Origin of the sequence: Streptomyces sp. CB01635, from assembly GCF_002803065.1 — a bacterium.
Lineage (GTDB): Bacteria > Actinomycetota > Actinomycetes > Streptomycetales > Streptomycetaceae > Streptomyces.
Window position 1 is genome coordinate 1 of the sequence record NZ_NNBL01000047.1, and the last position, 41969, is coordinate 41969.

Genomic DNA, 41969 nt, shown 5'->3' on the forward strand with positions numbered 1-41969 from the left:
ACACGGAGGCCTTCGCCTTCTTCAAGACCCGCGCGTGTCAACAACGCTCATGCTCAATACAGCTAGGGCGTGTTCGCAAAGTCTCTCGGTCGTTGGTAAGTCGTGGTGCGGCGACATGAGTTGACTGATGAGTCGTGGGCTGTGGTGGAACCGTTGCTCCCGCGGTCACGTATGGGGCGGCCGGTCCGTGACCGCTGAACGCCCCACCCAGCTAGAGGCCCTGCAGGGCGCCCTCGGTGCCCGCGCGCTCGGCCGCGACGGACCCCATCCCGGAGTGCATCGTGTAGGTCATGATGGTCGGGGCGAACGGCGACGTCATGACCGTCCCGGCTGCGATCGCCTGACGCCGGCCCTCCGGAAACGGGATGTCCCGCACCCCGAGCCGTATGGGCTGCGGGACACCTCACCGCGTAGGAGCCGGCCAGCCTCAGTCGGAGTCGTTTAGCGACGCGACCAGCGTCTTGGTGTGCGCGATCCCTTGGCTGAGGAATTGGACGTCGCCGCCGACCGCCATGAAGCGGGCACCCCGCCGGACCCACAGCCGGGCTGCCTGCTCCGAGGGAGCGAAGATCCCGAAGGGGACCGAGTGCCGCTCGCATGCAGCGAACACCCGGTCGATCGCGGCCCGGACGCCCGGGTGGTCCAGGTCGTGCAGGTGTCCCATCGAAACGGCGAGATCGGCCGGACCGACCATGATGCCGTCGAGGCCGGGTGTTTTGAGGATGGCGTCGATGTCGGCGACCGCATCCGCATGCTCGATCATGACGAACGCGGCGATCTCCTCGTCGGCCCGCGCGATGTACTCGGCCCGGCCGCCGTCCAGGCGGGCCGCCCGGCGGGGGCCGAAGCCGCGTACCCCGGCCGGGGGATAGCGTGTGGCCGCGACGGCTGCGGCGCACTCTGCGGCGTTCTGCACGCCCGGGACGATCACACCCTCGGCCCCGACGTCGAGGATCTGGCCGATCAGTGCGGTGTCGTTCGCGGGGGAGCGGACGAACAGTGTCGACCGGGACGCGCGCAGCGCGACGAGCATGGCCTGCAGTGCGTCGATCGGAATCGGCGCGTGCTCGGTGTCGATCATGACGAAGTCGAAGCCGCCTGCGCCGATGGTCTCCGCTACGAAGACATCCGGGATCGTCAGCGACACGCCGAAGGCGGGTCGGTCCTCAGACAGCTGCCGCTTCGTTCGGTTCTCCCGCATAGCCACCCCTCACATGAGTGTATTTTTGTATGCATAATCTAGGCGGGTACCCCTTGGTCGGTCAATGCAGCGACCTGACCTGAGTGGTTGCGCAGGGTTCCTTGTGGGTGCACCTCTTGACGACGAACAAGAATCCGTTCTAATTTAATGTATGCAAAAATGAACACTCTGATGAGGTCCTCGGCGACGTGGTCAGCGAGGGTTCCACAGTGGAGGCGAACGGACTGCGATGACTACAGGAAGCGGTAGTAGTGAGCGGCTAGCCGGCCGGGCTGCGATCGTCACCGGCGGCGCCCGGGGCATAGGAGCGGCCATCACGCGCTGCCTCGCCGCCGCTGGGGCACGTGTGGTGATCGCCGACGTTCTCGACAGTGAGGGCGCCGCGTTGGCCACGGAACTCGGGGCGGCTGCCCGCTACGCCCACGTCGACGTCCGGCGACGCGATGATTGGGAGAGTGCCGTCGCACTGTCCCGGGAGGTCTTCGGGCTCCCGCTGTCGGTACTGATCCACAACGCCGGGGTGATGACCCCGGGAACCGTGGCCTCGACCGACGAGGAGTCACTGACCCTGGCCCTCGATGTCAACCTGCTCGGCCCGGTCATCGGCACCCAGGTGTGCCTGCCGGGAATGATCGACGGCGGAGGCGGATCGGTGGTCGTCATGTCGTCCATCGCCTCGCTGTCCGTGGGCCCGGGCTTCATCCCGTATGCGGTCAGCAAGGCGGCCAACGCCGTCTATGCCCGGGCCGCGGCGCGTGAGCTGGGGCCTCACGGCATCCGGGTCAACTCGCTACACCCCGGCGGTGTCGAGACGCCGATGAACTCCGGCCCCGGCTTCGCCGCCCTGGACAAGGACGCGTGGTTCGGCAGGATGCCGATCCCTCGCATCGGCCGACCCGCCGAGATCGCGGCCGCGGCGCTGTTCCTTGCTTCCGACGACTCCAGCTACGTCACAGGTACGCAACTGGTCGTCGACGGCGGACAGTTGCTCGGACCCCGGGCGACCTGGGACTCCTGACCGCCGCGACCCCCGCCACCTGGTGGCTTGGCCCGAACAGCTCAGCAAACCCCCAGACCGGATCGGCGAGTGACTAGATGACACTAACCAGCGACGACATCCAGATCGAGAACCCGGACTTCTACTTCGAGGACCGGCAGGAGTTCTACGGCCGGCTTCATGCCGAGCGGCCAGTGTTCTACTACAAGCCGCTGGACCTTTTTGTCCTGTCGAAGCACGAGGACATCAGGGAAGCGGCCCGCACCCCCGAGACCTTCAGCTCCAGCCGCGGGCTGCACCTGCACCAGTTGCGGCTCGAGCCAGAGGAGGCTGAGGCCTACGCGACGCTCTACGGCCCCGGAGAGCAGTTCGCCTACGCCGACCCGCCGCGCCACGGACAGCTCCGCGGAGTCGCGTCGCGCAGCTTCGCCCCCCGCGCCCTCGCCTACATGCGCGAGCACGTGCAGGGGCAGGCCGACGCGCTCGTCGACGCCATCGTCCCGGACAAGCCGTTCGACTTCGTCGAAGCCATCGCCGCGAGTCTGCCCATCAAGATCGCCGAGCACTTCATCGGGCTGCCCTCCGGCCACGACGACGAGATCCGCGGCTGGAGTGACGCCCTGGAGTCCCTCAAGCTCATCCACGGTGCCGACAACATCCGCGCCGCCGTACGCCAGTTCCAGGAAATGAACGACTTCTTCCGGGCGCAGTTCGAGGTCAAGCGAGCCCAGCCCGGCGAAGACCTCATCTCCACACTCCTTGCCGCTCAGTTGGACGGTGAGCCGCTGCCTGAAAGCACTCTGCTCATCTACTGCAGCCTCTTCCTGGCTGGCGGCAGCGACACGACCCGATCGCTCCTGGCCGGCATGGCGCTGGCTCTCGCAGACCACCCCGACCAGCTAGAACTGCTCAGGGACGACCCGAAGCTGCTCGACGGTGCGATCGAGGAGTCCCTGCGCTGGACCACGCCGGCCCGCGGCTTCCTGCGCACCGCCATGCACGACACCGAGGTGCGCGGAGTCACCATCAAGGAAGGCCAGCGCGTCTACCTGCTGTTCGACGCCGGAAACCGCGACCCGGAGGTCTTCGAGAACCCCTGGTCGTACGACATCCGGCGCCCGAACGCCGGCGCCCATCTGTCGTTCGGCTACGGCCCGCACCTGTGCATCGCCGCCCACCTGGCCCGGCTCGAAACGCGCCTGTTCTTCCAGTCGCTGCTCAGCCGCTTCTCATCGATCACCAGGGCGGGCGAGCCGCGCGAGATCCGTCAGTTGCTGCGCAACGGCTGGCACGAACTGCCGCTGACCTTCCATTAGCCCGCCCTGCCCCGGGAGACGGCTACGGGGTGACCGTTGTAGAGAGGAGCCAAGGGATGCACGGTGCAGACCTCGGCCTGCTGATAATGCGTGCCGTCCTCGGTGTCATGTTGTTCGTCCACGGGGCGAACAAGGTGTTCGGTCCCGGCGGCGTGGCCGGCACCGCCCGGTGGTTCGAGTCCGTCGGCCTGCGGCCGGGGTGGCTGCACGCCCGCCTCGCCGCCGCCTGCGAGATCGGCGCCGGCCTGCTCATGGCCGCGGGGCTCGCGTTCCCCGCGGCAGGTGCCGCTTTCGCCGGACTCATGCTGGTGGCAGGCCTCACCGATCACCGCGGCAAGGGCTTCTTCGTCTTCAAGGGCGGGTGGGAGTACGTGGGCCTCGTCGGGCTCATGGCGATCTCCTTGGTGGCCGTCGGACCCGGCGCCTGGTCCCTGGACGAAGTCCTCGGCTGGCACCTCACGGGCGTCGGCTGGGCAGGCTCGGCGGCCGTCGTCGGAGCAGCGGCGGCGCTCGTCCTGCTGGCCGCCCGACGCACTCCGGCACAGGACCGACCGTGACCGGGCCGCGGAACAGGCCCGGCCCGGCACACCACTCCCGAACCCTGTCCGGAAGACGGAGACCGGCCCACCGGCCCGTTCCCGAAGGACCGCACAACCTCGTTCAACGGAAGGAGACCCAATGACCTACGTGGTGACGTCGCCTTGTATCGACGTGAAGGACAAGAGCTGCACGCTCGTCTGCCCGGTGGACTGCATCTACGAGGGTGGCCGGATGATGTACATCCACCCCGACGAATGCATCGAGTGCGGCGCCTGCGAGGACGCCTGCCCGATGTCCGCGATTTTGTACTCGGAGGACATCGACGACGGCACCCGCGGATACCTCACCGCGAACGCGACCTTCTTCGAGGAGATCGGTTCGCCCAAGGGCGCCAAGAAGTTCGGCCCTTCCACCCGCGACGCCGACATCGTCACCCGAGCCCCGGCCCAGGGCGGTGACTGATGAACGGCGCCGCCTTCAGGGTGGCTGTCATCGGCTCCGGACCCTCGGGTGCCTACGCCGCCCAGGAACTGTCGGAACAGACCGACCTCGATGTGAGCGTCGACGTGTACGAACGGCTCCCCGTACCGTTCGGGCTGGTGCGCTATGGCGTCGCCCCGGACCACCAGCGGATCAAGTCGATCGTCGGCTTGCTCGCGGACATCTTCGCCCATCCGCGCGTTCGCTTCCTCGGCAACGTCCAAGTGGGGACCGACATCACGGTCGCCGAGCTGCGCCAGCACTACGACGCCGTCGTTGTCGCGTGCGGGGCCAGCGCGGACCGCTCCCTGTCGATACCGGGCGAGGACCTGCCCGGCGTCTGTTCGGCGACGGACTTCGTGTCCTGGTACAGCGGACATCCCGACGCCGCGGTGGACCGTTTCGCCCTGACCGCCGAGAAGGCCGTGGTCATCGGCCTCGGCAACGTGGCCCTGGACGTGGCCCGGATGCTGTGCCGGACCCCGGAGGAACTGCGGCGTACCGACGTACCGGAACACGTCGTCGACGTTCTGGCGAACAGCAGCATCCGTGAGATCGTCATTCTCGGGCGCCGCGGCCCGGCCTACGCCAAGTTCAGCAACAAGGAACTCGGCGAGTTCGGCGAACTGTCCGAGGTCCGCGTACAGGTCGACTCCGGGGATCTGGCAGACGACGAGGACGCCCTTCATCGAGCGCAGGAAAATCCGCTTACCCGCCGCATGCTGGCCACGCTGCGCGGATACGCGGATTCAGGTCCGCAGGGAGACCGGCGGACGGTGCGCTTCGCCTTCTCCCGCACCCCTGTCGCGTTCGTGGGAGACGACTCAGTCAGCGGCCTGGAGGTGGTCCACCAGCGACCTGCTACGACAGCGGTCGAGGAGCTGATCCCCGCCGGATTCTTCGTCCGTTCCGTGGGCTACCGGGGACTGGGAGTACACGGGCTGCCGCTCGATCCGCGCAGCGGCACCATTCCGCACAGCGAAGGACGCGTCGTGGACGGCACCGAAGTCCTCGACGGGGTGTACGTCACGGGATGGATCAAGCGAGGCCCGAGCGGAGTCATCGGCACGAACAAACAGGACGCCGCCTTGACTGCCGCCGCGATCCTGGAGGACCGCAAGCGGGCGACACGTCCTCCCCAGAAGACCGTCGTCGATCCCATGGACCTTCTGAAAGAACGGCGCGTCGAGCTCGTGGAGTGGCCGGCGTGGCAGCGCATAGACGCCGCCGAGGAGGCCGAGGGCAGGCCCGTCGGCCGGGCGCGGGTCAAGCTGCACGAGCGCAGCAGGATGCTCGCCGCCGCGTCAGCCGATTGACGAGCCGAGCGGCTGCGCCGCTGCGGGCTGGCGGCAAGCGCAACGCGCTATTCTGATACAGTTTTGTATGCATAACTGTCGGGGATTTGGTACCTCCAAACGGCACCAATCTCCGGCTCGAGGCCGAAACGCGCCCGCCGCTCGCGGGGCCTGGACGGACGTCTGCGCAGGCGCACAAGATCAGGAAAGGTTTGTGGCATGACACTGACAGCCATGGATGCGCGTACCGCGCTGCTTGTCGTCGACCTTCAGGAAGGCATCCTGGGGTTGCCGACCGTGCATCCGACCGCGGAGATCACCGACCGCGCCGCCGAGCTGGCCGCGGTGTTCCGCGCGCATGAACTGCCCGTCGTGCTGATCAACGTCGCGGGTGGTGCACCTGGGCGGAACGAGATGCCGAAGTCCACCTCGACCCCGGCACCGAACTGGACCGACCTTGCCGCCCAGCTCAAGGCCGAGGACAGCGACCACCGTGTCACCAAGAAGACGTGGGACGCCTTCCCCGCTACCGACCTGCACGACTACCTGCAGTCGCACAACGTGACCCAGGTCGTCCTCGTCGGCATCGCGACGAGCATCGGAGTCGAGTCCACCGCCCGCTCGGCTTACGCGCTGGGATACAACGTGACACTGGCGACTGACGCGATGACCGACATGGACCCGGAGGCCCACCGCAACAGCCTGGAGCGGGTCTTCCCGAAGCTCGGTGAGACGGGATCGACGGCGGAGGTCGCAGCCCTCGTCCAGAGCTCCCGCTGAACCTCCGCGCGCGGAAGGACAGACCGCGAGTGGCGGGACGTCCCCCGCTCCCGGCTTGTCCGCAGGCGGGCGGCCGTATCCGGTAACGGGCACGCCCTGACGGGACAGCGCCCACCGCACAGACGGTGTTGAGGGCAGCCGGGGCGACCTTGATGCTCCCGCCCGTACTGCGGGGAACGCCCTTGTGGCGGCCACGTGGTTACTTCCGTCGCGGAGATGCCGCGGACCCATGCTCACCCTTCAGGTGCGCTGTCGCGGTCCGCACAGTTGAGCCGGCCGCTGGTCGGGGTTGTATCCGTGTCCCCTCCCCGATCAGCGGCCCCCAACATCGCCAACGCCAGCCTGCCGCCGTGCGACCGATGGCCCTGGCCGAAGAGCCCCGGACAGTTCCCTTATGGGCCCGGAGCCCGCCCTCGGGCCGACCTGCCCTTCGACTTGAGCGCCTATGAGAGTAGTTATTCATAGGGGGTGACTCCGCGCGAGGCCACCTTCCTGTGCTCTGAGAGCCCCATGTACACCCCCGCGAGGGCGGCATGGCGCGAAGGACAGAGCCTGACAGCGGTTCAGGAGCCAGCCTGCTACCGCACCGAAAACGTCACCGTCTATCGAAACGTGCAGCCACGGCCTGTTCAGGACTTGTGTCGTATGTCCGGGAGGACGGCGGTGGTGCAGCGCGGGTCCGCTCGCCGGCGCCCGCGACGGTGGCTGCCCGGACAAGCAGCGCATGCAGCCGACGACCGAGACCGTCTCGGTCCCGGGTGCCGGGTTCTGAGGGCCGCCCGGGAGTCTCGGCGCGCAGACACGCGTGTTGCGACGGCCCCGCCGGCACGACACACGAGGGGGGCGATGTCTCCCCACGGAAAGATGGGATGGGCAACTGACGTGAGTTTGCGAATCGTTGTCGCGGTGAAGTATGTGCCCGACGCCACGGGAGACCGGCGCTTTGACCAGGACCTGACCACCGACCGCGACGCGGTGGACGGCCTGTTGTCCGAACTCGACGAGTACGCCGTCGAGCAGGCCCTCCAGATTGCCGAGACGGCGGATGACGCCGAGGTCACCGTATTGACCATGGGGCCGGAGGAAGCCCAGGAAGCGCTGCGTAAGGCCCTGTCCATGGGCGCCGACAAGGCAGTGCACATCGAGGACGAGGGGGTGCACGGCACCGACATCATGGGTACGTCACTGGTACTTGCCAAGGCCATCAAGCACCTCGGATACGACCTGGTCGTCTGCGGTATGGCGTCGACCGACGGCACCGCCGGCGTCGTTCCCGCGCTGCTCGCCGAGCGGCTGAGCGTCCCGCAGGTGACCTTCCTGTCCGAAGTCGCCCTAGCGGACGGCAAAGTGACCGGCCGGCGCGACGGGGACGCGGCCAGCGAATGGGTGGAGGCTACCCTGCCCGCGCTCGTCTCGGTCACGGACCAGTCCGGCGAGGCCCGGTACCCGTCGTTCAAGGGCATCATGGCGGCGAAGAAGAAGCCGATGGAGTCGCTTGACCTCTCCGACCTGGGCATCGACGAGGCCGAGGTCGGCCTTCTGGGCGCCTGGACCGCGGTCAGCGAAGCCACCGCCCGCCCGGCCCGTGTGGCAGGCACTGTCACCAAGGACGAGGGAGAGGGCGGCAAGCAGATTGCGGCCTTCCTCGCGGAGCAGAAGCTCCTCTAGAACCGACGGGCCCCGGAGCGCGCGCCTGTCCGAGGCCGACCCGCGACGCACTGCGGCAGCCGCAGACCCCCTCATGCCGACCCGTAGAGATTCCGCAGGAGTGCAGTCCCATGAGCCAAGTCCTTGTCCTCGTCGACCACGTGGACGGAAGCGTCCGCAAGCCGACACTTGAACTACTCACCCTGGCCCGGCGGATCGGCGAGCCCGTCGCTGTCCATCTCGGCCCCGGCGCCGATACCGCAGCCCCCGTGCTGGCCCAGCACGGCGCGAGCCGGATCCTTGTCTGCGACGCGCCTGACTTTGACGACTACCTCGTCGTGCCCAGGGTCGACGCCCTCGAGGCGGCAGCGGCAGCGGTGCAGCCGGCCGCCGTACTGGTGTCCTCCTCCAGCGAAGGCAAGGAGACCGCCGCCCGGCTCGCCCTGAGGCTCGGCTCGGGCGTCATCACCGACGCGGTAGACATCGAGACCAGTGACCAGGGCCCCGTGGTGGTCCAGTCGGTGTTCGCGGCGGCCTTCACCACCAAGTCCCGTGTCACCCGGGGCGTTCCGGTCATCACCGTCAAGCCCAACTCCGCCCCGGTGGAGACCGCACCTGCCGACGACGTCGCTGTCGAGACGTTGGCGGTCACCTTCAGCGCCCTGGCCCACGCAACCAGGGTGGTCTCCCGCGCGGCACGCGAGTCCACGGGACGCCCCGAGCTAACTGAGTCGGCCGTGGTGGTCTCCGGCGGGCGAGGGGTTGGCAGCGCGGAGAACTTCGCGCTCATCGAAGCTCTCGCCGACTCGCTCGATGCGGCCGTGGGCGCCTCGCGCGCGGCGGTCGACGCGGGCTGGTACCCGCACACCAATCAGGTGGGGCAGACAGGAAAGTCCGTGTCTCCGCAGCTGTACATCGCCAACGGCATCTCGGGCGCGATCCAGCACCGGGCCGGCATGCAGACCTCGAAGACGATCGTCGTGGTCAACACGGACTCCGAGGCCCCCATCTTCGAGCTCGCCGACTACGGTCTCGTCGGTGACCTGTTCGCTGTCCTTCCCCAGCTCACTGAGGAAATCAAGTCCCGGAAGAGCTGAGACGGTTCCCAACTCCAGAGTTGGCCAAGCAGACCGAGCCCGCCAGCACCACGGTCGTCCTCACCCTTGTCAGGGTCGGAACGCACCCAATGTCGAGTGGCTGGAGGGAAGTGGCCTGACCGTCGACGGCGGCGTGGTGTGCGACGAATACCTGGCGGGCGGGCGGTGCATCCGGCGTGTACGCGGCCGGGGATGTGGCTCGCTGGCCGCACCCACAATTCGGCTTCCTCGTACGGTTCGAGCATGGGACCAATGCCGCCGACCAGGCTCGCTGCGCTGTCGCGCGCCTGGATACATGCGTGCCGTACCGGCCTAGCGACTACGTCTGGCCGGGGTGCGACTGGAGGCTGCAGATCGTGGGTCGGCTCCAGGCCGACGGCACGGAGGCGCTGTTCGGCAACCTGGAGTTGGAACGACCGCGGGCGGCTCTGCCTCATGCCGACGCCGCAGGCCGGCTATGTGCCGCGGTGGTGCTCAACTGGCCGGAGTCGTTCCTACAGTGCCGACGGATGATCGCGGCGGGCGCCGAGATCGTGGAGGCCCGGAACTTGTTGAACGCTGCCGGTCAGGCGTGATCTTCCGCAGAGGCCCGATGCCGAGGCCGGCGCATCGCGCCGGCCTCGGCAACAACAGGTCGCCGAGGTCAGGGACGAGGGGAGGAGTCCACACCCCAGTCCCGCAGGACGGCATCGCGGTCGGCGTCGAGGTCGGGCCCAGCCGCCGCGGAGGGCTCGAAACCGTCGAGCGTGAACGGCATCGACACCGTCCGTAGGCCGTCGCTCAGCGTCGTCAGGTAGTGGTTCGCCGCGACTTGTTCGTCGGTCAGGACGTCGCCGAGGCGGTTCACGGGGCCGCACCATACGCCGTGTTCGCGCAGCCGCTCGAGCCAGTGGTCGGCCGGCTGCGTGGCGAAGTGCCGGTCCAGTTCGACGCGCATCTCCCGGCTATGGTCGAGCATGTCGGCGTACGTGGCGAAGCGCGGGTCGGCGACCAGGTGCTCAATCTGCGCACCGGTTACAAACGCGTCCCACGCCCGGGCATTGACTGCTGCCACGGCGATCCACCTGCCGTCCCCGGCCCGGTACTGGTTCAGGAGGGCGTTGCGCGGATCGGTGCGCGGCCTGCCCGTGGTCGAGGCCTCCTTGGTGTTGGCCACGGAACCGACAAGACCCATCTGCGTCCACAACGCGCTCTGCAGGAGGGACCCGGTCACGGTCTCTCCGCGACCGGTCCGGGCGCGGCGCAGCAGCGCTGCCAGGACACCGGAGAACAAGTAGGTGCCGGTGATGACGTCGTTCAGCGCGCCGGGCGGAGCGAAGGGCTGCTCTTGGTCGGGAGACAGGGCGAACAGCATTCCGGCGTACGCCATGCCAGTCATGTCCTGCGTGAGGTCGTTGGCCCGCGGCCCGGTGGGGCCGAGACCGGAGCCGCGGGCGTACACCAGCCGTGGGTTCGCGGCGTGCAGGGAGTCCGCGTCGATGCCCAGCTTGGTGACAGTCGTGGGGCTCATGTTGGTGATGAAGACGTCGGCCTGTTCGATCATCCGGTCGAAGGTTCCCCGGTCGGCCGAAGAGCTGAGATCCAGGGCGATGGAACGCTTGTTCCTGTTGAATGTGGAGTAGGAGATGCTCGTCTTGGTGGTCACGCTGCCGGCAGTGGGGGCTGTATGTGAGCGCGTGGGGTCGCCATTGGTGCTCTCGACCTTCACGACATCGGCGCCGAGGTCGGCGAGGAGCATGCCGGTTACGGGGCCAGCCATCCAGATCGTCATGTCAACGACACGCAGGCCAGCCAGGGGCGGCTCGCTTGCCGGGTCGGGTGAGGGGGCTATCGGTTCGCCAGACACAGCAATTGCCTCGCAGTCACTACTTGGGTAGGTGCTAGGAGCGTAGTCATCACCTGCCGCTCCAAGTCAAGCTTCCTGCCTGCAACCTTCCCCCCGCAGCAGCGCCTGCGTGTATCTTTGGCCTCACTAATTACGGTGAAACGAATGGGTGGGCGACGCTGTGGTCGGGAAGTCGAGTTCCAAGCCGGAGGGGTCGGTGACCGCCGGGCCCGCAAGCTCCGTCTCCGAGCCGATGCAGCTGACTCTGCAGGCAGCCGCCCAGATTCGCGGCCTGATCATCGAGGGCGTCCTCCTGCCGGGGCAGAAGATTCGCCAGGTCGACCTGGCGGAGCAGATCGGGGTGTCCCGCAGTCCGCTCCGTGAGGCGCTGCGCACGCTTGAGTCCGAGGGCGTCGTCACCTACGAGACCAACCGTGGCTATGTCGTGGCCCGTCTCGAACCGTCGGACCTGGCCGAGATCTATCGAATGCGCGAGCTGCTCGAGGGCGAACTGCTGCGCTCGATCGTCAAGCCTGACAAGAAGACGCTGGATGCTCTCGTGCGGTATAACGACGAGATGATCGCGGCAGTTGGGCAGGGCGACATCGCGGCGGTTCTCCGGGCCAACCGCGAGTTCCACTTCACGATCTTCGAACTGTCTCCGTTGAACCAGTTCAAGCGCGAGATCCGGCGGCTGTGGCAACTGTCCGAGGGCTACCTCGCGTGGTGGTGGCGGTTGCCTCACGTGACCACCCGGATCAGCCAGGAGCACAAGCAGATCATCAAGGCGCTGCGCAAGTACGACCGCGAGGCCCTCGTCGAGTCGTTCAACGCGCACCGTGTCAGCGGCCATGAGAGTGCTCTGCCCCTGCTGGGCCGCTCCTGATCTGTCCGCTGGGGCCTGAAGCATTCCCGTCCAGGTTTCCAGCGTGTCTACCCATGTGATTGCTCCCGAGCCCCACGAGTGCCGCGTCTAGCGGTTGTGGGGCTATACCGCATCTGATGGTGCGGGGCTTCGCGGGGGCAATAGACCCTCCTGGCAGTCGTGGTGGATCCGCAGCCGGCGACTGCTGGCCGTTCGTGCCGCTTGCTCGAGTCTCATCGCCCTCCACCGGGCCCGTCGGCCGGTGGGGGAGGGGCACCGCTAAACAGTGCAGCCCACTCCCTCGCACGCCAGTGCTCCCTTGCGTCAACGCGAAGGTCTTCCTGAGCGCCAAACTGTCGGCTAGAATGCATACATATTTGCCGACGCCTTGCGTCTGTATCAGCATTGCGCGAGAGCGACGGAATGCTCACCGCCCGGCACTGACTCCAGCGCAGTGCCCGATGCCCCGACCCCTGCTATGACGGCGGGCTACCCCTGCTTCCAGCTTCAAGACTCTGGAGACAACCGCAGTGACCGCACCAAAGATTGCCGCCGCACCCCTTAAGCACCCTGGCCGCTTCTACATCGGCGGCGAGTGGGTGAAGCCCTCGACCAGTGATCTCATCGATGTCATTCAGCCGGCCACCGAGGAGGTCTATCTCCAAGTCGCCGAGGCCAAGCCGGAGGACGTCAACCGCGCCGTGGACGCGGCCCGCCACGCGTTCGATGAAGGCCCGTGGCCCTTCATGACCCCCGCCGAGCGGGCCGAGTACATGCGCGCCATCGCTGAAGGACTGCGCAAGCGGCAGGACGAGATCGCCTACACCTGGGCGTCGGAGATGGGCATCCTGCACGGCGACGCCGTGGTCCGCGGGGCCAAGATCCCAGGGATCTACGACTTCTACGCGAGCCAGGCCGACAGCTTCGAGTGGATCGAGCGGCACACCCCGGCGGGCGGCGGCTACGGATGGCTCGCACGCGAACCCGTCGGCGTCGTCGGCGCGATCGTGCCCTGGAACGCCGCGCTGGTCGCCCTGTCTTGGAAGCTCGCCCCGGCGCTCATCGCGGGCTGCTCAATCGTGCTGAAGTCCTCGCCCGAATCCCCCTCGGCCGGCTACCTCCTCGCCGAAATCGCCGAGGAGGTCGGCCTGCCCGCCGGCGTCGTCAACGTGGTCACCGCCCACCGCCCGGCATCCGAGACGCTGGTGACCAACCCGGGTATCGACAAGGTGAGCTTCACCGGCTCGACCGCCGCCGGCAAGCGCATTGCCGCGCTGTGCGCCGACCGCGTCGCCCGGGTCAACCTCGAACTCGGCGGCAAGTCGGCCGCGATGGTCCTCGACGACTACGACCTGGAGAAGGTGGCCGCCTCCCTCGCGGACTCGACCATGGAGCTGACCGGCCAGGTGTGCTCCGCCCTGACCCGAGTCGTCGTCAGCAAGGACCGGCATGACGAGCTCGTCGAGGCGCTCAGCGCCGAGTTCGCCAAGGTCAAGGTCGGTGACCCCTTCGACTCAGCAAGCGACATGGGGCCGGTGGCCGCGCAGCGACAGCGGGACTCCATCGAGCGGCTGGTCGGCAAGGGGCTTGAGGAGGGCGCGAAGCTCGCGGCGGGCGGCCACCGGCCGGCCCACCTCGACAAGGGCTGGTTCATCGAGCCGACCCTGCTCGCCAATGTGGACAACCACTCGACGGTCGCCTGTAACGAGGCCTTCGGCCCCGTGCTGAGTGTCATCCCGGCCGAGAACGAAGAAGACCAGATCCGCATCGCTAACGACAGCCCGTACGGTCTGAACAGCGCAGTGTTCACCAACGACGACAACCGCGCCTGGCAGTTCGCCCGCCGCATCCGCTCGGGCACGGTGGGCCATAACGCCCACCGGAACTCACATGCCTTCTCGTTCGGCGGCTTCAAGCAGTCGGGCATCGGCCGTGAGGGTGGCCGCGAAGGCCTCATGCCCTACCTGGAGCCCAAGGCGATCATTCTGGACCGCGAGCCCACGGACGCCCCCTGACGGCACCGTCCTGACCGAGGGGCCGCTGACCTCGTAGCGGCCCCTCGCCCGTGCTGGCGCGCCAGCCCAGCGCGCGAAGGCCTTCGCTCGCAAATGTCCGGCGATGGCCAAGCTGTTCTGGCGCCTCGGCAGTCCGCACGCGCCATCCGTCCGTATCCAACCGGCGCGCAGCCGACCGCGCTGCCGGCACCGAAGGGAGTCGACATGCATGTGATCGAGACGGCGAAGATTCCGTGGAGCCTCGTCAGCAAGTCCAACCGGCCCGGCCGGGTGCACCGCAAGCTCGTACACGAGGGAGAGGTGTCCCCGGGTGTCGGGTACACCGCCGACCTCGTGCGCTACGAGGGCGGACACGGCACGTTCAACGCCCCGCGGCACAAGCACAACTTCGACCAGATCCGCTACACCGTCAGCGGTACGCCCGACTTCGGTCACTACCAAGTGTCCTCCGAGGGACAGTCCGTATTCTTCCCGGCCGGTGCCGCCTACGGGCCCGAGACGATCGAAGAGGCGGAGATCCTTCTGATCCAATGGGGCGAGCACTGGGTCAGCCGGGCTCAGCACGATGAGACATACGCTCAGATGCAACAGAAGGGCGAGTTCCGGGACGGTTACTACATCACCGTCGGCGCCGACGGCACGGAGCATCGTGCCGACGGCCGCAACGCGGTGTGGGAAGCCTTCAACCAGCGCAAGCTCGTCTATCCCACGCCTCGCCACCCGCAGCCGGTGATGATGGAGCCGGAGGGTTTCGCCTGGCGCTCGATAGGCAGGGGCGTTTCGACCAAGACACTCGGCCGCTTCACGGAGGACGACGTGTATGTCGCCAACTACCGGTGGGATGTGGCCGGCGGGGTCCTGGATCTGACGGCCGAGCGCACGCAGCTGCTGTGGATCATCGACGGTGGGCTGAGCGTCGACGGCGTCGCGTACGAGCCGCACACCGTCATCTTCTCCGACTTCGGGGAGACTACCTCGCTGGTTGGCACCGTGGACGCGCACGCGGTCGTGTTCGGCCTGCCTCTGCCCGCTCCGGTCGCGGTTTCCTGAGAAGCTGCCACATCACGAGGGCGGCTCGCAGCTCACCTGCCTTGGGTGGACTGCGGGCCGCCTATTGCATCCCCGGCGCTGTTCCGCTCGCAGAGCCTGAGGTGGCCCTTCACCGCTCGCTGGAAGAGGGAGGCAACGGGAAGCCGGAGTGGACGGAGACGCGCATGTCTGGACGCAATAGCGCGCGTCGGATGGCGAAGATGGTCACTGTGCGGGCGCATCTGGGGCGGGTATAAGCGCCGCGCTCCGCTCGTTTCCTTTTCGCTGCGTGATGTAGATGTCGCAGAGTGCTCCTGGCTTAGATGTCGCGATGCCCGTAATGTCCATAGTTGATATATCCCTGTTGAGGGTAAGTACCGCCGTGACATGTGACAAGGAGTGAGATGTCCACGCCTGCCGATCGTGGGAGCCCCCGGCCGTTCTCGTTCGACGAGATCGCCGCGGCCATGCTCGACGAGGAGGGCGTGGTGCAGCAGTGGTCCGAAGCGGCAGCCGAACTGCTGGGACGCTCGGCAACAGAAGTGTGCGGCCGGCCGGTGGAGGAGCTACTCACCGAGGCCCCCGGGAAGTCCTGCTGGTCAACTCTCACGGAGGCCGGGATGCCGGCAGCGGGTCGGGCCTCGCTCCGGCACCGCTGCGGAATGACAGTAGAGGTGGCCTTCCGAGCGCTACCCATGGGCGCTTCCTCCTTCCTCATCCTGGCCGCCCCCGGCCGCTGCGTGACCGACTGGGAGCAGGGCACAGCCTTGTTGCGCGCGCTCTTCGCCCAGGACCAGATGGCACTCAGCCTCTACGACGCGGACCTAACCCTCGTACGCACGAACATCACGCCCGAGATGTTCTGCCGCCCGGCTTCGCAGGCCGGCAGCCAGCCGACAGAGGCGATGTTCCCGGAGGGCGCCGAGCCAGCACTGCGTTCAGTGCTCGACACGGGCGTGCCGCTGGTCGGGCGCGAACAGCGGCTGAACTCTCCGCACGATCCCGGGCGGCAGTGGTCCGTTTCGCTGTCCGCGCTTCGAGTGGAGGACACCCAGGGACACCCAGCGGGGGTGGCCGAGATCTGCACGGATGACACTGCAGGGCAACGGGCCCGCAGCGACCTGGAATTGCTCAGCCGTGCCTCGGTCCGCATCGGCGCCAGCCTGGACATCCAGCACATCACCCAGGAAATCCTGGATGTCCTCGTCCCAGCACTCGGGGACGTGGCTTGGGTAGATCTCGCCGAGGCCGTGCTCGAGGGGGACGAGCCTTCGAAGATCTTTGGCGGAGGAGAACTGTATCTGCGCCGGGCCGCGGTGAAGTCCGCCGCCGGAGACTGGCCTGCCGCTCTTATCCAGCCTGGCGAGGCCATTCCCCGCTATCCGGATATGCCCAACCTCCGAAGGTGGCAGCACGGCAAGACCATCATCGCCAATAGCGAAGCGCTGAGCAGTGCGTTGGGCGATCCTCGGACAGCCGCACTGTTCGTCCCAGAGCACGGGCATACGCTGATCGGAGCACCCATGTGGGCGCGTGGGCTTGTGCTCGGCGGCGTCTCGGTCTGGCGCACCGAGCGGCCCGAGCCCTTCGATCAGCATGACATGGACCTACTTGCCGAGATCGTCTCCCGGGCGGCGCTGAGCGTGGACAACGCCCGCCGATACACCCGCGAACACCGCGCCGCCATCACTCTCCAGCAGCAACTGCTGCCTCGCGCCACCACCGAAACCACCGCGGTGCAGAGCGTGGGGTTCTACAGGCCGGCCGGCGGCGGCGCCGAGATCAGCGGCGACTGGTTCGACGTCCTGCCCTTGCCTTCACTGCGCACCGCTGTCGTCGTCGGTGACGTCATCGGCCACGGCCTGCAGGCATCGGCCACCATGGGCCGGCTACGCACCGCCGTACAGACCCTCGCTGATCTGGAGCTGGAACCCGGGGAACTGCTCACCCGCCTCGACGACCTGGTCATCAAGCTGGCAGCTGAGAGTGACCCCGCCCGTCGAGACACCGTGGGCGCCGCATGTCTGTACGCCGTCTACGACCCCGTCACCAGTCGCTGCACCCTGGCCAGTGCTGGCGGCCCCCCACCCATTGTGATCCGTCCCGACGGCACTGCCGCACCCGCCGCTCTGGACCCAGGCCCACCGCTGGGAGTGGGCGGCCTGCCCTTCGAGACCACCACCCTCACTCTGGAGCCCAACTCCGTCCTCGCCCTGTACAGCGATGGGCTGCTCCACCACGGTCGGCGCGACCCGGACCAACTGGCTGCCCGCCTTGCGGAGCTGGCCGACCGTGCCATGGCCGACATCGGCCGCACCCTGCTGACCGATGCCCCTGACCGGCCAACCCGCGACGATGCGGTGCTACTCCTGGCCCGTACCCGGTCTCTGCCCCCGGACGCCATGGCTGAATGGACGTTCCCCGCAGAGGCTGCTGCGGTCGCCACGGCCCGAGAGGCGGCTGCCGGTCAACTCGCCGCATGGCGCCTGGAGGAGCTAACCTTCACCACCGAACTGGCGGTCAGTGAACTGGTCACCAATGCCGTGCGCTACGCCAGCGGCCCCATCGGGTTGCGATTGCTGTGCAACGCCGCCGTGCTGGTGTGCGAGGTCTCTGACTCCAGCAACACCCAGCCGCGCCTACGCCGTGCCCGCACCACCGACGAGGGCGGCCGAGGACTGTTTCTCGTTGCCCAACTCACCAGCCGCTGGGGCTGCCGCTACAGTCACCATTCCGGAAAGACTATCTGGGCCGAACAAGTGCTGCCCGCCCCGATCCCGGTCAGCCGGTAGACGACGTCAGCCTCGTAGCTCACAGACGTGCGGCGGATGCCGTACTGACAACGGTGCGAGGGGTCCGGGCCATACAGGTCCGGCCGCCGGGGTATGCCGAAGCTGGTGTGGAGATGACAACGGGTACGGGCTCGGAGCAGCCACGTACCACTGGCAGCGCGTATCGTGTGGTGGCCTGGGCCGTTGTCGGAGATCGCCTGGGGAGGGAGAGCCCGTGGAGCAGGCCACCAGCACGGCGGCGGGTGCGCCTGGCAGAATCGGGAGGCCCCGTGCCACCTCGCGCACCGATCTGGAACGGATCGGCTTCGAACTGTTCGCCTCCCAGGGCTTCGACAGCACGACAGTGGACGACATCGCCCGTGCCGCGGGCATCGGGCGTCGTACCTTCTTCCGCTACTTTGGCTCGAAGAACGACCTCGTCTGGGGCGACTTCGAAGATCAGCTGGCGGGCCTTCGCGAACTGCTCGAAGCCACCGCCCCGGACGTCCCAGTGGCCGACGCGCTGCGTGAGGCAGTCGTTGCGTTCAACCGGTTCGACCCCGAGGAAGTACCGTGGCATCGGCAACGGATGCAGCTCATCCTCACCGTGCCGACGCTCCAGGCGGATGCCACGCTGCGGTACAACGAGTGGCGCGCCATCGTGACCGAGTTCGTGGCGGCGCGCACGGGTCTGCCGACGTCCGATCTGCTGCCGCGGCTTGTCGGCTACGCGTCCTTGTCCGCTGCCATCGCCGCCTACGAGCACTGGCTCGCCGACGAACGGCAAGGTCTCGAGCCTCTGATCGACGCGACGTTCCGCCAATTGGCCAGGGGATGGGAGTCGACGATCCCTTGCCAAGGCTGATCCGGTGTTTGCCCGCATGCAGTCCAGGCAGTGCTCGTGGCTTTTACCTGCACGGCCCCGCTAAAACGCTGGCTAGCAGGTGGGCCTTCTCGGTACGGATTCCGATCCGCCGGGGAGGCCTTTTCATGTCCGGGGCCCGCCTGCCCCGTCACTGAGGGACCCGATGTCAGGCCGCTTGCCCGTCGAGCAGCCTGAACGCGCCGCATCCACCCGTCGGTTCCCCCTTCCCAGCCTGCATCCATGTCATGAGCCCACAGACGAACACGCACTGGCTCGGTTTAGGGCGAAGTGTCGCCGGTGGCCAGGCCTGCTGCACAGGACGGCATCGGCAGTAGGCCATGGGTCCGGTGGGGGAGCAGAGGGAGCGGAGGGGCGTCACCTGAGCACCGTCACGGGCACCTGGTATGCGGCGCATGCCGGTGGCGGTTTCCGACAGGTGGACGTCAGTGCACCCCACGGCGCATGGCGTCCGCGATGATCTCGCCCACCAGGACGGCCGTCGCGGCGGGACCGCGCAGGGGAGCGTCTGGGAGGATCGAGGTATCGGCGACGCGTAGCGCGCGGATACCGTGAAGACGTCCGTACTGGTCGACGGCGGCAGCGCGGGGGTCGTCGGCAGGGCCCATCGGCACGGTGCCACAGGTGTGCTGTGCGGTGCCGATGTTGTTGGCGATCCACCGGTCGAGTGCCACGTCGGCCGCGAGAACGTCTGAGGCAGGGCCGGCACGTCCGGCGGTGAGGTCAGCCATGGGCGGTGAGGTCAGCAGTGCGGCCGTGGCGCGCACCCCCTCGCGCAGCCGGCGTCGGTCGTCCGGTGTGCTGAGGAACCCGTAGTGGAGGCGCGGCGGCGCTGCGAGGTCGGCGCGGACCAGGCTCAGCCGGCCGGTACGTCGCGGAGCCTGGGCGGCGACCATGAACGGCAGCGGTTCCCCCGGCACGGTGGTCCGACCGCTGGTCAGCCCACTCATCGGAACGAGGGACTGGAGTACCTCCAGGTCGCCGGGACCATCGCGGTCGCCGAACTCTCCGACGCCCGAGGCCAGATGCAGGCACCCGCCGAGCCAAGTCCCCTGTGGTGCGGGTGGGTCGTGACGGAGCGTCCAATCGAGGACCACCTGGGGGTGGTCGCTCAGGTGCGCACCGACAGCGGGCGTGTCGCGGAGCACGGGTATGCCGAGCCGCTCCAGGTCGGCACGCGGGCCGATGCCCGACAGAAGCAGCAACTGGGGGGAGCTGATGGCACCGGCGCTCAGCACGACTTCGCCTGCGCGGATCAGTGCGCCGTCGACAAGCACCACGCCGACAGCGCGGCCGTGTTCCACCGCAACCCGGGCGACGGGACTTCCGCCTCTCACTGTGAGATTGGGCCTGCTGCGGACCTCCGGCGGCAGGTAGTTGAGGGCAGTGTTGTGGCGTACGCCGTTCACGGAATTGGTTGGTACCGGTCCGAAGCCGGGCGCTGCGTCGAGGTCGTTCTTGTCCGGCTCCACCGAGTATCCGTGCGTGAGCGCTGCGTCGCGGAATGCTGCGGCGGCGGGGTGGTCCGTTCCCACGCGCTGGACCCGCATGGGGCCTTGACCGCCGTGCATGGGTCCGGCGCCGAGGTCGAGATCGTTCTCCAGCGCACGTAGGAAGGGAAGGACCCGGTCGTAGGTCCAGGCAGGGTTGCCCACGGCAGACCAGCGGTCGAAGTCCTGGCGGCGGGCGCGCACGAAGTACCCGCCGTTGACGGTGGTGGAGCCACCGAGTACGCGGCCGCGGGTCACAGCCCATGGGTGGTTGGGAGTGAGGTGGACGGGATAGGAACAGGTGCCCGGATGATCGCTCTGCGCTCCGGGGACCAGCCGTGCGTCGAGCAACTGGGGACCGAATTCTTCTTCAGTCGCGGGTGACGGTCCTGCCTCCAGCAGCAGGACGGCGCGGTCCGGGTCCTCACTCAGGCGGGCCGCCAGCACAGCACCTGCGGCGCCAGCACCGACCACGATTACATCGCGAGGTGCCCCGGACAAGGGTGCCGAACTCACGTGGGAGTCCCGGTGCAGATGAGTAGGTGGATCTCTGTCATGGCTCAGGGATCAAAGCCGAGTCTTGGCGCGAGCGCAAGCCCTCGGGTGGCCGCCTGCGGCGCACCGGGGCGCGCGGCACTCTCGGACATCAACTGGGCCTGCAGAGAGTCGAAGCAGGTCGGAGACGTGTCACTAGTGCAGGAACCGATCCGCTCAGGTTGCAGCACACCGGCGGCTTCCTTTTGACACCGCATGCCGTTAGTCTCCTGGCTACAAGCAGGGGCCCGCCTGCTCCGATCCGTTCGAAGTGAACGGATCGTGACACGCGCCAGTCGACGCCCGCCGATTCCGCTAGGCGGTTGCCCCTCCATCCCGCTCCGTCCCCAACACGCTCCGGCACGAGTCTGCCGGAGCCAAGTCCCGGGAGGACCGCATGAACGAGTTCGACACCGTCCCCGCCGACGAGCAGGTCACTGAGGTCGCGGCCGACACCCTGGTTGAGACCGACGCGCTGATCGAGGAGGTCTCGATCGACGGCATGTGCGGCGTCTACTAGAGCGCCGGGACGACCCATGAACCCGATCGATTCCCCGATCGACCTGGACCGCGCCTGGGATCTGCACCCGCAGGTCTCGGTGCGGCCCGAACCCTTCGGTGCACTGCTCTACCACTTCGGCACTCGCAAGCTCACCTTCCTCAAGGACCCCCGTTTGCTCGCCGCCGTCCAGGCGCTGGCTACGGAGCCCACCGCGCGGGCCGCCTGCTCACGTGGTGGGGCCACGGAGAGCGAACTGCCCCGCTTCGGGCGAGCGTTGGCCGCACTGGCCAGCTCATCGATGGTTGTCCAAAGGAGTACCTCATGATTGCCCGAGCGACTCAGCCGATCACGGCACAGGAGCCCCGGCCGACCCCCGGGGGCCGCCTGGTCGACCTCTTCGAGTACGGCCTGGACGCCCCCATCTGCCTGACGTGGGAGCTCACCTACGCCTGCAACCTGTCCTGCGCACACTGCCTGTCCAGCTCGGGGCGGCGCGACCCGCGCGAGCTGACCACCGCGGAAGCCAAGGCCGTGATCGACGAGATGGAGGCCATGCAGGTCTTCTACGTCAACATCGGCGGCGGCGAACCCACCGTGCGCCCCGACTTCTTCGAACTCCTCGACTACGCCACCGCCCACCACGTCGGCGTCAAGTTCTCCACCAACGGAGTGCGGATCACCCCCGAGGTCGCCCGCCGCCTGGCCGCCAACGACTACGTGGACGTCCAGATCTCCCTGGACGGCGCCACCCCCGAGGTCAACGACGCGGTGCGCGGGGCGGGTTCGTACGACACCGCGCTACGCGCCATGCACAACCTCGCCGATGCCGGGATGAAGAACTTCAAACTCTCCGTGGTCTGTACGCGTCACAACATCCCGCAGATGGACGAATTCAAGGCCATCGCCGACCAGTACGGTGCACAGCTGCGACTCACCCGGCTGCGCCCCTCCGGGCGTGGCGCGGACGTGTGGGACGAACTCCATCCCACCCCGGCCCAGCAGCGCGAGCTGTACGACTGGCTGGTGGCCCACGGCGACCAAGTCCTCACCGGTGACTCGTTTTTCCACCTGTCCGCCTACGGCAAGGCACTGCCAGGCCTCAACCTGTGCGGGGCCGGGCGGGTGGTCTGCCTGATCGACCCGATCGGCGATGTCTACGCCTGCCCGTTCGCGATCCACGACGACTTCCTGGCCGGCAACGTCCGCCAGGAGGGCGGCTTCGCACGGGTGTGGCGCGAGTCCGAGCTGTTCCTGGACCTGCGTGAGCCGCAGACCGGCGGGGCGTGCGCTTCCTGCTCCTTCTACGACACGTGCAAGGGCGGCTGCATGGCCGCCAAATTCTTCACCGGTCTGCCATTGGACGGTCCCGACCCGGAGTGCGTGCGCGGCTACGGAGAACAGCTGCTGGCGCAGCGCGACCAGGGGAGCGGCTCCCTCCCCAAACCGTCCGGTGACCACTCTCACCGCACCGCCCCTGCGAGGCGCCAGGGCCCCGTGGATGTGGCGCTGACACGCCGCCCCGACCTGGACCGGCCGCCGGTGAGCGCCTGTGACGAGAACCCGCTCGCCGGCCTGAGTTCGGCCTGACGCGGCGTCCCACGCTGCCCCGCACTGCTCGGGGCTTTCTTCAGCACACCCGTCCCTGCAACAGCCAATGGAAGAGGGAGTCGCCGTATGGGCAGGAATCCCTGGTTCGAAACGGTCGCGGAAGCCCAGCGCCGCGCCAAGAAGCACCTCCCCAGCAACGTCTACGACGCCCTCGTGGCCGGCTCGGAGCGAGGCCGGACCATCGATGACAATCTGGGGGCCTTCGCCGAACTGGGCTTCGCGCCCCGGGTCGCGGGCCACCACGCAAAGCGTGACCTGACCACCACCGTTCTGGGCGTGGAGACCTCGATGCCGGTGGTGATCTCACCGACCGGCGTCCAGGCCGTGGACCCCGACGGCGAGGTGGCCGTGGCCCGCGCCGCGGCGAACCGCAACGTGATCATGGGCCTGAGCTCCTTCGCCTCCAAACCGGTGGAGGAGGTCACCGCGGCCAACTCGAACACCTTCTACCAGATGTACTGGACCGGTTCCCGCGAGGACATGTCCCAGCGCATGGACCGGGCCCGTACCGCCGGGGCGAAGGCGCTGATCGCGACTCTCGACTGGTCCTTCTCCAACGGCCGCGACTGGGGCAGCCCGGAAGTCCCGGAAGCGATCAACTTCAAGACGGCGGTGAAGCTCGCACCCAACGTGATCACCCGGCCGCGCTGGCTGTGGTCCTTCGTGCGATCCGGCCGGATACCCGACCTGACGACCCCCAACCTTCAACCGCCGGGCGGCAAGGCCCCCACGTTCTTCGGCGCCTACTACGAGTGGATGCAGACCCCTCCGCCTACCTGGGACGACGTCAAGTGGATGCGTGAGGAGTGGGGCGGCCCGTTCCTCCTCAAGGGCGTCAGCCGGGTCGACGACGCCCGACGCGCCGTGGACGCCGGCGTTTCCGCCATCTCCGTCTCCAACCACGGCGGCAACAACCTGGACACCACTCCCGCCACCATCCGGATCCTGCCCTCCATTGCGGAGGCCGTCGGCGACGACATCGAAGTGCTCCTGGACGGCGGCATCCGCCGCGGCGGCGACGTCGCCAAGGCACTGGCGCTCGGCGCCCGGGCCGTCATGATCGGTCGCGCCTACCTGTGGGGCCTCGGCGCCAACGGCCAGGCCGGCGTGGAGAACGTACTGGACCTGATGCGCGGCGGGCTCGACTCCGCCGTGCTGGGGCTGGGCCGGTCCTCGATCCGCGAGCTGTGCCCCGACGACCTGGTTATCCCCGACGGCTTCACCCGCACCCTCGGCGCGGCCGGCTGACATGCCACGCCAGCATGACTCCAGCGCACTCGAGTTGGGGCGAGCCGTGTGGCCGGAGATCACCGGCCGGCCGATGGTACTCGTCCCCGTCGGGGCGACCGAGCAGCACGGTCCGCACCTTCCGCTGAACACCGACACCGTCGTGGCCACCGCGGTGGCGCGTGAGGCCGTCCAGCGGCTGGCAGACCGGGACCACGCGGAAGGCTCTCCCGATGCGCGGGTGATCCTCGCACCCGCGCTCGCCTTCGGCGCGAGCGGTGAGCACGCCCACTTTCCCGGTACCGTGTCCATCGGCCACGAGGCCTTGCGCGTGGTGCTGATCGAGACGGTGCGGTCGCTGTCGCTGTGGGCCGGACGGTGCGTGTTCATCAACGGCCACGGCGGCAATGTGGCCACCCTCGACGGGGCTGTGGCGCAGCTGCGTGCCGAGGGGCACGACATCGCCTGGCTCGGCTGCGTTGTCCACGGCGGGGACGCACACGCCGGGCGCACCGAGACGTCGCTCATGCTCCACCTGGCTCCCGATGACGTGCGGCTCGATGCCGCCGCAGCCGGCGAAACACGCCCGATCGCTGAACTCATGCCGGAGTTGGCGGCGCGTGGCGTCCGGGCCGTCGCGCCGAACGGTGTCCTCGGCGATCCCAGCGGGGCAAGTGCGCAGGAGGGCCGCGTTCTGCTGCGCAACCTGGTGGACACCGCCGTCCGGCGGATTCAGGCATGGCGGCCGGATCCGCGCGGGCGGCTCGGCGAGCCCTCCGCGCCCTCCCCGCCGCCGGCGGACCGGCGGACGGTTGCGGAGCACAGAGCGCCGACGGCCTCCGACCGCTCACGCCCCTGACGCGCCGCCCCGCCGGACGCCTCCGCTCATTCTTGTCACTACTTGGCGGAGACATCCCGGCAGCCCGCAACGCGCACCGTCACGCAAACCTGTGCCGCCAGAACTCCTCCGCTCGAGAACGGCCATTCACATGACCCTCCCCAACGGCTTCATAGTCACTCTCGACCGCGGCACCCGGGTGCTCGACGACGGCCGGGCGCTGCTGGGCGGACAGCCCACCCGGCTGCTGCGACTCACTCCCCGGGCCACAGCGCTGCTGTCCGGCCGCAGCCTGCGGGTGCGGAACGCGGCGAGTGCCCTTCTGGCGGACCGCCTGCTGGCGAACGGCATGGCCCATCCGCTCCTTACCGCACTGTCCGACGCCGCCGTCACGGCGGAAGGCGAGTCCTCGTGCACCTACGTCATCCCGGTGCGGGACCGGTGCAGGCAACTGGCGCGACTGCTCGCCTGCCTACCGTCCGGCAGCCCGGTCATCGTTGTCGACGACGCCTCCCTGGCCCCGGAACGGGTAGCCACCGTGGCTGCCGAACACGGTGCCCGGCTGCTGCAGTTGCCGGTCAACGTCGGCCCAGCCGCTGCGCGCAACGCCGGCCTGCGCCAGGTGACCACCTCGCATGTCGCCTTCGTGGACTCCGACATGGTGCTGCCGCGTGAGACAGTGCCCGCACTGCTGCGGCACTTCGCCGACCCGTCCGTCGCCATGGCGGTCCCCCGTATCGGAGCAATGAACACAGACTCCTCCGGAAGCTGGATCAGTCGATACGAGCACGTCCGCTCCTCCCTCGACCTGGGCAGGCATCCCGCGTCGGTGCGTCCCGGCAGTCCCGTCTCGTGGGTGCCCAGTGCCTGCATCGTGGCACGCGTCGACGTGCTGCTGGCAGCAGGCGGCTTCGACGAGTCCCTGCGCGTCGGGGAGGACGTCGATCTGTGCTGGCGGCTGGTCGAGACCGGGCGGCGCATCCGCTACGAACCCGCCGTGCACGCCGACCATGAGCACCGGGCGCAGCTCGTCGCATGGTTCCGGCGCAAGATCGACTACGGTACCGGCGCTCATCCACTTGCCGTCCGCCACCCCCAGGACACCGCCACGGCCGTGCTCGCTCCGTGGAGCGCAGCCCTGCTGGTCGCGGTCGCCGCACAGCGCCGCTGGTCCCTGCCGGTGGCCACCGCCCTGTGGACCACCGCGACTCTGCGCATCGCGCGCACCCTCCACGGCACCGCGCACCCCGTGAGTGAGGCCGCCCGCCTGACCGCCGGTGGAGCCGTCAACGCCCTTGCCCAGGGCGGAGCCCTGCTCACCCGGCACTGGTGGCCCGCCACCGCGGTCGGATGCCTGATCTCCCGCCGGGTCCGCCGCGCCGCCGCGGTGGCGGCCGTTGCCGACATGGCCCTGGAGTACGGGAGCCACAGCACCAGCGGACTCGGCCCCCTGCGTTACGCTGCCGCCCGCCGCCTTGACGACCTCGCCTACGGCGCAGGGGTGTGGCTCTCCGCCGTCAGGGGCCGATCCACGGCCGCTCTCCGTCTCCGCATCGCCACGCGGTCCCGCTGATCGAGACGTTGCCCCCTCCCGCACGCCGGCCGGGGGCGGCTGTGGCCAGCGCGGTCAGGGCCAAAGGCCGCGCAGAAGTACGTCCGGAAGAGGATCCGCCGCCCTTCCTGAGAATCTCCCGGGCCTCCGGCCGACACAGACCGCCGCTATCCCGCGCGCAGGGCCCCGACCCCACGGACCTGCCAGCTGTGGCGGGCCTTGGGTGCAATGGCCGTGGAGGCGCCAGGGGCTTGCGGGCGCTGGAGGTATCCCTCACGGACGACGCTGCGTTCTACGAAGGCGTCCTGCGTCCAGGGAATGAACTCGATCAGCGGCGGGGCGGCCGACAGGCCGACGCCGACAAGGTGCTGGTGGAGCTGCATCATGTCGCCGGCATGCGGTGCGACGCGCAGGCCGCGCGCTGCGGCAAGTCCGGCCACCTGCAGCCACTCGGTCACACCGCCGAGCCGGGTGGCGTCGGGCTGGACGACGCGGATCGCGTCGTGGCTGATGAAACTGTTGAACTGCTGGTAGCTGTAGATGCTTTCACCGGCGGCGATGTCGAGGCCTGTCGACCGCTGGACGGTGACATGGCCGCTGAGGTCGTCGGCGTGGAGCGGTTCCTCGACCCAGTCCATGCGAGTTTCCTCGAGGACGGGCATGATCCGGCACGCGGTCGACAGGTCCCACCGCTGATTGGCGTCGCACATCAGGGTCGCATCGTCGCCGAGTGCCGAGCGTACGGCTCGGACCCGGGCGGCGTCCTCGCGCCAGTCCGGCTTGCCGACCTTGACCTTCACCCGGCGCCAACCCTGGTCGATGAGGCCGGTCAGTCCGCGTACGAGGTCATCGACGGGGGAGTTGAGCCAGCCGGCGTCGGTGTTGTACGCCTCGATGGGGTCGGCAGATCCGCCGAGGAGACGCCACAGGGGGACGCCGGCGCGCTGTGCGGCGAGGTCCCAGAGCGCGATGTCGACCATGCCAAGGGCCATGTGTACGGGGCCGGCGCGTCCTATCCAGTGGGTCGGCAGCCAGTACAGGCGGTTCCAGGTGCCAAGGATGTCTTCACTGGAGGCACCGAGCAGGCTGGTGGCGTAGTAGTCGTCGATGACGGAGCACAAAAGTTCCGGAGCGGTGTGAACGCCGGAGATGCCGGTGCCGACCAGGCCGTCGCGGGTGCGGATCTCGACGACCGGCACCGTCCAGTGGTCCATGGCCGCGGTGGCGTCCGCGATGGGGCGGGTCAGTGGCACGGCGAGCGCGTACGTCTCCACCGAGACGATCTCGGCGGCCTCGTCACCGTGGACCAGGTCGCTGAGGGTGGGCGACAGCACACCGAGCACCTGCGGAGCAGCATCGGGCATGAGGTGTTCTTCTCCTTCACTACGTATCTGAGCCGGCCCCGCCGCCCCGCAGCGTCCACCCGTGGCTTCGGGAGGCACCGGGGACGATGGTGGACACACGCGCTTTCCGGCGGTCCGGCGGCCCGTTCATTGCAGCCAGCACCCACCTCACCGGGCAATAGTGGATCGCGGATGGCGGCCATCCGTGATCCGAGGGATGCCCGTCACCCGCTCGGCGGGACCGGAATAGTGCCCTTGGGCGGTGGCGCCGCCGCCACCAGGTCGATGAACGTCCTGGTGGCACGCGGAAGCGGCCGTTCGCTGTGCCACCAGATTCCGACGTCGCGGTGGCGATGCAGGTCGCGGATCGGACGATGCTCGAGCCCGTCCTGCCGGACCATCGACGCGGCAAGCAGGTTGACGACACCGACACCGAGCCCGGCCCGGACCATGGCGGCAAGCGTGGTGGGCTGTTGTGACACCTGCCCCATCGGCACCTCCACGTAGCTGGCGTGGAGCGCGGCCTCGGCCTCGTAGCCGAGATAGTTGTCGAGCAGGGGGTTTCCGATGGTGATGACCCGATGGGCGGCCACCTGTTCCAGCGCGACGGATTCCTCGGCCAGCAAGGGATGGCCGGTGGGAAGGAGGGCCACGAACGGCTCTCGCCACAGCGGGAGACAGGTCAGCGCCCGGTCGACGGGTTCGGGGCGCAGCGGCCGCAGCGCGACGGTGACGCGCCGGTCGGTCAGCGCGGTCTCGGTGGACTGGACGTCACCGTCGAAGATGCCGACCTCAAGTTCCGGATGATCCCTGTGCAGCTGCCGCACGATGGCCGGCAGGAAGGCGTCGCTCGCGCTGGCGAAGCTGGCGACCTTGAGCAGGCCGGTCAGCGGATCCCGGCCGTGGCGATGGCCGGTGAGATCGTCGACCGCGGCGAGCACCGCCCTGGCCTTGGGCAGCAGGGCACGTCCGTCCTCGGTCAGCGCGAGCGGCCGGATCCGGCGTTCGATCAGTGTGCAGCCCAGCGCCCGTTCGAGGTTGGCCACGTGTGCGGAGACGCGCGGCTGTGAGAGAGGTATGGCTTCGGCAGCCCTGGCGAAGCTGCCGGTGTCGACGACGTCGAGCCAGGTCTTCAGCCAGACCAGCTCTATCCCCATGGCGATCTCCGAATCAGGACTGCGCGGCCAGTTTCCCTTCCACCAGCGCCTGGATCGCCGAGGCCGCCGAGCCGCGCGCCCAGTCCTCAAAGGTGTGGGACTTCGCGACGATAGTGCAGTCGCCCGCCGAACCGAACGCGTGCGCCTCGAAGGCTTCGCGCAGCCGGACGCCGAAGAGGTCGTAGTTGGTGACGGATTCACCGGCCACGAGAATGCTGCCGGGGCCGACCAGGTTCGCCACGGTGGCCAGCGCGAGCCCGAGCACGGATCCGGCGCGCTCGAACGCGCCGCGGGCCTCGGCGTCGCCGTCGCGCGCCAATGCGACGGCCTCCCTCATGGTGAGCAGCGGGTCCTGCTTGGCCGCGCGGATGGCCTGGATGATGGCGCTCGACGAGGCGACGGTCTCGACGCAGCCGTGCCGTCCGCACGTGCACAGCAGGTCACTTGGGCCGAGCGGCAGGTGTCCGATCTCGCCGGCCACCCCGTGATCACCCGCGACGACGTCTCCGTTGACGTACAGACCGCAGCCGATGCCGGCGCCGATGGTCAGGATGGCGAACGAGTTCGTGTCGACGCCGATGCCGAACCACTCCTCTGCGATCGACAGCGCCCGGACGTCGTTGTCGACGTACACCGGCAGACCATGGCGTTCGTGGATAAGTTCGCGCAGCGGCACGTCCCGCCAGTTGAGCCGCGGTGATGTGCGCACGATCCCCAAGGCGCTGTCGACCTCGCCGGACACCGCCACTCCGGCGCCGAGGACTCGCTCGGCGTCCGGGCCGAGTTCGGCGAGCAGTGCGTCGATCATGGTGGCGACGCTGTCGGCGACGGCCGCCGGCACCGTGCTGGCGAGCGGACGGTGGATTGACTGCAGCACTTCGGCACGGAGGGTGGTGGCGACGCCGAAGATCTCGTCGACGCGCACCGTGATCCCGATCGCCAGCGCCGCTTGCGCCTGCACGCTGAGCGGCTGTACGGGGCGGCCGGGCGCTGCTGAACGGCGGTGGTCGTGGGCGGAGATGAGGCCCTGTTCGGTGAGGCGGGCGACCGCCTTGGTGACTGCGGTCTGCGACAGTCCGGTCCGCTGGGCGACCTCGATCCGCGGAATCGGGCCGCGCTTCAGGATCTCGGTCAGGACCGTCGTCACAGCAGGCGCTGTGGGCAGCCTGCCCCACTCGAGGCCCGACGCGACAGGGGCGCCGTCCGTCGAGCCGTCGTCGCGAGCTGCTCGCGCATCGCTCATGTCTCTCCCCGCTTTCCGCTACGGCAACGGTCTGCTGCCGACCATCTTCATTTCCTTCGCCATGTAAGGCAACCGTATCTGCCCAGGATGGTGCTGATGGATTACTGGACAACGAAATGTATTGAACTTATGGTCGCCTCACGCTGGCGAGCTGCCGGTGCGCTGCCGAAGTGCGGCTGCTCAAGGGAGACTTCATGGCAACGATGCTGAGGACCCGGCCGGGGAGGCGTGAACATGCCCTCCGCAAGGGCCAGTTGCGCAACCCGGCGCATCGCAACGACTGGCGGCTCGCGCTGCTGCTGATCGCACCGGCCGTGCTGGGCTTCGCGGTGTTTGCCGTCTATCCGACGCTGCGGGGCGTCTACCTCAGCTTCACGGACTTCAAGATCCTGACTCCGCCGGTCTGGACCGGCCTCGACAACATCAGGACGCTGATCGGTGACGAGAAGTTCTGGCACTCCCTGCGCGTGACGCTGTACTTCGTCGTCCTCTCCGTCGGGATAGGCCTCACCGTCTCGCTGATCACCGCCGTCGTACTGCACCGACTGACCAAGTCGACGGTGGTCCGAGGCCTGGTCATCCTGCCGTTCCTCATCTCCGGAGTGGTCGCAGGCCTGGTGTGGCAGTGGATGCTCGATCCACAGCTCGGGATCGTCAACGTGCTGATCGAGAAGATCACGGGCTCGCCGATCGAGTTCCTCGGCTCACAGACGTGGGCCATCCCCTCGGTGGCCCTGATCAGCGTGTGGAAGTCCATGGGCTACAGCACCGTACTGATCGTCGCAGGCCTGCAGACCATCTCGCCCGACGTCTACGAGGCGGGCCGGCTGGACGGCGCGAGCGAGATCCAGATGTTCTGGCGGCTGACCCTGCCGCTGCTGCGGCCGATCATGGCGATGGTCGTCGTCCTCAGCGTCATCAGTTCGTTCCAGGTGTTCGACATCGTCGCGGTCACCACCAAGGGCGGCCCGGCCGACGCGACGAACGTGCTGCAGATGTACATCTACGACAAGGCGTTCGGCCAGTTCGACTTCGGCTACGCGGCCACGATGTCGCTCGCCCTCTTCGCGATGCTCATCACCATCACCTTCCTCCAGATGCGCCTGCTGCGCGCCGACGAATCCGACACGAAGTGAGGCCGGCCATGACCGCCACAGCCGTCATCGCTCCAGAAGTCCAGGTGCCAAAGGATCCCGTGGCGCCCCGACGCCGACAGCGTCCACCGGTGGGCAGGGCCGTCGCCTGGATCTACATCACCGGATTCCTGCTGGTGACCATCTTTCCGTTCTACTGGATCCTGCGGACCGCGCTGTCGGACAACCACGCGCTGAGCAGCGCCCCGTCCTCCCTGCTGCCGACCGGCTTCTCGCTCAACGCCTTCGAGCGCGTCTTCGGCACGACCGATCAGACCGCGGCAATCGCGCAGGGCGGCTCGGGTGCCTCCCTCGACATCCCGCTCTTCCTGCGCAACTCGGTGATCTACGCGGGCCTGCTCACCGTCTGTGTGGTCACCTTCTCCGCCTTCGCCGCCTACGCCTTCGCACGGCTGCAATGGCGAGGACGCAACGTCGTCTTCTCCATCCTGCTCGCCGGCTTGATGGTGCCCGGCATTCTGATGCTGCTGCCCAACTTCGTGCTGATCAACGACCTCGGTCTGATCAACACCTTCGCCGGACTCATCCTGCCCGGTGCTCTGTTCTCCGCCTTCAACATCTTCTTCCTCCGCCAGTTCATGCTCGGGTTGAGCGGGGAAGTGGAAGAGGCCGCGGTCATCGACGGCGCCGGCCCTCTGAGAATCATGTTCCGCATCACTTTCCCGATGACATCGGGGCCGCTCACCACGCTGGCCATCCTCACCTTCATTGGGGCCTGGAACGACTACTTCTGGCCTCTGCTCGTCGCCAACAACGAGCAGGTCAGGCCGCTCACACTGGCGCTCGGCGTGTTCCAGCAGGCGTCCCCGACGTCACAGCCCGACTTCTCCGGCCTGATGGCCGCGACGTTGGTCGCGGCGATTCCCATGCTGCTGCTCTTCGTCGCTTTCGGTAAGCGGATCGTCAACTCCATCGGCTTCAGCGGGATCAAGTGACCCCGCCCGACACCCACTTGAGGCAATCCATGAGAACCAGGAAGTTCGCCGCCACCGCTGCCGGCGTCGCCGCCCTGCTTACCCTCACCGCCTGCGGCGGGGGCGGCAGCGCCGAGGGCGCGGGTGCCACGGTCAACTGGTGGACCTGGTCCCCCGACCAGGCCGCCGCCTACAGCAAGTGCGTACCTGGATTCGAGAAGGCCAACCCCGGCATCAAAGTAAAGATCACGAATTACAACGTGAACGACTACTTCACGAAGCTAACCGCAGGCTTCGTCGCCAAGGATGCCCCCGACGCCTTCCAGAACAGCGTGACCTACTTCCAGTCCTATGCGAGCCAGGGGCAGATCCTTCCCCTGGACGATCTCATCAAGAAGACCCACTACGACCTCGGCGTCTTCGCCGACGGCGTCGACCTGTGGAAGTACACCGACGGCAAGCAGTACGCGCTACCGCTGGACTGGGCGGCCAGCGCCCTCTACTTCAACCGGGACATGGCCAAGAAGGCAGGGCTGAAGGAGAAGGATCTCCAGAACCTCACCTGGAACACCAAGGACGGCGGCACCTTCCTGAAGCTGGTCAAGCACCTCACCGTCGACAAGAACGGCGTGCGTGGGGACGAGCCCGGCTTCGACAAGAAGAAGGTCAAGGTCTACGGCATCGGCACGATGGCCTCGGACGACAACCTCGGCCAGACGACCTGGGGGCCCTTTGCCTCCAGCACGGGCTTCAAGCTCACCGACAAGCCCAACTGGCCCAGCCGGTTCAACTACAAGGATCAGCGGTTCATCGACACGATGGACTTCATCCGGGGGCTGTCGGACGAAGGCTACTCGCCCAGGCTCGGCCAGTTCACCACCGGCACCGCGGACCAGATCGGCTCGGGTTCGGTGGCGATGGTCGCCGGCGGTTCCTGGGACGCGCCCGCACTGGCCAAGCTGTCCGGCGTGAAGGTCGGCACGACCCCCGTGGTGTCCTCGCCCGATGGCAAGCGCTCCGTTCTCAGCAACATGAACGGAAACAACATCTGGGCGGGCACCGACAAGCCCGAGCAGACCTGGAAGTGGGTCTCCTACATGGGCTCCGCGCAGTGCCAGTCGAAGGCGGCCGTCGTCAACGGCTCCTTCTTCCCCTCCATCAAGACCTCCATGGACGCCCTCGTCGCTTCCTCCGCGAAGAACGGTCTCGACCTGTCCGTCTTCGGCACGTACCAGACGAAGGGGGAGCTCTTCCCGGCTCCGGCCTACAGCAACGGCTCCAAGATGGAGGCCGAGATCAGGCCGCAGTTCGAGGCGTTCTTCATGCATCAGAAGAGTGCGAAGTTCTGGCCGGCGCTGCAGAACCAGACGAAGTCGATCATCGCCGACTGACTCCCGCACCGCCCCGCACACGGTCGGTCGGCGGGCATCGCTCCCGACCGGCCGGCACCACTCCACGATCCACGTGAGGAACCGTGTCAGACCTCGACCTCGACCACTCGGCGCCCGTGATCCAGCTGCGGGGCGGCTCCACCAGCTTCGTCGTCGAGCTCGGTGACCCGCTGCCGCGTGTCCTGCACTGGGGTGCCGACCTCGGCGAACTCTCCACCGCCGAGCTCGACGCCATCCGTGCCACGGCCCTGCCCAGCGTCACCCACAACTCCACCGACACGCCCCGCCTGTTGACGGTGCTACCCACCGAGGCGGACGCCTGGTCGGGCACCCCCGGCATCGAGGGTCACCTCCGCTCGACCGGAATGCCCTACCCGCGCTTCCGCCTCACGGGGCACACGCATGACGCGCAGGCATCGAGTCTCACCCTCCGGCTCCACAGCGACCTCGGCCTCGAACTGTCACTGCGCTACCAGCTCGACACACACGGCATCCTCGCGGTCGACGGCCGGCTCCACCGCCTGGCCGGCACTGCGGACGAGGTCGATGCCTTCGACCTCACCGCCCTCACTTTCCTGCTGCCGCTGCCCGAACGGGCAACGGAAATCGTCGACTTCACGGGCAAGTGGTCGCGTGAGCGCAGCCCGCAGCGCTACCCCCTCCCGTTCGGCACCCACCTGCGCGAGAGCCGGCGCGGACAGCCGTCGCTCGACTCCCCCTACCTGCTCCTGGCGGGCACGGGCGGATCCGGCTTCCGCACCGGCGAGGTCTGGGGCATGCACGTTGCCTGGAGCGGCAACCAGCGCTACTTCGTCGAGCAGCTCCCGGAGGGCGCCGGTGTGCACCGTTCGGTCGTCGGTGGAGGAGAACTCCTGCTGCCGGGCGAAGTCACCCTCGGCGACGGCGACTCATACGACAGCCCCACGCTCTACTTCGCCTGGTCCGACCGGGGCATGGACGGTATCGCCGACCGGTTCCACGACTTCCTCAGGTCCCGGCCGCACCACCCGGCAAGCCCTCGGCCACTGGTGCTCAACACCTGGGAAGCGGTCTACTTCGAGCACGACCTCGAAACCCTGTCGGGACTCGTCGACCGCGCAGCCTCGGTCGGTGTGGAACGCGTCGTCCTCGACGACGGCTGGTTCCTCGGCCGCCGTAACGACCGCACCGGCCTCGGCGACTGGTTCGTCGACCCTGATGTCTGGCCGGACGGCCTGTCCCCACTGGTCGAGCGGGTGCGCTCGCACGGCATGGAGTTCGGCCTCTGGCTCGAACCCGAGATGATCAATCTCAGCTCACGCCTCGCACAGGAACACCCCGACTGGATCTTGGCCCCGCCGTCCGGCGCGGGACCCTCGATCCGGCACCAGCACGTCCTCAACATCGCCCACGAGGACGCCTGGAAGTTCCTGTATGAGCGGATCGACACCCTGGTGTCGCAGTACGGGATCGACTACATCAAGTGGGACCACAACCGTGAACTCCACGAAGCGAGCACCCGCGCCGACGGCGGCGGCCGGGCGGGTGTCCGAGCCCAGACCGAGGCGCTCTACCGGTTGCTCGACGCCCTGCGCACCCGGCACCGCGGCCTGGAGATCGAATCCTGCGCGAGCGGCGGCGGCCGCATCGACCTCGGCATCCTCCAGCACACCGACCGCGTCTGGGCCTCCGACTGCAACGACCCCGTCGAACGCCAGCACATCCAGCGATGGACCGGTCAGCTCCTCCCGCCCGAGCTGATGGGCACCCACGTGGGCGCCACCGAGGCGCACACGACACGCCGCGTCACCTCGCTGTCGTTCCGGCTCGCCACCGCGCTGTTCGGACACGCAGGAATCGAGCAGAACCTGAATACGTGCGATGACGACGAGTTGAGCGCGATCCGTGCCTGGGCCGAGCTCTACAAGGAGCTGCGACCGCTCCTGCACAGCGGGCGTGTCGTCCGGGCCGACCTCGCGGACGAACAGACCTTGCTGCACGGCGTCGTCGCCGACGACGGGACATCCGCGCTCTTCGCCTGGGCGCGGCTCGGCACGTCGGCCGCGGTCACCTCGGGACGGGTCCCGGTGCCCGGCCTCGCCCCGGATCGCCGCTACAAGGTCCGCACACGCGCCGAGATCGGCCTGCCGGCGCTGCACGAACACCCGCCCGGCTGGCTCACCGCAGCCGACGAGGGTTCGTTGAGGCTCAGCGGCCACACCTTGTCCACGCTGGGCCTGCCCATGCCGACGCTCCAGCCCCAACAGGCGCTGCTGCTGCAGTTCGACGCCATCTGAGGCCCACCATGACACCGAAAGCCAGCCACATGCCCCTGAACGCCTTCGCCGGAACCGACCACTCCGACCCCATCACGCCCCTGCCAGCCGGCTCACTCTGGTACAGGGCGCCAGCCGCCAGGTGGTTCGAGGCCCTGCCCATCGGCAACGGCAGGCTAGGAGGCATGGTCTACGGCGGCACGGATGTCGACCGCATCCAACTGTCGGAATCCACCGCGTGGTCCGGCGCACCGTCCGAGACGGACGTCAGCGAGAGCGGCCGTGAGCAACTCGCCACCATCCGCGCTCTGCTGTTCGCCGGTGAGCACGCTAAGGCACAAGAACTGTCGGCGGAACACCTGTTGGGCCACCCGACGTCCTTTGGCACCAACCTGCCGCTCCCGGAGGTACGGATCGAGCACCTCGCCACCGGCCCCGTCCAGGACTACCGCCGCAGTCTCAGTCTCGACGACGGCATCGTGCAATCCAGCTTCACCCGCTCCGACGTCACGTACGCCACCGAGGTGCTTGCGTCGCACCCCGCTCGCGTCGTGGCCTACCGGGTTGCCGCCTCCACACCTGGAGCCCTCAGTCTCCAAGTCGGTGTGGGCGAAGCCGTCTTCCCGCTCACGAGGCGCACCGCCGACGGTGATCTGGTGCTGTCGGGGCGGGCCGTCGAAACGCTGCACAGCAACGGCCGGGACGGCGTCGACCTCACTATCCGGATCCGCCTCGTGGCCGACGGCGGCACTCAGGACACGTACGACAACACCCTGCGCCTCGACGGCGCGGACGCCGCGACCCTCCTCGTCGCGGTCGGCACCAGCTGGCGAGGCGGCACCCCGGATTCCGACGCGGCCACGGCTCTGAACGCGGCGGCCCGGCAGGAATGGCCCCACCTGCGTGCCGCCCATGTCGCCGACGTGTCCGCGCTGATGGGACGCGCGGCTCTCGACCTCGGTCGCACCGATCCCGCCCTGGGTGCGCTGCCCACCGATGAGCGCCGCGATCTGCTGGCCCGCGGCGGCGAGGACCCCGAACTGCTCGCGCTCTACTTCCAGTACGGGCGCTATCTCACCGTCGCCGGGTCCCGCCATGACTCGCCGCTGCCGCTCGCGCTGCAGGGGCTGTGGAACGACGGCCTGGCCAGCAGCGCATCGTGGACGAACGACTTCCACCTTGACATGAACACCCAGCAGAACTACTGGGCGGCCGAGCCGACCGGACTCCCCGAATGCCAGGAGCCGTTGCTGCGCCTCGTCGAGAACCTGCGCCGGTCCGGGCGGGACACGGCGTCGCGGCTCTACGGCGCTCGCGGCTGGGTCGCCCACACGGTCACCAACGCCTGGGGGTACACCGCCCCCGGCCGCGGCATGGGCTGGGGCCTCAACGTGACCGGCGGCGCCTGGATCGCCTTGCAGCACTGGGAGCGATGGGAGTACGGGCAGGACACGGACTTCCTACGAGAACGGGCCTACCCCGTCCTCAAGGAAGCCGCCGAATTCTTCCTCGACTATCTCGTTCCCGAGCCCGAGCACGGCTGGCTGGTCACCGGCCCCTCCGACTCACCGGAGAACTGGTACCTCGCACCCTCCGGCGCCGAATGCTCCGTCTCCATGGGACCGACCGCCGACCGCGTCTTCGTCGAAGCGGTCTTCCGGATGTGCGAGGAGGCTTCCCACCACCTCGACGTCGACGCCGCGTTTCGTGAGCGGATCGCCGAGACCCGCCGGCGGCTCGCCCCGTTCCGGATCGGGCGCCACGGGCAGCTGCAGGAATGGCTCCACGACTTCGAGGAGGCCGTGCCGAGCCACCGTCACACCTCCCACCTCATGGCGCTTTACCCCGAGCGCCAGATCTCACCGCGCACCACACCCGAACTGGCCGAGGCGGCACGCGTGACCATCGACCGGCGCGAGGCGGCACCCGGCTGGGAACAGACCGAGTGGGCTGAGGCGAACTTCATCGCCTACTACGCGCGGCTCCTCGACGGCGACACCGCACTCCACCACGTCCGCAGCCTTGTCGCGGACGCGAGCGAGGCCAACTTGCTCTCCTTCTCACGCGGTGGCGTGGCTGGCGCCGCCCAGAACATCTACTCCTTCGACGGCAACGCGGGCGGCACCGCGGGCATCGCCGAGATGCTGCTGCAGTCCGACGGCGCTGACACCGAACTCCTCCCGGCCCTGCCGGCCGCCTGGCCGCACGGGCACGTCCGCGGGCTGCGCGCGCGAGGCGGCATCCACGTGGACATCACCTGGTCCGGCGGCCGACTGCAGCGCGCCACTCTCCGCGCCGCGGCGCCGCGACAGGTCCGGGTCCGCTACAGGGACAACTCCCTCGCCCTGAGCCTCCTCCCGGGACAATCCTGCGAGGTGACGCCGGACCACTGAACCCCCGCGTCGATTCCTTTCGCGAAAGTCGGCCATCCGCACTTCGATGTTGTCCGCCGCGGCCGCCTGGCTGAATCCTGTCCGTACCGTCCGCCCTCTGAAGTCGGGAGACACCGTGCCGAACACACCCCGCGACATCGCGACCGGCACCTCGCGTGTCGAGATCGGCGAGCACGGCCTGCGCCTGCCACGTATCGGACTCGGAACCGCGTCCCTCGGCAACTTCCTCGGTGCCGTCACCGACGAACAGGCCGTCGACACGATCCGCCATGCACGCGACCGCGGGATCCGCTACGTCGACACGGCGCCGCTGTACGGCCACGGCCTGGCCGAACAGCGCGTCGGCAGCGCCCTGAGAGACACGCCGCGCGAGGACCTCGTCATCTCCTCCAAGGTCGGCCGACTGCTGCGGGCCGACGCACCCCGGGACGAGAGCCAGTACGCCGATGGACAACCCTTCTACACCGACGTCCCCGCAACGGGCCCCGTCTGGGACTTCACCTATGACGGGGTACGAACCTCTCTGGCGGAGAGCCTTGACCGGCTCGACCTGGACCGCGTCGACATCCTGCACCTGCACGACCCCGACGACCACTATGAGCAGGCCTCCTCGACCGCCTACGCGGCCCTGAGGGACCTGCGCGCCAAGGGAACGGTCAAGGCAATCGGCGCCGGAATGAACCGCACGCCGGTGCTGACCCGGCTGGTGGAGAACTGCGACCTCGACGTCGTCCTGCTCGCCGGCCGCTACACCCTGCTCGACCAGGGTGCGATGGCAGACCTCCTCCCCGCCTGCCGCGAACACGGCACCAAGGTCGTCGTCGGCGGCGTGTTCAACAGCGGCATCCTCGTGGATCCATCGCCGCAGGCCCGGTACGACTACGTCCCCGCCGCACCCGCCGTCATCGCAAAGGCAGCGCGGATTCAAGCCGTCTGCGACCGCTACGACGTCCCTCTCGCGGCGGCCGCCCTGCAGTTCCCCCTCGCTCATCCGCAGATCGCCAGTGTTCTGGTCGGTGCCCGGTCCCTCGCGGAGCTGGACATGGATCTCAGCTTGCTGGAAGTGGTCATACCCGACGCCCTCTGGCACGACCTGCGCGCGAGTGGGTTGCTGCCCGAAGACGTTCCCGTCCCAGTGGGCCCGCCGGCCACCGGCCTGGAGAGGACTGCCCGATGACCGCGCGGCACGCCGTGCGCATCGACGCACACCAACACTTCTGGGACCCCAAACGGTTCACCTATCCGTGGATGGAGGGCGCGGTGCTAGACCCCGTGCGCCGCCCTTTCACACCCGATGACCTCGCCCAGGATCTCGCGACCCACGGCATCGACGGCACCGTCCTGGTACAGACCGTGTCTGCCCTTCCCGAGACCCGGATGTTCCTCGACATCGCCCGCGAGACCCCGTTCGTGCACGGCGTTGTGGGCTGGGTCGATCTCACCGCCCCGGACGTCGGCGATGAACTCGACGAACTGCTCGAAGAATATGGCCGGTTGCTTGTTGGCATCCGTCATCAGGTCCACGACGAGGACGACCCGCACTGGCTCGACCGGCCGGACGTCCGGCACGGACTCCGTGAGATCGCGGCCCGCGGCCTTGTCTACGAGCTGCTCGTGCGTACCCGTGAACTCCCGGCGGCCACCGCCACCGTGGCTGCCCTTCCTGACCTGCACTTCGTGCTCGACCACATCGCCAAGCCACACATAGCCGCCGGCTGGGACGACCCGTGGGCGTCCGCCGTCGCGCGCCTGGCCGAACACCCCAATGTCGACGTCAAGTTGTCCGGCATGGTCACCGAGGCCGACTGGCAGGACTGGACGCCAAGAACACTGCAGCCATTCGTCGACCACATCCTCAGCGCCTTCACCGTCCAGCGCGTGATGTTCGGCTCGGACTGGCCCGTCTGCCTCCTCGCGGCCGGAAGTTACAGCGATGTCGCAGACGCGCTCGCCGACACCCTCGGCGGCCTGAGTGCCGCGGAGAACGAGCAGGTCTTCGGACGAAACGCCCAGCAGCGCTACCGGCTGCCGGGCGTGTAGGGCACACCCCAGATGCGCCTGTGATGCCACCCCGCATGGGCTTCCTTATGAAAGGTGATCCCGTGAGGTACAGCCCGTCGCTTTCGCCGCGGACTCTCCGTGGCGGACGTCATCACCCTGAACCTGATGTCCACGACCCTCCCCTCCCGAGCCAAGAGCGACTTCAGCGTCAAGCCGTTCATGGGCCGGAGCAGTTGGAGCGTCGAGTCCTCCAGTCAGCCGGGCTATGGCACGAAGTGGCTCACCGAGGAACACATTAAGCAGATCACGGACGCCGTGGCCGCGAATCTGAGGGGTTCCGGCTACACCAACATCAACCTGGACGTCGGCTGGAACGCCACGTGGCACTGGCAGTCCCGTGCCGACGCCACCACTCATCGCGGCGCAGCAGATTCGGACTCGCCGGGGCGAGGTCGTCTTCGATGAAGGCGTACAAGGGCACACTGTTTGGTGCGGTCATCGTGCTGATCTTCGAGTTTCGACACCTCGAAGATCAGCCGGTGGCCGTTCATCTATGCGGGCATCATCCCGGCGCCGGCGCAAACCCGCGGATCAGGTTGAACCCGTACACCACTTCCCTGGAGCACCCCGTATCTTTGCCATCTGTGTCAACTGTCGTTAGGCGTCAGAGTGTGACAAGTGATCAGGTGCTGACAGTGATGCGGGAGGGGTGTGGCGGGGCGTGACCGTAAGAAATCGGCGATCGTCTGTGACAGGCGCGAGGTCCTGACAACCGCACAAGGCGGGAGCCCCCACACCGGTGTCGTCCGGCCTCGGCCGCGGTTGAGCATGTCGTGACCATGGTCGGTCAGATTGCGTTGATCGCTGCAGGTGCTCGCTCCGCAAGGACAACCCTTAGCCAGCCCGGAATCATGTAACTCATGCCGTACTTCCCCTGTGTCTCAACGCCCCGCTGGCAGGCGCGAAGTTGCCCTTATGCGATCAAGAACCCTAGTGGACACGGATAACAGTGGTGCACGTGGGAAGCGAGCCAGCCCGCTGGCCGGCACCGCGGGCCAATTCAGGGCTGGGCGTAAACCCTGTTCCCGGCCGGACAGCCTGCCGGTCCACGAGTTCACGGCCGGGCCTCCTGCGCCGCGCGGACGGTGGCCGCGGCGAGCGCGCCTGTGCGTGTCCTCCAGAGTCAGCGCGGGCAGCAGCGGAGCCGGCGCAACGGGGTCCGTGAAGTCGGTAGACCAGTCGAGCGCGAGATCATCCATGAACGGGTCAACGGCACCTTGTGGAAGAGGTTGCGGAGGCCCACTGCGCGACCTGAGGGAATGCGGCGGCCCTCACTCGTCCATGTCGTCGATGTGGTCTTGCAAGACGCATGCAATTGCCTGGGTGTCTCCGGAAGGGGGGATCTGTCCGTAATCAGTGGCCCCTTGGTCCAGTGCCAAATCGCTTGTGAAGTAAACGAGATCAGGCGACGGTGCGTAGAAGTCACGAATCCATCGGGCAAGGAGGGCGGCCTCCGTGGCAGACGCCTTGAGAGCCAAAACCGAACCGACCTTCGGGTACGGCATTGTCCCTCCCCTCGTAGCGTGAAGACCGTGGCTGCAGGGGAAGTTGGGAGTCATGACGGAG

34 protein-coding genes and 1 pseudogene are annotated in these 41969 nt (G+C 68.1%); 29 read left to right on the top strand and 6 right to left on the bottom strand.

From position 1 onward, the window contains the following. Nucleotides 1–102: 102 nt before the first annotated feature. Nucleotides 103–195 (top strand): annotated as a pseudogene (locus CG723_RS48505) (IS5-like element ISAs34 family transposase); the annotation flags it as partial. Nucleotides 196–427: 232 nt separating this feature from the next. On the opposite strand, the gene CG723_RS44555 reads toward CG723_RS48505, so the two are convergent. After that, nucleotides 428–1201 carry an HpcH/HpaI aldolase family protein gene (locus CG723_RS44555; protein ID WP_100599273.1) on the bottom strand — a complete coding sequence of 258 codons (774 nt, stop codon included), beginning with the start codon at nt 1199–1201 and terminating at the stop codon, nt 428–430. 229 nt (nt 1202–1430) lie between these two features. Here CG723_RS44555 and CG723_RS44560 point away from each other — a divergent pair, with 229 nt between their 5' ends. The 9 genes from CG723_RS44560 to CG723_RS46715 all read left to right on the top strand — a co-directional run bounded on the left by CG723_RS44560 (nt 1431) and on the right by CG723_RS46715 (nt 9928). Beyond that, the gene (locus CG723_RS44560; RefSeq protein ID WP_100599274.1) at nt 1431–2219 is read left to right on the top strand and encodes an SDR family NAD(P)-dependent oxidoreductase; all 789 of its coding nucleotides are present in this window, start codon (nt 1431–1433) and stop codon (nt 2217–2219) included. A gap of 77 nt (nt 2220–2296) precedes the next feature. Then, nucleotides 2297–3514 (top strand): cytochrome P450, encoded by a 1218-nt coding sequence (locus CG723_RS44565; protein WP_100599275.1) that lies wholly within the window; start codon nt 2297–2299, stop codon nt 3512–3514. Between the two features lie 56 nt (nt 3515–3570). Next, nucleotides 3571–4071 carry a DoxX family protein gene (locus CG723_RS44570; protein WP_100599276.1) on the top strand — a complete coding sequence of 167 codons (501 nt, stop codon included), beginning with the start codon at nt 3571–3573 and terminating at the stop codon, nt 4069–4071. 121 nt (nt 4072–4192) lie between these two features. After that, entirely contained in the window at nt 4193–4516 is a 324-nt protein-coding gene (gene fdxA / locus CG723_RS44575; protein ID WP_100599277.1) for a ferredoxin, read from the top strand. Further along, nucleotides 4516–5850: an FAD-dependent oxidoreductase gene (locus CG723_RS44580; protein ID WP_100599278.1), complete on the top strand. Its 1335-nt coding sequence runs from the start codon at nt 4516–4518 to the stop codon at nt 5848–5850. Before fdxA ends, CG723_RS44580 begins: the two co-directional genes overlap by 1 nt. 198 nt (nt 5851–6048) lie before the next feature. Next, nucleotides 6049–6609 (top strand): isochorismatase family protein, encoded by a 561-nt coding sequence (locus tag CG723_RS44585; protein WP_100599279.1) that lies wholly within the window; start codon nt 6049–6051, stop codon nt 6607–6609. Nucleotides 6610–7491: 882 nt separating this feature from the next. Next, complete coding sequence (locus CG723_RS44590; RefSeq protein WP_100599280.1) at nt 7492–8277, top strand: electron transfer flavoprotein subunit beta/FixA family protein; 786 nt, start codon at nt 7492–7494, stop codon at nt 8275–8277. A 110-nt stretch (nt 8278–8387) separates the two neighbouring features. Beyond that, complete coding sequence (locus CG723_RS44595) at nt 8388–9353, top strand: electron transfer flavoprotein subunit alpha/FixB family protein (protein ID WP_100599281.1); 966 nt, start codon at nt 8388–8390, stop codon at nt 9351–9353. 299 nt (nt 9354–9652) lie between these two features. After that, nucleotides 9653–9928 carry an oxidoreductase C-terminal domain-containing protein gene (locus CG723_RS46715; protein ID WP_159032713.1) on the top strand — a complete coding sequence of 92 codons (276 nt, stop codon included), beginning with the start codon at nt 9653–9655 and terminating at the stop codon, nt 9926–9928. Between the two features lie 68 nt (nt 9929–9996). Here the strand turns inward: CG723_RS46715 and CG723_RS44605 are convergent, their stop codons facing one another. Further along, on the bottom strand, nt 9997–11199 hold the full coding sequence (locus tag CG723_RS44605; protein ID WP_267893778.1) for a CaiB/BaiF CoA transferase family protein: 1203 nt from the start codon (nt 11197–11199) through the stop codon (nt 9997–9999). A gap of 196 nt (nt 11200–11395) precedes the next feature. Here CG723_RS44605 and CG723_RS44610 point away from each other — a divergent pair, with 196 nt between their 5' ends. The 5 genes from CG723_RS44610 (at nt 11396) to mftR (ending at nt 18723) form a co-directional block, all read left to right on the top strand. After that, nucleotides 11396–12064: a GntR family transcriptional regulator gene (locus tag CG723_RS44610; RefSeq protein WP_159032715.1), complete on the top strand. Its 669-nt coding sequence runs from the start codon at nt 11396–11398 to the stop codon at nt 12062–12064. 509 nt (nt 12065–12573) lie between these two features. Then, nucleotides 12574–14058: an aldehyde dehydrogenase gene (locus tag CG723_RS44615; protein WP_100599284.1), complete on the top strand. Its 1485-nt coding sequence runs from the start codon at nt 12574–12576 to the stop codon at nt 14056–14058. Between the two features lie 204 nt (nt 14059–14262). After that, entirely contained in the window at nt 14263–15108 is an 846-nt protein-coding gene (locus tag CG723_RS44620) for a hypothetical protein (protein WP_100599285.1), read from the top strand. A 383-nt stretch (nt 15109–15491) separates the two neighbouring features. Further along, the gene (locus CG723_RS44625; protein ID WP_100599286.1) at nt 15492–17879 is read left to right on the top strand and encodes a SpoIIE family protein phosphatase; all 2388 of its coding nucleotides are present in this window, start codon (nt 15492–15494) and stop codon (nt 17877–17879) included. 214 nt (nt 17880–18093) lie between these two features. Continuing rightward, nucleotides 18094–18723, top strand: coding sequence for a mycofactocin system transcriptional regulator (gene mftR / locus CG723_RS44630; protein WP_199842126.1), 630 nt, complete (start codon nt 18094–18096; stop codon nt 18721–18723). A 443-nt stretch (nt 18724–19166) separates the two neighbouring features. On the opposite strand, the gene mftG is transcribed toward mftR, so the two are convergent. Next, nucleotides 19167–20747, bottom strand: a complete 1581-nt coding sequence (mftG, locus tag CG723_RS44635) for a mycofactocin dehydrogenase MftG (RefSeq protein WP_100599287.1) — start codon at nt 20745–20747, stop codon at nt 19167–19169. Nucleotides 20748–21162: 415 nt separating this feature from the next. On the opposite strand from mftG, the gene mftA reads away from it, so the two are divergent. From mftA to mftF, 6 genes are all read left to right on the top strand, one after another. Then, on the top strand, nt 21163–21285 hold the full coding sequence (mftA, locus tag CG723_RS44640) for a mycofactocin precursor MftA (RefSeq protein WP_100599288.1): 123 nt from the start codon (nt 21163–21165) through the stop codon (nt 21283–21285). Between the two features lie 16 nt (nt 21286–21301). After that, a complete protein-coding gene (gene mftB, locus CG723_RS44645) occupies nt 21302–21592 on the top strand; it encodes a mycofactocin biosynthesis chaperone MftB (RefSeq protein WP_100599289.1) in 291 nt (96 codons plus the stop codon). Beyond that, nucleotides 21589–22854 carry a mycofactocin radical SAM maturase gene (gene mftC / locus CG723_RS44650; protein WP_100599290.1) on the top strand — a complete coding sequence of 422 codons (1266 nt, stop codon included), beginning with the start codon at nt 21589–21591 and terminating at the stop codon, nt 22852–22854. Before mftB ends, mftC begins: the two co-directional genes overlap by 4 nt. Nucleotides 22855–22941: 87 nt before the next feature. Beyond that, nucleotides 22942–24123, top strand: coding sequence for a pre-mycofactocin synthase MftD (mftD, locus tag CG723_RS44655; protein WP_100599291.1), 1182 nt, complete (start codon nt 22942–22944; stop codon nt 24121–24123). 1 nt (nt 24124) lies between these two features. After that, entirely contained in the window at nt 24125–24961 is an 837-nt protein-coding gene (gene mftE / locus CG723_RS44660; protein WP_100599292.1) for a mycofactocin biosynthesis peptidyl-dipeptidase MftE, read from the top strand. A gap of 130 nt (nt 24962–25091) precedes the next feature. Next, nucleotides 25092–26513, top strand: coding sequence for a mycofactocin biosynthesis glycosyltransferase MftF (mftF, locus tag CG723_RS44665; RefSeq protein ID WP_100599293.1), 1422 nt, complete (start codon nt 25092–25094; stop codon nt 26511–26513). A gap of 146 nt (nt 26514–26659) precedes the next feature. On the opposite strand, the gene CG723_RS44670 is transcribed toward mftF, so the two are convergent. The 3 genes from CG723_RS44670 to CG723_RS44680 all read right to left on the bottom strand — a co-directional run bounded on the left by CG723_RS44670 (nt 26660) and on the right by CG723_RS44680 (nt 30235). Next, a complete protein-coding gene (locus CG723_RS44670; protein ID WP_100599294.1) occupies nt 26660–27856 on the bottom strand; it encodes a mandelate racemase/muconate lactonizing enzyme family protein in 1197 nt (398 codons plus the stop codon). Nucleotides 27857–28059: 203 nt separating this feature from the next. After that, nucleotides 28060–28992 (bottom strand): LysR family transcriptional regulator, encoded by a 933-nt coding sequence (locus CG723_RS44675; RefSeq protein ID WP_100599295.1) that lies wholly within the window; start codon nt 28990–28992, stop codon nt 28060–28062. Between the two features lie 13 nt (nt 28993–29005). Then, nucleotides 29006–30235, bottom strand: a complete 1230-nt coding sequence (locus CG723_RS44680; protein WP_100599296.1) for an ROK family transcriptional regulator — start codon at nt 30233–30235, stop codon at nt 29006–29008. 194 nt (nt 30236–30429) lie between these two features. On the opposite strand from CG723_RS44680, the gene CG723_RS44685 reads away from it, so the two are divergent. The 8 genes from CG723_RS44685 to CG723_RS44720 all read left to right on the top strand — a co-directional run bounded on the left by CG723_RS44685 (nt 30430) and on the right by CG723_RS44720 (nt 40808). Beyond that, nucleotides 30430–31371 carry a carbohydrate ABC transporter permease gene (locus CG723_RS44685; protein ID WP_100599305.1) on the top strand — a complete coding sequence of 314 codons (942 nt, stop codon included), beginning with the start codon at nt 30430–30432 and terminating at the stop codon, nt 31369–31371. Nucleotides 31372–31379: 8 nt separating this feature from the next. Next, complete coding sequence (locus CG723_RS44690; RefSeq protein WP_100599297.1) at nt 31380–32324, top strand: carbohydrate ABC transporter permease; 945 nt, start codon at nt 31380–31382, stop codon at nt 32322–32324. A 29-nt stretch (nt 32325–32353) separates the two neighbouring features. Beyond that, nucleotides 32354–33694: an ABC transporter substrate-binding protein gene (locus CG723_RS44695; RefSeq protein ID WP_100599298.1), complete on the top strand. Its 1341-nt coding sequence runs from the start codon at nt 32354–32356 to the stop codon at nt 33692–33694. Between the two features lie 83 nt (nt 33695–33777). Further along, nucleotides 33778–35970 (top strand): alpha-galactosidase, encoded by a 2193-nt coding sequence (locus CG723_RS44700; RefSeq protein ID WP_234374868.1) that lies wholly within the window; start codon nt 33778–33780, stop codon nt 35968–35970. A gap of 29 nt (nt 35971–35999) precedes the next feature. Next, a complete protein-coding gene (locus tag CG723_RS44705) occupies nt 36000–38342 on the top strand; it encodes a glycoside hydrolase family 95 protein (RefSeq protein ID WP_100599299.1) in 2343 nt (780 codons plus the stop codon). 115 nt (nt 38343–38457) lie between these two features. Beyond that, nucleotides 38458–39519, top strand: a complete 1062-nt coding sequence (locus CG723_RS44710) for an aldo/keto reductase (RefSeq protein WP_234374869.1) — start codon at nt 38458–38460, stop codon at nt 39517–39519. Continuing rightward, complete coding sequence (locus tag CG723_RS44715) at nt 39516–40382, top strand: amidohydrolase family protein (RefSeq protein ID WP_100599301.1); 867 nt, start codon at nt 39516–39518, stop codon at nt 40380–40382. Before CG723_RS44710 ends, CG723_RS44715 begins: the two co-directional genes overlap by 4 nt. A gap of 126 nt (nt 40383–40508) precedes the next feature. Next, on the top strand, nt 40509–40808 hold the full coding sequence (locus CG723_RS44720; protein ID WP_159032716.1) for a hypothetical protein: 300 nt from the start codon (nt 40509–40511) through the stop codon (nt 40806–40808). The last annotated feature ends 1161 nt before the right edge of the window (nt 40809–41969 follow it).

Excerpts from the sequence above, each read along its gene's own strand:
- CG723_RS44555 (WP_100599273.1), bottom strand. The coding sequence starts at position 1,201 with ATGCGGGAGAACCGAACGAAGCGGCAGCTGTCTGAGGACCGACCCGCC.
- CG723_RS44560 (WP_100599274.1), top strand. The coding sequence starts at position 1,431 with ATGACTACAGGAAGCGGTAGTAGTGAGCGGCTAGCCGGCCGGGCTGCG.
- CG723_RS44565 (WP_100599275.1), top strand. The coding sequence starts at position 2,297 with ATGACACTAACCAGCGACGACATCCAGATCGAGAACCCGGACTTCTAC.
- CG723_RS44570 (WP_100599276.1), top strand. The coding sequence starts at position 3,571 with ATGCACGGTGCAGACCTCGGCCTGCTGATAATGCGTGCCGTCCTCGGT.
- fdxA (WP_100599277.1), top strand. The coding sequence starts at position 4,193 with ATGACCTACGTGGTGACGTCGCCTTGTATCGACGTGAAGGACAAGAGC.
- CG723_RS44580 (WP_100599278.1), top strand. The coding sequence starts at position 4,516 with ATGAACGGCGCCGCCTTCAGGGTGGCTGTCATCGGCTCCGGACCCTCG.
- CG723_RS44585 (WP_100599279.1), top strand. The coding sequence starts at position 6,049 with ATGACACTGACAGCCATGGATGCGCGTACCGCGCTGCTTGTCGTCGAC.
- CG723_RS44595 (WP_100599281.1), top strand. The coding sequence starts at position 8,388 with ATGAGCCAAGTCCTTGTCCTCGTCGACCACGTGGACGGAAGCGTCCGC.
- CG723_RS44620 (WP_100599285.1), top strand. The coding sequence starts at position 14,263 with ATGCATGTGATCGAGACGGCGAAGATTCCGTGGAGCCTCGTCAGCAAG.
- CG723_RS44625 (WP_100599286.1), top strand. The coding sequence starts at position 15,492 with ATGTCCACGCCTGCCGATCGTGGGAGCCCCCGGCCGTTCTCGTTCGAC.
- mftA (WP_100599288.1), top strand. The coding sequence starts at position 21,163 with ATGAACGAGTTCGACACCGTCCCCGCCGACGAGCAGGTCACTGAGGTC.
- mftB (WP_100599289.1), top strand. The coding sequence starts at position 21,302 with ATGAACCCGATCGATTCCCCGATCGACCTGGACCGCGCCTGGGATCTG.
- mftC (WP_100599290.1), top strand. The coding sequence starts at position 21,589 with ATGATTGCCCGAGCGACTCAGCCGATCACGGCACAGGAGCCCCGGCCG.
- mftD (WP_100599291.1), top strand. The coding sequence starts at position 22,942 with ATGGGCAGGAATCCCTGGTTCGAAACGGTCGCGGAAGCCCAGCGCCGC.
- mftE (WP_100599292.1), top strand. The coding sequence starts at position 24,125 with ATGCCACGCCAGCATGACTCCAGCGCACTCGAGTTGGGGCGAGCCGTG.
- mftF (WP_100599293.1), top strand. The coding sequence starts at position 25,092 with ATGACCCTCCCCAACGGCTTCATAGTCACTCTCGACCGCGGCACCCGG.
- CG723_RS44670 (WP_100599294.1), bottom strand. The coding sequence starts at position 27,856 with ATGCCCGATGCTGCTCCGCAGGTGCTCGGTGTGCTGTCGCCCACCCTC.
- CG723_RS44675 (WP_100599295.1), bottom strand. The coding sequence starts at position 28,992 with ATGGGGATAGAGCTGGTCTGGCTGAAGACCTGGCTCGACGTCGTCGAC.
- CG723_RS44680 (WP_100599296.1), bottom strand. The coding sequence starts at position 30,235 with ATGAGCGATGCGCGAGCAGCTCGCGACGACGGCTCGACGGACGGCGCC.
- CG723_RS44685 (WP_100599305.1), top strand. The coding sequence starts at position 30,430 with ATGGCAACGATGCTGAGGACCCGGCCGGGGAGGCGTGAACATGCCCTC.
- CG723_RS44690 (WP_100599297.1), top strand. The coding sequence starts at position 31,380 with ATGACCGCCACAGCCGTCATCGCTCCAGAAGTCCAGGTGCCAAAGGAT.
- CG723_RS44695 (WP_100599298.1), top strand. The coding sequence starts at position 32,354 with ATGAGAACCAGGAAGTTCGCCGCCACCGCTGCCGGCGTCGCCGCCCTG.
- CG723_RS44705 (WP_100599299.1), top strand. The coding sequence starts at position 36,000 with ATGCCCCTGAACGCCTTCGCCGGAACCGACCACTCCGACCCCATCACG.
- CG723_RS44715 (WP_100599301.1), top strand. The coding sequence starts at position 39,516 with ATGACCGCGCGGCACGCCGTGCGCATCGACGCACACCAACACTTCTGG.
- CG723_RS44720 (WP_159032716.1), top strand. The coding sequence starts at position 40,509 with ATGTCCACGACCCTCCCCTCCCGAGCCAAGAGCGACTTCAGCGTCAAG.